The sequence below is a fragment of the Pararhodobacter sp. genome, from assembly GCF_036802785.1.
In the GTDB taxonomy this organism is placed as follows: Bacteria; Pseudomonadota; Alphaproteobacteria; order Rhodobacterales; family Rhodobacteraceae; genus Pararhodobacter.
Window position 1 is genome coordinate 1 of sequence record NZ_DAIRVN010000027.1, and the last position, 51,109, is coordinate 51,109.

The 51,109-nt window shown below is 65.2% G+C and carries 54 protein-coding genes; 27 read left to right on the forward strand and 27 right to left on the reverse strand.

The window, feature by feature from the left end:
• Nucleotides 1-172: 172 nt before the first annotated feature.
• Complete coding sequence (gene hspQ, locus V7Q53_RS10960) at nucleotides 173-499, reverse strand: heat shock protein HspQ (RefSeq protein WP_333828586.1); 327 nt, start codon at nucleotides 497-499, stop codon at nucleotides 173-175.
• 235 nt (nucleotides 500-734) lie between these two features.
• Here hspQ and V7Q53_RS10965 point away from each other — a divergent pair, with 235 nt between their 5' ends.
• The gene (locus tag V7Q53_RS10965; protein ID WP_333828587.1) at nucleotides 735-1,322 is read left to right on the forward strand and encodes a transglycosylase SLT domain-containing protein; all 588 of its coding nucleotides are present in this window, start codon (nucleotides 735-737) and stop codon (nucleotides 1,320-1,322) included.
• Nucleotides 1,323-1,330: 8 nt separating this feature from the next.
• Here the strand turns inward: V7Q53_RS10965 and V7Q53_RS10970 are convergent, their stop codons facing one another.
• Nucleotides 1,331-1,954 (reverse strand): LolA family protein, encoded by a 624-nt coding sequence (locus V7Q53_RS10970; protein WP_333828588.1) that lies wholly within the window; start codon nucleotides 1,952-1,954, stop codon nucleotides 1,331-1,333.
• Nucleotides 1,955-2,135: 181 nt separating this feature from the next.
• Between V7Q53_RS10970 and V7Q53_RS10975 the strand changes: the two genes are divergently transcribed.
• The 3 genes from V7Q53_RS10975 (at nucleotide 2,136) to V7Q53_RS10985 (ending at nucleotide 4,746) form a co-directional block, all read left to right on the forward strand.
• A complete protein-coding gene (locus tag V7Q53_RS10975) occupies nucleotides 2,136-2,795 on the forward strand; it encodes a hypothetical protein (RefSeq protein WP_333828589.1) in 660 nt (219 codons plus the stop codon).
• 68 nt (nucleotides 2,796-2,863) lie between these two features.
• Nucleotides 2,864-4,306, forward strand: a complete 1,443-nt coding sequence (locus V7Q53_RS10980) for an aldehyde dehydrogenase family protein (protein ID WP_333828590.1) — start codon at nucleotides 2,864-2,866, stop codon at nucleotides 4,304-4,306.
• Nucleotides 4,307-4,365: 59 nt separating this feature from the next.
• The gene (locus V7Q53_RS10985) at nucleotides 4,366-4,746 is read left to right on the forward strand and encodes an HIT domain-containing protein (RefSeq protein ID WP_333828591.1); all 381 of its coding nucleotides are present in this window, start codon (nucleotides 4,366-4,368) and stop codon (nucleotides 4,744-4,746) included.
• 90 nt (nucleotides 4,747-4,836) lie between these two features.
• On the opposite strand, the gene V7Q53_RS10990 is transcribed toward V7Q53_RS10985, so the two are convergent.
• On the reverse strand, nucleotides 4,837-5,817 hold the full coding sequence (locus tag V7Q53_RS10990) for a type I glyceraldehyde-3-phosphate dehydrogenase (RefSeq protein WP_333828592.1): 981 nt from the start codon (nucleotides 5,815-5,817) through the stop codon (nucleotides 4,837-4,839).
• A 163-nt stretch (nucleotides 5,818-5,980) separates the two neighbouring features.
• Between V7Q53_RS10990 and V7Q53_RS10995 the strand changes: the two genes are divergently transcribed.
• On the forward strand, nucleotides 5,981-6,163 hold the full coding sequence (locus V7Q53_RS10995) for a hemin uptake protein HemP (protein WP_333828593.1): 183 nt from the start codon (nucleotides 5,981-5,983) through the stop codon (nucleotides 6,161-6,163).
• Between the two features lie 16 nt (nucleotides 6,164-6,179).
• On the opposite strand, the gene recO is transcribed toward V7Q53_RS10995, so the two are convergent.
• Together recO and purD are read right to left on the reverse strand one after the other, a co-directional pair.
• The gene (recO, locus tag V7Q53_RS11000) at nucleotides 6,180-6,935 is read right to left on the reverse strand and encodes a DNA repair protein RecO (protein WP_333828594.1); all 756 of its coding nucleotides are present in this window, start codon (nucleotides 6,933-6,935) and stop codon (nucleotides 6,180-6,182) included.
• A gap of 3 nt (nucleotides 6,936-6,938) precedes the next feature.
• Nucleotides 6,939-8,201 carry a phosphoribosylamine--glycine ligase gene (gene purD / locus V7Q53_RS11005; RefSeq protein WP_333828595.1) on the reverse strand — a complete coding sequence of 421 codons (1,263 nt, stop codon included), beginning with the start codon at nucleotides 8,199-8,201 and terminating at the stop codon, nucleotides 6,939-6,941.
• Between the two features lie 72 nt (nucleotides 8,202-8,273).
• Between purD and xseA the strand changes: the two genes are divergently transcribed.
• Both xseA and V7Q53_RS11015 read left to right on the forward strand, forming a co-directional pair.
• Nucleotides 8,274-9,845: an exodeoxyribonuclease VII large subunit gene (gene xseA / locus V7Q53_RS11010; RefSeq protein WP_333828596.1), complete on the forward strand. Its 1,572-nt coding sequence runs from the start codon at nucleotides 8,274-8,276 to the stop codon at nucleotides 9,843-9,845.
• Between the two features lie 143 nt (nucleotides 9,846-9,988).
• Nucleotides 9,989-10,948, forward strand: a complete 960-nt coding sequence (locus V7Q53_RS11015) for an acetyl-CoA carboxylase carboxyltransferase subunit alpha (protein WP_333828597.1) — start codon at nucleotides 9,989-9,991, stop codon at nucleotides 10,946-10,948.
• 42 nt (nucleotides 10,949-10,990) lie between these two features.
• Here V7Q53_RS11015 and V7Q53_RS11020 read toward each other — a convergent pair whose 3' ends face one another.
• From V7Q53_RS11020 to V7Q53_RS11035, 4 genes are read right to left on the reverse strand one after another with little or no spacing between them, the layout of a single operon-like run.
• Nucleotides 10,991-11,596: a pyridoxamine 5'-phosphate oxidase family protein gene (locus V7Q53_RS11020; protein ID WP_333828598.1), complete on the reverse strand. Its 606-nt coding sequence runs from the start codon at nucleotides 11,594-11,596 to the stop codon at nucleotides 10,991-10,993.
• 15 nt (nucleotides 11,597-11,611) lie between these two features.
• Nucleotides 11,612-12,364: a lysophospholipid acyltransferase family protein gene (locus V7Q53_RS11025; protein ID WP_333828599.1), complete on the reverse strand. Its 753-nt coding sequence runs from the start codon at nucleotides 12,362-12,364 to the stop codon at nucleotides 11,612-11,614.
• Nucleotides 12,364-13,251 (reverse strand): cell division protein FtsX, encoded by an 888-nt coding sequence (locus V7Q53_RS11030; RefSeq protein ID WP_333828600.1) that lies wholly within the window; start codon nucleotides 13,249-13,251, stop codon nucleotides 12,364-12,366. Before V7Q53_RS11030 ends, V7Q53_RS11025 begins: the two co-directional genes overlap by 1 nt.
• Nucleotides 13,251-13,922 carry a cell division ATP-binding protein FtsE gene (locus tag V7Q53_RS11035; protein WP_333828601.1) on the reverse strand — a complete coding sequence of 224 codons (672 nt, stop codon included), beginning with the start codon at nucleotides 13,920-13,922 and terminating at the stop codon, nucleotides 13,251-13,253. The genes V7Q53_RS11030 and V7Q53_RS11035 overlap by 1 nt, the downstream gene beginning before the upstream one ends.
• A 146-nt stretch (nucleotides 13,923-14,068) precedes the next feature.
• On the opposite strand from V7Q53_RS11035, the gene V7Q53_RS11040 reads away from it, so the two are divergent.
• Together V7Q53_RS11040 and V7Q53_RS11045 are read left to right on the forward strand one after the other, a co-directional pair.
• A complete protein-coding gene (locus V7Q53_RS11040; protein ID WP_333828602.1) occupies nucleotides 14,069-14,791 on the forward strand; it encodes a zinc-ribbon domain-containing protein in 723 nt (240 codons plus the stop codon).
• Nucleotides 14,792-14,902: 111 nt separating this feature from the next.
• Nucleotides 14,903-15,070: a YdcH family protein gene (locus V7Q53_RS11045; protein ID WP_333828603.1), complete on the forward strand. Its 168-nt coding sequence runs from the start codon at nucleotides 14,903-14,905 to the stop codon at nucleotides 15,068-15,070.
• On the opposite strand, the gene yddG is transcribed toward V7Q53_RS11045, so the two are convergent.
• The 4 genes from yddG to V7Q53_RS11065 form a co-directional block, all read right to left on the reverse strand.
• Complete coding sequence (gene yddG, locus V7Q53_RS11050; RefSeq protein WP_333828604.1) at nucleotides 15,048-15,929, reverse strand: aromatic amino acid exporter YddG; 882 nt, start codon at nucleotides 15,927-15,929, stop codon at nucleotides 15,048-15,050. The genes V7Q53_RS11045 and yddG overlap by 23 nt on opposite strands.
• Before the next feature lie 100 nt (nucleotides 15,930-16,029).
• Nucleotides 16,030-16,752, reverse strand: a complete 723-nt coding sequence (locus V7Q53_RS11055; protein ID WP_333828605.1) for a beta-ketoacyl-ACP reductase — start codon at nucleotides 16,750-16,752, stop codon at nucleotides 16,030-16,032.
• Between the two features lie 106 nt (nucleotides 16,753-16,858).
• Nucleotides 16,859-18,031 (reverse strand): acetyl-CoA C-acetyltransferase, encoded by a 1,173-nt coding sequence (locus V7Q53_RS11060; protein ID WP_333828606.1) that lies wholly within the window; start codon nucleotides 18,029-18,031, stop codon nucleotides 16,859-16,861.
• A 126-nt stretch (nucleotides 18,032-18,157) separates the two neighbouring features.
• Complete coding sequence (locus V7Q53_RS11065; RefSeq protein ID WP_333828607.1) at nucleotides 18,158-18,994, reverse strand: EAL domain-containing protein; 837 nt, start codon at nucleotides 18,992-18,994, stop codon at nucleotides 18,158-18,160.
• 149 nt (nucleotides 18,995-19,143) lie between these two features.
• On the opposite strand from V7Q53_RS11065, the gene argH reads away from it, so the two are divergent.
• From argH to V7Q53_RS11085, 4 genes are all read left to right on the forward strand, one after another.
• The gene (gene argH, locus V7Q53_RS11070) at nucleotides 19,144-20,535 is read left to right on the forward strand and encodes an argininosuccinate lyase (RefSeq protein ID WP_333828608.1); all 1,392 of its coding nucleotides are present in this window, start codon (nucleotides 19,144-19,146) and stop codon (nucleotides 20,533-20,535) included.
• Between the two features lie 110 nt (nucleotides 20,536-20,645).
• On the forward strand, nucleotides 20,646-20,960 hold the full coding sequence (locus V7Q53_RS11075; RefSeq protein WP_333828609.1) for a DUF2834 domain-containing protein: 315 nt from the start codon (nucleotides 20,646-20,648) through the stop codon (nucleotides 20,958-20,960).
• Between the two features lie 53 nt (nucleotides 20,961-21,013).
• Nucleotides 21,014-22,279: a diaminopimelate decarboxylase gene (gene lysA, locus V7Q53_RS11080; protein WP_333828610.1), complete on the forward strand. Its 1,266-nt coding sequence runs from the start codon at nucleotides 21,014-21,016 to the stop codon at nucleotides 22,277-22,279.
• Nucleotides 22,280-22,290: 11 nt separating this feature from the next.
• Complete coding sequence (locus tag V7Q53_RS11085) at nucleotides 22,291-24,789, forward strand: DUF4175 domain-containing protein (protein ID WP_333828611.1); 2,499 nt, start codon at nucleotides 22,291-22,293, stop codon at nucleotides 24,787-24,789.
• A 196-nt stretch (nucleotides 24,790-24,985) separates the two neighbouring features.
• Here V7Q53_RS11085 and V7Q53_RS11090 read toward each other — a convergent pair whose 3' ends face one another.
• Together V7Q53_RS11090 and V7Q53_RS11095 are read right to left on the reverse strand one after the other, a co-directional pair.
• A complete protein-coding gene (locus tag V7Q53_RS11090; RefSeq protein WP_333828612.1) occupies nucleotides 24,986-25,744 on the reverse strand; it encodes a tRNA1(Val) (adenine(37)-N6)-methyltransferase in 759 nt (252 codons plus the stop codon).
• Between the two features lie 19 nt (nucleotides 25,745-25,763).
• Nucleotides 25,764-25,967 carry a putative signal transducing protein gene (locus tag V7Q53_RS11095; RefSeq protein ID WP_333828613.1) on the reverse strand — a complete coding sequence of 68 codons (204 nt, stop codon included), beginning with the start codon at nucleotides 25,965-25,967 and terminating at the stop codon, nucleotides 25,764-25,766.
• Nucleotides 25,968-26,026: 59 nt separating this feature from the next.
• Here V7Q53_RS11095 and V7Q53_RS11100 point away from each other — a divergent pair, with 59 nt between their 5' ends.
• Nucleotides 26,027-27,019, forward strand: a complete 993-nt coding sequence (locus tag V7Q53_RS11100) for a polyprenyl synthetase family protein (protein WP_333828614.1) — start codon at nucleotides 26,027-26,029, stop codon at nucleotides 27,017-27,019.
• Nucleotides 27,020-27,068: 49 nt separating this feature from the next.
• Here V7Q53_RS11100 and V7Q53_RS11105 read toward each other — a convergent pair whose 3' ends face one another.
• The 3 genes from V7Q53_RS11105 to V7Q53_RS11115 form a co-directional block, all read right to left on the reverse strand.
• Complete coding sequence (locus V7Q53_RS11105) at nucleotides 27,069-27,899, reverse strand: 4-(cytidine 5'-diphospho)-2-C-methyl-D-erythritol kinase (RefSeq protein WP_333828615.1); 831 nt, start codon at nucleotides 27,897-27,899, stop codon at nucleotides 27,069-27,071.
• A 26-nt stretch (nucleotides 27,900-27,925) separates the two neighbouring features.
• Nucleotides 27,926-29,665, reverse strand: a complete 1,740-nt coding sequence (locus V7Q53_RS11110) for a tetratricopeptide repeat protein (protein ID WP_333828616.1) — start codon at nucleotides 29,663-29,665, stop codon at nucleotides 27,926-27,928.
• Between the two features lie 148 nt (nucleotides 29,666-29,813).
• Complete coding sequence (locus V7Q53_RS11115; protein WP_333828617.1) at nucleotides 29,814-31,460, reverse strand: electron transfer flavoprotein-ubiquinone oxidoreductase; 1,647 nt, start codon at nucleotides 31,458-31,460, stop codon at nucleotides 29,814-29,816.
• A gap of 229 nt (nucleotides 31,461-31,689) precedes the next feature.
• Here V7Q53_RS11115 and greA point away from each other — a divergent pair, with 229 nt between their 5' ends.
• The 4 genes from greA to V7Q53_RS11135 are packed head-to-tail and all read left to right on the forward strand — an operon-like array spanning nucleotide 31,690 to nucleotide 34,260.
• Nucleotides 31,690-32,160 carry a transcription elongation factor GreA gene (gene greA, locus V7Q53_RS11120; RefSeq protein ID WP_333828618.1) on the forward strand — a complete coding sequence of 157 codons (471 nt, stop codon included), beginning with the start codon at nucleotides 31,690-31,692 and terminating at the stop codon, nucleotides 32,158-32,160.
• A gap of 18 nt (nucleotides 32,161-32,178) precedes the next feature.
• A complete protein-coding gene (locus V7Q53_RS11125) occupies nucleotides 32,179-33,189 on the forward strand; it encodes a hypothetical protein (RefSeq protein ID WP_333828619.1) in 1,011 nt (336 codons plus the stop codon).
• Between the two features lie 7 nt (nucleotides 33,190-33,196).
• The gene (locus V7Q53_RS11130; RefSeq protein WP_333828620.1) at nucleotides 33,197-33,928 is read left to right on the forward strand and encodes an AzlC family ABC transporter permease; all 732 of its coding nucleotides are present in this window, start codon (nucleotides 33,197-33,199) and stop codon (nucleotides 33,926-33,928) included.
• The gene (locus V7Q53_RS11135) at nucleotides 33,928-34,260 is read left to right on the forward strand and encodes an AzlD domain-containing protein (protein ID WP_333828621.1); all 333 of its coding nucleotides are present in this window, start codon (nucleotides 33,928-33,930) and stop codon (nucleotides 34,258-34,260) included. Before V7Q53_RS11130 ends, V7Q53_RS11135 begins: the two co-directional genes overlap by 1 nt.
• An 18-nt stretch (nucleotides 34,261-34,278) precedes the next feature.
• Here the strand turns inward: V7Q53_RS11135 and V7Q53_RS11140 are convergent, their stop codons facing one another.
• The 4 genes from V7Q53_RS11140 to V7Q53_RS11155 form a co-directional block, all read right to left on the reverse strand.
• The gene (locus tag V7Q53_RS11140) at nucleotides 34,279-34,878 is read right to left on the reverse strand and encodes a hypothetical protein (protein ID WP_333828622.1); all 600 of its coding nucleotides are present in this window, start codon (nucleotides 34,876-34,878) and stop codon (nucleotides 34,279-34,281) included.
• A gap of 64 nt (nucleotides 34,879-34,942) precedes the next feature.
• Nucleotides 34,943-35,077 (reverse strand): aa3-type cytochrome c oxidase subunit IV, encoded by a 135-nt coding sequence (locus tag V7Q53_RS11145; protein ID WP_333828623.1) that lies wholly within the window; start codon nucleotides 35,075-35,077, stop codon nucleotides 34,943-34,945.
• Between the two features lie 237 nt (nucleotides 35,078-35,314).
• Nucleotides 35,315-36,373, reverse strand: a complete 1,059-nt coding sequence (locus V7Q53_RS11150) for an MBL fold metallo-hydrolase (protein ID WP_333828624.1) — start codon at nucleotides 36,371-36,373, stop codon at nucleotides 35,315-35,317.
• Entirely contained in the window at nucleotides 36,370-38,079 is a 1,710-nt protein-coding gene (locus V7Q53_RS11155; protein ID WP_333828625.1) for an acyl-CoA dehydrogenase, read from the reverse strand. The genes V7Q53_RS11150 and V7Q53_RS11155 overlap by 4 nt, the downstream gene beginning before the upstream one ends.
• Nucleotides 38,080-38,259: 180 nt before the next feature.
• On the opposite strand from V7Q53_RS11155, the gene V7Q53_RS11160 reads away from it, so the two are divergent.
• Nucleotides 38,260-39,219, forward strand: a complete 960-nt coding sequence (locus tag V7Q53_RS11160) for an L-threonylcarbamoyladenylate synthase (protein ID WP_333828639.1) — start codon at nucleotides 38,260-38,262, stop codon at nucleotides 39,217-39,219.
• 78 nt (nucleotides 39,220-39,297) lie between these two features.
• Here the strand turns inward: V7Q53_RS11160 and V7Q53_RS11165 are convergent, their stop codons facing one another.
• The gene (locus tag V7Q53_RS11165; RefSeq protein ID WP_333828626.1) at nucleotides 39,298-40,998 is read right to left on the reverse strand and encodes an acyl-CoA dehydrogenase family protein; all 1,701 of its coding nucleotides are present in this window, start codon (nucleotides 40,996-40,998) and stop codon (nucleotides 39,298-39,300) included.
• Nucleotides 40,999-41,161: 163 nt separating this feature from the next.
• Between V7Q53_RS11165 and V7Q53_RS11170 the strand changes: the two genes are divergently transcribed.
• Nucleotides 41,162-41,932 (forward strand): sulfite exporter TauE/SafE family protein, encoded by a 771-nt coding sequence (locus tag V7Q53_RS11170; RefSeq protein WP_333828627.1) that lies wholly within the window; start codon nucleotides 41,162-41,164, stop codon nucleotides 41,930-41,932.
• On the opposite strand, the gene V7Q53_RS11175 is transcribed toward V7Q53_RS11170, so the two are convergent.
• Both V7Q53_RS11175 and V7Q53_RS11180 read right to left on the reverse strand, forming a co-directional pair.
• Entirely contained in the window at nucleotides 41,901-42,470 is a 570-nt protein-coding gene (locus V7Q53_RS11175; protein ID WP_333828628.1) for a DUF3859 domain-containing protein, read from the reverse strand. The two genes, V7Q53_RS11170 and V7Q53_RS11175, sit on opposite strands and share 32 nt — an antisense overlap.
• A gap of 204 nt (nucleotides 42,471-42,674) precedes the next feature.
• Nucleotides 42,675-44,273 (reverse strand): phosphoenolpyruvate carboxykinase, encoded by a 1,599-nt coding sequence (locus V7Q53_RS11180; protein ID WP_333828629.1) that lies wholly within the window; start codon nucleotides 44,271-44,273, stop codon nucleotides 42,675-42,677.
• Nucleotides 44,274-44,603: 330 nt separating this feature from the next.
• Between V7Q53_RS11180 and V7Q53_RS11185 the strand changes: the two genes are divergently transcribed.
• The 6 genes from V7Q53_RS11185 to V7Q53_RS11210 are packed head-to-tail and all read left to right on the forward strand — an operon-like array spanning nucleotide 44,604 to nucleotide 49,101.
• Nucleotides 44,604-45,305 carry a response regulator transcription factor gene (locus tag V7Q53_RS11185; protein ID WP_333828630.1) on the forward strand — a complete coding sequence of 234 codons (702 nt, stop codon included), beginning with the start codon at nucleotides 44,604-44,606 and terminating at the stop codon, nucleotides 45,303-45,305.
• Between the two features lie 43 nt (nucleotides 45,306-45,348).
• Entirely contained in the window at nucleotides 45,349-47,067 is a 1,719-nt protein-coding gene (locus V7Q53_RS11190) for a sensor histidine kinase (protein ID WP_333828631.1), read from the forward strand.
• The gene (locus V7Q53_RS11195; RefSeq protein ID WP_333828632.1) at nucleotides 47,064-47,510 is read left to right on the forward strand and encodes an HPr kinase/phosphorylase; all 447 of its coding nucleotides are present in this window, start codon (nucleotides 47,064-47,066) and stop codon (nucleotides 47,508-47,510) included. The genes V7Q53_RS11190 and V7Q53_RS11195 overlap by 4 nt, the downstream gene beginning before the upstream one ends.
• Nucleotides 47,511-47,523: 13 nt before the next feature.
• Entirely contained in the window at nucleotides 47,524-48,426 is a 903-nt protein-coding gene (rapZ, locus tag V7Q53_RS11200) for an RNase adapter RapZ (RefSeq protein ID WP_333828633.1), read from the forward strand.
• Between the two features lie 4 nt (nucleotides 48,427-48,430).
• A complete protein-coding gene (locus tag V7Q53_RS11205) occupies nucleotides 48,431-48,832 on the forward strand; it encodes a PTS sugar transporter subunit IIA (RefSeq protein ID WP_333828634.1) in 402 nt (133 codons plus the stop codon).
• Nucleotides 48,829-49,101: an HPr family phosphocarrier protein gene (locus V7Q53_RS11210; RefSeq protein ID WP_333828635.1), complete on the forward strand. Its 273-nt coding sequence runs from the start codon at nucleotides 48,829-48,831 to the stop codon at nucleotides 49,099-49,101. Before V7Q53_RS11205 ends, V7Q53_RS11210 begins: the two co-directional genes overlap by 4 nt.
• A 33-nt stretch (nucleotides 49,102-49,134) precedes the next feature.
• Here V7Q53_RS11210 and V7Q53_RS11215 read toward each other — a convergent pair whose 3' ends face one another.
• On the reverse strand, nucleotides 49,135-50,010 hold the full coding sequence (locus tag V7Q53_RS11215; RefSeq protein ID WP_333828636.1) for a 3-hydroxybutyryl-CoA dehydrogenase: 876 nt from the start codon (nucleotides 50,008-50,010) through the stop codon (nucleotides 49,135-49,137).
• Between the two features lie 148 nt (nucleotides 50,011-50,158).
• On the opposite strand from V7Q53_RS11215, the gene V7Q53_RS11220 reads away from it, so the two are divergent.
• Nucleotides 50,159-50,824: a DUF6473 family protein gene (locus tag V7Q53_RS11220; protein WP_333828637.1), complete on the forward strand. Its 666-nt coding sequence runs from the start codon at nucleotides 50,159-50,161 to the stop codon at nucleotides 50,822-50,824.
• Between the two features lie 52 nt (nucleotides 50,825-50,876).
• Here the strand turns inward: V7Q53_RS11220 and V7Q53_RS11225 are convergent.
• Nucleotides 50,877-51,109, reverse strand: a 233-nt coding sequence (locus V7Q53_RS11225; RefSeq protein ID WP_333828638.1) for an electron transfer flavoprotein subunit alpha/FixB family protein, incomplete at its 5' end; no start/stop codon positions are given.

Consider the following 51,109-nt stretch of genomic DNA (forward strand, 5'->3'; position numbering starts at 1 on the left):
TGCCCCGCATAAACCCGCCGTATGAATTGCCCGAAGGCGGGTTCGGCTGGCACATCATCCGCTCGCTGACCACCCAACTGGGCTACCGGCAGGAGGAGGGGTGGAATGCACTCAGCTTCGTGGTGCCGCTGACCGGAGGCGACTGACGCGCATGCATGCGAAGAAAGGGCGCTCAGTTCAGATGAACTTGCAGCGGATAATACCCATCCTCGAAATCGCCGAACAAATCCGCCAGATCCGGGTGTTCAACCGGTTCGCCCGTCTCATCTGGAACCAGATTCTGCTCCGACACATAGGCCACGTAATAGCTGTGATCATTTTCAGCGAGCAGATGATAAAAGGGTTGGTCGCGCGCGGGGCGGCTTTCTTCCGGAATAGCGTCATACCATTCCTCGGTATTGGTAAACATCGCGTCGACGTCGAATACCACCCCGCGGAACGGGTGTTTCCGGTGGCGCAAAATCTGCCCAAGTCGATATTTTGCACGCGATTGCATCATGGCACACCCCCACAAGGGCAAGCTTTACGCCAAGCGGACCCACGCGTCCATACAGCAGCCGCAGGCGCAACGGAAACAGACTGTGAAATGTGTTCCGACAGTGTCAGAAAAAAGGCAGCTCCTCATCACTTTTCCTCTATTCTGGCAGCCCTGTTTCGATTTTGCCCGATCAAGCGTTTTCTCGCAGCACAATTTCGGTTAGAAAGTGGCAAAATGATAATAAATCGAGGCAGACATGGGCATGTTTCTCCGCATTATGGCGGTGTTGCTGATTGTTGCGGCTTGCGGCAGCCGTGGCGATTTTTCAGCGCCGCGTAATCTTGATGACGCTTGCGGGCTTGCAAGCGAGCGACCGCAGTATTTCCGCGCCATGCAACAGGCCGAACGCCGCTGGAGCGTTCCTGTGCCGGTTCAGATGGCCATTATCCACGCCGAAAGCCGGTTTATCGGCGATGCGCGCACCCCGCACCGCTGGGCGGCAGGGGTAATTCCGATGGGGCGGCAGTCGTCCGCCTATGGCTACAGCCAGGCGCTGGACCGCACCTGGGAAGAATACCAGGCCGAGACCGGCCGGCGCAGCGCCCGTCGTGACAGGATTCAGGACGCAACCGATTTCATTGGCTGGTATTCGCACAAATCGCGCGATCGCAACGGCATCCCGCTGCATGACGCGCGCAACCTGTATCTGGCCTATCATGAAGGGCATACCGGCTTTGCCAACGGCAGCTACCGGGCCAAGGGCTGGCTGATGAACGTGGCAGACCGCGTCGCAACCCGCGCGGTGATGTATGACGCCCAGCTGCGCAGCTGCCGCCGGCTGTGAGCGAAAAGTCAGCGCCCGGGTGCAGCACCCCGGCGCTGCATTTCGATATCAACGCTGAACAGCGTGGATGCCAGCGTGCCGCCCAGCTGAAGATCGCCCAGAATGACCGTGGTTTCGCGCCCCATGTCATCGGTGACGATCCACTGCCGAAGCTCGGTAGGATCGGCGCTGAAGACGAGGCGGATGCTGCCGTATTCCGGGTTCTCCGGGTCTTGCGCGACGACCACGGTTGTCTGACCGTCTGCAAAATGATCGACCACCATGCGCGCGCGCGTCAGGTCCACATTGGCCGCGAGGATCAGGTTCAGCGGCGTACGGTTGAGCGGATAGACCGTTGGCCCCTGATTTGAACGTGCATCGAAAATATGCACCGATCCGCCCGCCGCCAGCACAAGGTTGGCATCGGGGGGGTCATATTCAAAGCGCACCCGGCCCGGCCGCTGGATCATGATCCGTCCGGTCGAAATGGTCTCATCCGGGTTGATCTGGGTGAATGTGCCTTCCGCAACCTGGAAGCCGTTGAAATAACGGGAGAGTTCGGCCAGCGAAAGGGGGGCATTCTGGGCAAGCGCCGGTCCTGCCGCAAGCGCGGGCAAAAGGGCGAGCGAGAGAAGAAGGCTGCGTCTGTTCATGCTTGTTTACGTACCCGCATTGGTTGCCGCTTGCACCTGACAAAGCCGCCACGCTTTTACACAAGGCCGCGATATCGTCGAAACATGGAGCGAACGCAAGCGATTGCCCTCCGGTTCCCCCATGCGGCCAACGCCCTGCCGCATTCATCTTTTGTTAACCGCGTTTCTGCACTCTGCCGCAATGCGCCTTCTGCTTGCCCTTCTCACGCTGCTTCTTCTGCCCGCCCCCGCGCAGGCAGGCCCCTGGCCGCGCGAGGCGCAGGGCTGGTTCCTGGCCACTTCAATGGGACAAGAACGTGTCGGCGCAGCCCGCCAGACGTTCGGTGACCTCTATGCCGAATACGGCGCCACCGGGCGGCTGACCCTTGCAACCCAGCTGCGCCACATTCCCGGCGGATGGCGCGGCGATCTGATCGCGCGCTTTCATCCGCAACCCGCAGGCTTCGCGCTGCCCTTCGGACTAAGCGCGGGCACGCGGTTTCAGCCCGGTCGTGCCGACAGGGTGCTTCTCCTGTTCGGTGCGCATCTCGGGCAGGGTTTTGATACGCGGGCGGGAAATCTATGGGCGCGGCTGGACATGCAGATGCATACCCGCCCCGCACAACTGACCAACCCTGTCGAGCTGTCGCTGTCCGGGCAACTGGGTTTTCGCAGCGCGCGTGGCCTGCTGGGCATGGTCTCGCTCACCGGAAAACGGCGAAACGGGGTGTCGAGGCTGGAGCTGGCACCCGCAATCGGCCATGAAATCGGGCGCGGGCATACGCTTGTTCTGGGCCTGACGGCGGCCTCTCACAGCCGCGGCCTGACCAGCGCCCGGCTCGCGCTCTGGTCGCGTTTCTGAACCGCCGCTCCCCTTGCACCTTGCCCGCCGCGATGACAGTGTATCGCCAAACCGGATTGGAGAACGCTATGCTGGAAAAACGTGAATTCTATATCAACGGTGCCTGGGTCGCCCCGCTGGACGGCAAGGATTTTGACGTCATCGACCCCTCGACCGAGGAAGTCTGCGCGGTAATTTCGCTGGGCGGAAAGGCAGATACCGATGCCGCCGTGGCCGCTGCCAGCGCCGCCCTGCCCGGCTTCATGTATTCCGACCCCGCCGAGCGGCTGGCGCTGGTGAAGCGCATCCTTGAGGTCTACACGGCCCGCGCAGACGATATGGCCAAAGCGATCTCGATGGAAATGGGCGCGCCGATCGACATGGCCTTGTCCAGCCAGGTCAGCTCGGGCACCTGGCATATCGAGAATTTCATCCGCGATTTCGACAAGATCGAGTTCATCGCGCCGCTGGGCGACCACGCGCCCGAAGACCGCATCATCAAGGAAGCGGTGGGCGTCTGCGCGCTGATCACGCCCTGGAACTGGCCGATGAACCAAGTCACGCTCAAGGTGATTCCGGCGCTGCTGGCAGGCTGCACGATGGTGCTGAAACCCTCGGAAATCGCGCCGCTTTCCTCCGTCGTCTGGGCCGAGATCCTGCATGAAGCGGGCGTTCCGGCGGGCGTGTTCAACATGGTCAACGGCGATGGCCCCGGGGTGGGCACGCAGCTTTCCGGCCATCCCGATGTCGATATGGTCAGCTTCACCGGGTCAAGCCGCGCGGGTATCCTGATCTCCAAGAATGCCGCTGAGACGCTCAAGAAGGTCCATCTGGAACTGGGCGGCAAAGGCGCGAACATCATTTTCGCCGATGCCGATGAAAAGGCGGTGGTGCGTGGTGCGCGGCATTGCTTCAACAACACCGGCCAGTCCTGCAACGCGCCCACCCGGATGCTGGTTGAGCGTTCGATCTACGACAAAGCCGTTGAAATCGCTGCCGAAACCGCCGAGAAAACCCGCGTGGCCACGGCGCATGACAGTGGCAGTCACATCGGCCCGGTCGTCAGTGAGGCGCAGTTCGATAAAATTCAGGGGCTGATCCAGAAGGGCATTGATGAGGGCGCGCGGCTGGTCGCAGGCGGGCTTGGCCGTCCTGAAGGGCTGAACCGCGGCTACTTCGTGCGCCCGACGGTCTTTGCCGATGTGAACAACCAGATGACCATCGCGCGTGAGGAAATCTTTGGCCCGGTGCTGTCGATCATCCCGTTTGAGGGCGAGGAAGAAGCGCTCGCCATCGCCAATGACACACCCTACGGGCTGACCAACTATGTCCAAAGCCAGGACGGCGCCAAGCGCAACCGCATGGCGCGCAAACTGCGTTCGGGCATGGTGGAGATGAATGGCAAGTCACGCGGGCGCGGCGCGCCGTTCGGCGGGATGAAAGCCTCGGGCATCGGGCGCGAAGGCGGCGTCTGGGGTGTCGAGGACTTCCTTGAGGTAAAGGCCGTCGCGGGCTGGTCGAACGACGCCTGAACATATCCTGAGGCGGGCGGCCCGACCGCCCGCCGCCCCCTTCCCTTTCCGGTAGCGCCATGGCCTATTCTTACGACACCCAGAATATCTTTGCCCGCATCCTGCGCGGCGAAATCCCCTGCGCAAAAGTGCTTGAAACCGCGCACAGCCTTGCCTTCAACGACATCCAGCCGCAGGCACCGCATCATGTGCTGGTGATCCCCAGGGGCGCTTATGTGAACGCCGATCATTTCGCGCTTGAGGCCAGTGATGCCGAAATCGCCGATTTCGCGCGCTGCATCGGTCAGGTCTGCCAGTCGCTGGGCATCCGCCCGGGCGAAGGCGGCGCGGGCTACCGGCTGATCACCAATGCGGGCGAGGATGGCGTGCAGGAAGTGCCGCATTACCACGTCCATATTCTGGGTGGTCGCATGCTGGGGCGGATGCTGCAAAAGGGCTGAAACCGGGCGGTCCCCGCGCATTTTCTGTCTGAAAATATCCCGGGGGGTGAGCCGCGCAGCGGCGAGGGGGCGAGCAGCCCCCTTTCCCGGTCAGAGCAGCGCCATCCGCCCGGCCATATCCAGCATCCGGCAGGAAAAGCCCCATTCGTTGTCATACCAGCCGAACACCCGCACCATGCCGCCCTCGGTGACAGTGGTCTCGGGCAGGGCCATGATCACGCTTTCCGGCCGCGCGCGCAGATCGGTGGAGACCAGCGGCCGGTCCGTCCAACCGATCACCCCGCCCGCCTCCCGCAGCGCGGCGTTCACCGCCCCGGCACTGACGCCAGCGCGCGGCATGAAGCACAGATCCACCGCTGAAACGCTGGCTGTGGGCACCCGCACCGCCGAACAGCTTATGCGCCCGGCCAGATCCGGCAGCGCGAGATCCAGCAGGCGGCCCGCGCTGGTGCTCGTCGGCACCATCGACAGCGCGGCGGCGCGCCCGCGCGCCAGATCGTGGCCGCGCGGCGCATCCACCGTGGGCTGGCTGCCGGTGTAGCAATGGATTGTCGTCATATAGCCGGTCTGAACCCCAAAAGCGCCGTCCAGCAGCCGCACCAGCGGGGCCAGCGCATTGGTCGTGCACGACGCGTTCGAAACCAGCCTGTGCGCCGCGGTCAGCGCTGCGTCGTTGGCACCCAGCACCACAGTCACGTCCGCCGAGTCCGCCGGGCCGGAAATCAGCACCCGTCCCGCGCCTGCGCGCAGCCCGCGTTCGGCAACATCGCGGCGGTCCGCATGGCCGGTGCATTCCATCACCAGATCAATATCGCCCAGATCCAGCGCCGAAATATCAGGCGCATGTGTCAATCGCAGGCGGCGACCGGCGGCGACCAGCGCACGGTCCTCCAGCGTGACGCCCCCCTTAAGCGGCCCGAAAACGCTGTCATATTCAAAGAGATAGGCACAGGTCGTGGCCGGGGCGATGTCATTGACGGCGACAATCTCCAGCTGCGGCGCGTAACCCTGCAACCAGGCGCGCAAGACAGTCCGCCCGATCCGCCCGAACCCGTTGATCAACACCCGCATGATCTGCCTCCGATTGCCGACTCGATCCACACTCAGAGCTACGCCCCGGCGCCGCAAAGCTCAACCGGGCATGTCCGCCGCTAAATCCGATTAAAAAAATCGGAATTGACTCTCCTGAGTCTTTTTGTCAGATATGAAGGGCGAACAGCGACGGAGCCCTGACATGACCCTTCAATCCATCCCCGACTTCCACACCGCCGACGCCCTGCCCTCAGCCGCGCTCGACATTCCGGTGCATCGTGCAAAAGATCTGACACATGGCGGATCGCTTGCGCAGATCGTGCTTGATGGCAAGGTGTACGCCCTGCGCATCACACGCGCGGGCAAGCTGATCCTGACGAAGTAACCGGTTGGCGGGCGCGCTATCGGAAGCGCGCCGCCAACCGGATGCGGGCTTCGGGAAGCGGGCGGTCTCCCAGTGCCGGTGCCAGAACATGGGTCAGAAAATGGCCCAGCACCCGCAGCCCCGCCCCCATCTGCGCCCGCAGTTCCGGGTCGGTCGTGCCCGGGCCAACCGTTTCCGGCTCAGCCATTTCCGGATCCATGAGAAGCGGCGGCAAGGGAAGCAACCGGCTGGCCCATTCCCCGGCCCCGGCAGCCGTCACCGCCCGCCCTGAGCGCGGCGAGACATAGGCCAGCCCCTCGGTCGCGCCGGTTACCGCGCAGCTGGCCAGGTCCAGCCCATAGCCGGTTTCCTCCAGCAACAGCCGCTCCCATCCCAGATAGGCCCCGAACCATGCCTCGCCCGCTGAAAGCCGGTCCAGCAGGTCAATGGTCGCGGCATATAGGCGTGGCTGCGGCTCGCGTTCAGGCAGGGCGAAAACCGCCAGCGAACAGAGCGCATTGAGTGCGGCCAGTCGCTCAGGATCGGCGAGCAGGCCAGCCACCCGGTTGCGCACCGGCTCTACGGTGAAATGCCCGATATGCGCCTCCAGCCGTGCGCGCCAGCTCAGTTGCAGCGTGCTTCCGGGTTGCAGAACCGGCGCCAGCCGCCGCCCGGAACCGCCCCGCACCACTCCGGCATGGCGACCGTGCACGGCGCTCAGCACCTCAATGATCGCAGCATTCTCGCCATGCGGACGGGAGGAAAGCACAATGCCTTCGCCCACCCATTCCATGGCTCAGAGCGCCCGCCAGCCGATATCGCGGCGGCAGAACCCCTCAGGCCAGTCGATGGCATCAACCATCGCATAGGCGCGGGTCTGCGCCTCCTGCAGCGAATCACCGCGCGCGGTGACGTTCAGCACCCGCCCGCCATTGGCCACCACCCGCCCCTGATCCAGCCGCGTCCCGGCGTGGAACACCATGTTGCGCGAATCAGCGGGCAGCAGCTCAAGCCCGCGAATCTCTGCGCCCTTCTTGTAGGCCCCCGGATAGCCCTTGGCGGCCATCACCACGCACAGCGCATGGTCATCCGCCCAGTTGACCTTGCAGCCCGCCAGGCGCCCTTCGGCGCAGGCCAGCATCAGGTCAAGCGCCTGCGCGCCCAGCCGCATCATCAGCACCTGACATTCCGGGTCGCCGTAACGCACGTTGTATTCCACCAGCCTGGCCTGACCATTGTCGATCATCAGCCCCGCATAGAGCACGCCCTGAAAGGGCATGCCGCGCCGCGCCATCTCGGCCATCATCGGGCGGATGATCTGCGCCATCGCCTGTTCCTGCAGCGCTTCGGTCAGCACCGGCGCGGGCGAATAGGCTCCCATGCCGCCGGTATTGGGGCCGGTATCGCCATCGCCCACGCGCTTGTGGTCCTGCGCGGTGCCGATGGGCAGGCAGGTCTCGCCATCGACCAGCACGAAAAAGCTGGCCTCCTCGCCGGTCATGAACTCCTCGATGACCACCGTTGAACCGGCAGCATCAAAATTCCCGCCGAACATGGCCTTGATCGCATCCAGCGCCTCATCCAGCGTCTCGGGGATGATCACGCCCTTGCCCGCCGCCAGCCCGTCCGCCTTGATTACCAGCGGCAGGCCCTTGTCGGTGATGTAGGCGCGCGCCTCTGCCGCAGTGTCGAACCGCGCCCAGCCAGCGGTCGGTGCCCCCACCGCATCGCAGATTTCCTTGGTAAAGGCTTTCGATGCCTCCAGCCGCGCCGCTGCCGCCGAAGGGCCGAAACACGCGATACCGGCCGCGCGCAGGGCATCGGCCACGCCTGCCGCCAGCGGTGCCTCAGGGCCGATCACCACGAAATCCACCGCGTTTTCTTCGCAGAACCGCACCACCAGCGCGCCGTTTTCGGCGTTCAGATCCGCGCATTCGGCAATCTGCGCGATCCCGGCATTGCCGGGAGCGACGATCAGCCGGTCGCATTTGGGGTTCTGCTTGATTGCCCAGGCCAGCGCATGTTCGCGCCCGCCGCCGCCGAGAACCAGAATGTTCATGTGCCTCACCCCTTGGCCACCGTTGCCCGGCGTTCTAAGGTCTGTTGCGCAGCGTGACAAGCCAGAGGCCCCATGGACCTGATCGACGACACTGAGCCGGGCTCGAACGCCCATGAATTCACCGTCTCCGAAATCTCGGGGGCCGTGAAGCGGGTGATCGAGGGAGAGTTCGGCCGCGTCCGGGTGCGCGGCGAGGTGGGCCGCGTCGTGGTGGCGCGAACCGGGCATATGTATTTTGACCTCAAGGATGACCGCTCGGTGATCGCCGCGATCAGCTGGAAGGGTCAGGTCGCGCGCATGACGGTGCGGCCCGAAGAGGGGATGGAGGTCATCGCCACCGGGCGCATGACCACCTTCGCGCCGCAGTCGAAATACCAGTTGCAGGTCGACAACGTCGAACCGGCGGGCGCGGGCGCGCTGATGGCAATGCTTGAGGCGCGCAAGGTCAAGCTGGCCGCCGAGGGGTTGTTTGACGCAGCGCGCAAACGGCCCATTCCCTACCTGCCGCAGGTGGTGGGGGTGATCACCTCGCCCTCGGGTGCGGTGATCCGCGACATTCTGCACCGCCTGGCCGACCGCTTCCCGCGAAGGGTAATCGTCTGGCCCGTCGCGGTTCAGGGAGAGCGTTGCCCGGCGGATGTGGTGCGCGCCATTCAGGGCTTCAACGCGCTCGCGCCCGGCGGCCCGTTGCCCCGCCCCGATGTGCTGATCGTCGCGCGCGGCGGCGGCTCCATTGAGGATCTCTGGGGCTTCAATGATGAAGCGGTGGTGCGCGCCGCCGCGGCCAGCGACATCCCGCTGATTTCGGCGGTGGGCCATGAGACAGACACCACGCTGATCGACTTCGCTTCCGATCTGCGCGCGCCCACCCCCACCGCCGCCGCCGAACTGGCGGTGCCGGTGCGCGCGGACCTGCTGGCGCAGGTGGCCAGTCTGGGCGCGCGGCTCGAGCGCGCGGGCAAGGGCGCGGTGCAGCAGCGCGACCAGCGCCTGCGCGATCTGGGCCGCGCCCTGCCCCGGCTGGAGGCGCTGCTGTCAGGCCCCTCGCAACGCTTTGACCTTGCCGCCGGGCGCTTCGCAGGCTCGCTGCGCGCGCTGGCCGACCGCAAGCTGCTGGCGCTGGGAAGGGCTGCCGCCGGGCTGCGCCCCGGCACGCTGACCAGCCGCGCCACCACCCGGGCCGAGGCCCTCGGACGCCTCGCCACCCGCCTCGCACCCGCGCTTGAGCGCGGGATAGTGCGGCGCGGTGAGCGGCTGGCCGGGCTGCGGCTGAACCGCGCCCGGCTTCTGACTGACATCGCCCGCGCCCGCCCGGGGCTGGCCACCCTCAAAGCGCGCACAACCGCCGCCACACACGCGCAACTGCTAAGGGCGCGCGACAAGCTTGCTGCGCTGGATCGCATGCACCAGTCGCTGGGATACCACGAAACACTGGCACGAGGCTTTGCCATGCTCCGCGCGCCCGACGGCACCCCCGTCACACACACCGACGCCGCCCGCGCCCTGCCCCGCCTGACGATCGAGCTGCGCGACGGGTGCTTTGATGCCGCCCCGCTTTCAACCGAAACGCCCCCCGAACAACCCCGCAAGCCGCGCGCGCGCAGCCAGCCGGGCAAAGCGCCTGATCAGGGCTCCCTCTTCTGATTTCACCTGTTGAAAAATATCCTCGGGGGGAGTCGCGCAGCGACGGGGGGCAGACAGCCCCCCTTCTGCCCGCACCACAGCCGGAACGGTTGCATCACTGCCAGCAGATAGGCATATAGGACGCGCACCGCAGGAGACCGCGCATGAACTATCTCGAATTTGAAAAACCGCTGGCCGAGATCGAAGGCAAGGCGGCAGAGCTGCGCGCCATGGCGCGCAACAACCCCGAGATGGATGTCGAAAAAGAAGCCGAGGCGCTGGATCGCAAAGCCGATCAGCTTCTGTCCGAACTGTACCGCAATCTGACGCCCTGGCGTAAATGCCAGGTCGCCCGCCACCCTGACCGCCCCCATTGCCGCGATTACATCGACGCGCTGTTTACCGAATACACCCCGCTCGCCGGGGATCGCAATTTTGCCGATGACCATGCCATCATGGGCGGGCTGGCGCGGCTGGATGACCGGCCGGTGGTGGTGATCGGACAGGAAAAGGGCTGGGACACCAAATCCCGCATCGCGCATAACTTCGGCATGGCCCGCCCTGAGGGGTATCGCAAGGCGATCCGGCTGATGGATCTGGCGCATCGCTTCAAACTGCCGGTGGTCACGCTGGTCGATACACCCGGCGCCTATCCCGGCAAGGGTGCCGAAGAACGCGGTCAGGCCGAGGCGATTGCGCGCTCGACCCAGAAATGCCTTGAGATCGGTGTGCCGCTGGTCTCGGTGGTGATCGGCGAAGGGGGCTCGGGCGGGGCGGTGGCACTGGCCACGGCGAACCGCATCCTGATGCTGGAGCATTCGGTCTATTCGGTGATCTCGCCCGAAGGCTGCGCCTCGATCCTGTGGAAGGATTCCGACAAGATGCGCGAGGCCGCCGAGGCGCTTCGCCTGACCCCGCAGGACCTGCTGAAACTGGGCGTGATCGATTCGATCATTCCTGAGCCGCGCGGCGGCGCGCAGCGGGACCGTGAGGCCACGCTCAAGGCCGTCGGCAAGGCGCTGAGCGACACACTGGCCAAGCTTTCGGGCAAGAGCAGCGAAGCCCTGATCACGGCCCGGCGGCGCAAGTTTCTGGACATGGGCAAAAAGGGGCTCGCGGCCTGAACCGGACACGAGAGCCGGGCACGCGCCCGGCAAGCCCCCTCGTCACCACATCGTTTTCGCCGCCCGCCCCGGCCATTCGGCGTCATAAGCGGCGCCGTTGATCGCGCCCTCGGTGATCTCGGCCAGCATCTGCCCGACACTGGGCAGACCTTCCGCGCAATCCCCGTCGCGCCACAGGCGGGAACGGATCAGCGCGCGCGCGCACTGGCTGTAAACCTCATCCAGCGCGACAACGATCACCAGCTTCGGCAGCGTGCCCTCCCGCTCGAACCGTGCCAGAAGCTCGGGGTCCGTCGAAAGCCGCCCCCGGCCATTGACCCGCATCACCGTGTTTGACCCTGCCACCATGAAGGCCAGCGACAGGCGGCCATCGCGCACGATGTTGCGCAGGCTGTCGATGCGGTTGTTGCCGCGCCAGTCCGGCAGCAGAAGTGTGCCGGGGTCCGGCACCTGCACCACAGGGCGGTCATCGCCGCGCGGCGAGCAATCGGTGCCTTCCGGGCCCACGGTGGACAGCAGGCAAAAGCGGCTGCGTGCGATCCAGCTTTCATAGGCAGGGGTCAGGCGGCGGGCGACCTTGACGACCGCTGCCTCGGGCGGGGCGTTGTAGAGCGCCGCCAGCCCCTCTTCACTGTCAATCCAATGCATGGCTCATCCTCTCCCTCAGCCGCGTTCCACCTCAGGATGCGCGACCTCAAAACCAGCCTCGGCCATCAGCCTGTCCGACTGCGCCTCGATCGTATCCTTCAGCCGCACCATGAATTCACGCACCGGAATGCCGGGCGGAACAGGCGGCAGAAACTCGATCACCGCAAGCCCCGGCGCGCGGTAGATCCGGCGGCGGGGCCAGAAGACGCCCACATTGCAGGCCACCGGCACGCAGGGCACACCCATCTCCTGATAGAGCACCCCTGTGCCCACCTTGTAGTCGCGCGACACGCCGGGCGAAACGCGGGTGCCCTGCGGGTAGATGATCAGTTGTCCCGGCTCCTGCTGGCCCGAAGCCACCCGCGCCAGCATCGCCTTGATCGCCGCGCCGCGCCGCCCGCGATCCACCGGCACGCAGCCGATGCGCTTGGCATACCAGCCCAGGATCGGCGTCCAGACCAGCTCTTTCTTCATGATGAACTTGGGCCGGGGCAGCGCGCTGACCAGAATGATGATGTCAAAGAACGACTGATGCTTGGCCGCGATCATCACCTCGCCCGAAGGGACCTCGCCGCGCACTTCCGAGCGCAGGCCGATCATCCAACTGGCTGTCCAGCGCACATAGCGGCACCAGGTATGCACGGCAACGAAAGCGCCGCGGCGGTCAAAAATTGCCCAGGGGGTGAAGAAAACCGCCATCACGGCCATCATCGCATAGGCCTGCCCGGCGAAGATCAGCGAACGCAGCCACTGGAACGCATAGGCCATCAGACATCCCTCTTGAGAACACGCAGCGCGGTGGCCTGTGTCGCCGCCCAGGCCACCAGCCCGGCAAGGGGCGGAATGACCAGCGGCACCAGCCAGCCTGAGCCATGAAAGCCCAGCTCGCTGAAAAACCCGCCCGCCTCTTGTGCTGCGGGCAACAGCAGGATCCCCGCCAAGGCGAGGGCTGTCCCCAGTGCCGCGCCCAGAAAACCGCGCAGGGCAAAGCGGCGCACGAAGGCGCGGGCGATGAATCGGTCCTGCGCGCCCACCAGCCGCAACACGCGGATCACCTGCGCATTGGCGGCAAGCGAGGCACTGGCGGCAAGCGCGATCATCGCCGCCATCGTACCCGCGATCAGCACAACTGACAGCACCGCCAGCATGCGCAACCCACCTGCGGCCTGAACCAGCGGGCGGCGCCAGCGGGTGTGGTCATCCAGCACGGCGCCCGGCGCCTCGGCGGCCAGCCGCAACCGAAGCCCGACCGCATCAAACCCCTCTGGCGCCTCGATAATCTCGATCAGGCGCGGCAGCGCCAGCGCCTCCACCGGCAGGTCGGGGCCGAACCACGGCTCCAGCAGCGCGCGCTGCTCATCGCTTTCCAGAACGCGGGTTGAGGCAATGCCGGGCGTGGTGCGCAACACTTCCAGCACCGTCGCCGTCTGGTCCGCAATTTCGCCGGGCGGGGCGGAAATGCGCAGCGTGGCGGTTTGCGCAAGCGTCTGCGACCAGCGCTCAGCCAGTTGCCCCGAGGCCATCGACAGTGCCAGCGCGAAGACCGCCAGAAACGCCATCGCCGCCGCCGTTGCCCCGGTCAGCAGGGCACTGAACCCCGAAGCCGGGACAACGCGCGAAGGGTCAGCCAGGGTGCTGCGTGTCTTGCGCGCCATCACAGATCAGCCCCCGCCGCCTGCAACCGCCGCTCGGATATCCGCAGCACCCGCGATGAAACCTGCGCTTTTGCCACGCGGATCAGGTTCAGGTCGTGGGTGGCGATCATCACCGCCGTGCCCATCTTGTTCAGCTCGATCAGCAGCGACAACAGCTTCATCGACATCTCCCAGTCGACATTGCCGGTGGGCTCGTCGGCCAGCACCACCTCGGGCGACAGGATCACCGCGCGGGCCAGTGCCGCCCGCTGGCGTTCGCCGCCCGAAAGGGTGGGCGGCAGGGCATCGGCATGGCCTTCCAGCCCCACCCAGTTCAGCAATTCATGCAGATCGTTCTTCGGCACCGGGCGGCCCGAGACCAGAAACGGCAGCGCCACATTCTCGGCAAGGGTCAGATGGTCCAGAAACTGGCAGTCCTGATGGATCACGCCGACCCTGCGGCGTATCTCGGCCAGACCGTCACGCCCGATCCTGCTCCGGTCTTCGCCGAACAGCGTAACCCGGCCGCTCATCGGCACCAGCTCGCCGTAGCACAGCTTCAGAAGCGTGGTCTTGCCCGCCCCCGAGGGCCCGGTAAGGAAATGGAAAGCGCCCGGTGCAATGCTCAGATCAACCTCTGTCAGAAGTTCGCGGCCACCATAGCCATGCCCGACATGTTCAAGTCTGATCACGCTTCCCCCATTCCCTGTCGCAAACCGGGCCAAGCAGCGCGGCTCCGGTCTTGGAACTTGACTGAGTGCTTGCTACAACAGCCCGGCAGCAGAGCCAATGGCCGAGGCGGGCGGCCGGGAAAAAACCGGCGTGATTTGGGGGTAGGATGCGACTGACCTGTCCGAACTGCAAGGCGCAGTACGAAATCGACGGCACCGCCATCCCGGAGACGGGCCGCGATGTTCAATGCTCTGCCTGCGGCACCACCTGGTATCAGCACCCTGAAAGCATGGCTCTGGCGCCCTCGGGTGACGATGATCCGCAGGAGGGCAGCGCCAGCGCGACACCCGCTGCCACGCCGCGCATCGACCAGTCGGTGCTGGATGTGCTGCGCGAAGAGGCCGACCGCGAACTGAGCGAGCGCCGCCGCAGCAATGCAGGCGGGCTGGAAACCCAGGGCGATCTGGGGCTGATGGCGCGCCCGCGCTCCGCAAGGGGCGAACGCCCCCCTGAACCTGAGCGCAGCACGCCCGCCGCGGGTGATGACGAGGCACCCGCCCCCAGCCGCCGCAACCTGCTGCCCGATATCGAAGAGCTCAGCTCAACCCTGCAACCCGGCAGCGCACCGCGCCGCATGGGCAGCACCGAAACCGCCCTGCCCCCAACCGAGCAGGACGAACGCGCGGGTTTCCGGCAGGGTCTGTCGCTGGTGCTGCTGGTGGCGATCCTGCTGGTGGGCCTCTATGCACTGGCCCCGATGATTGCGCGCCATGTCCCGGCGCTGGCAGACCCGCTGGCGGGCTATGTCGCGCTGACAGACAGCCTGCGCGCGTGGGTCGCGGAAAACCTGCGCGCGTTGATCGAGCGGGTTTCCGCCCTGAGCAGATGACCGCTGAGCGGCTGCGACCATAATGCCGAAAATCGGATGCGAGTTTCATGTGACAATTGGATGAAGATGTGGTGCAATACCCTTGTTCAATATGTTCAGAGGAGGACATCCATGTCGCTGACTTCCCATCTTATCGAACTGCGCCGCAAACACGAACTTCTCTCTGACAAGGTCGTCGCTGCGCAGCGCGCGCCCGGTGTCGATGACCTGTCGATTGCCGAGATGAAGAAGCAGAAACTGCGCCTCAAAGAAGAAATCAGCCGTCTTTCGACCGCCTGACCCTATCACGCCCGGCGCGCGCGGCCAGAACCGCGCCGCCAGCAATCAGTGCCGCCGAAACGGCCAGAACCGGGGTTGCCCGTGCAACCCCGGCGATGACCAGAACCAATGTCGACAGAAGCGGCGCCGCGTATGAAGCCGTGCCAAGAAGCTGGATATCCCCGCGCTTGACGCCGATATCCCAGGTAAAGAACGCCAGCCCCACGGGCCCCAGCCCCAAAGCCAGAATGGCACCCCAACCCGTAATGCCCTGCGGCCATTGCGGGTTTTCCAGTGCAAGATGCGCAATGGCAGCCAAAACGGAGGAAGCCAGACAAAAGACTGCCACCGCCCCGGTCGGCACATGGCCAAGGCGGCGCGAAACAAGCGAATACCCCGCCCATGTCAAGGCCGCCAGAAAGGCCAGCGTATATCCCGCGCCCGCCCCTTCCAGCGCACCGATGCCGCCCGCAACAATCAACGCCGCCCCCGCAAAGGCCAGCACCGCGCCGGCCAGATGGCCCGCGCGCAACCGCTCGCCCGGCAAGAGCCCCGAAAACACCACGATCAGAAGTGGCCAGAGATAGGCGATCAACCCGGCCTCAGCCGGGGGGGCCAGCCGAAGGGCGCTGAAATACAGGAAGTGATATCCGAAAAGCCCTGCCGCGCCAAAGGCATAGACCGATAGCGGCACGCCGCGCAGCTGCCCCAGCCCGCCGGTGCACAACAGCCAGACCAACCCGACCCCACCGCCGATACCGAAACATAACGCATTGAGCAGCAGTGGCGGTACCGGGGCCGAGGCAACCGTGAACAGCGCCAGAAGCGACCAGAGCGCGACAGCGGAAAAACCGATCAGGGTGGCGGTGTTACGGGTCATTCAGCCTCCGCAGGTCTGATGCGCCAGCCGGTCGCCTGGTGCAATGCAAATGGCCCGGGAGAACGCTTCCCGGGCCGCGTTTCTTCTGGCCTCGCGCGGATCAGACGAAAAACTGACCGCCATTGGCACTGATCGTCGACCCGGTGATGAACCCGGCATCGTCAGACGCCAGAAAGACCACGCAGCGCGCGATTTCTTCGGGTTCCCCCAGACGGCCGACCGGGATCTGCCCGATAATCGATTCGCGCACTTTCTCCGGCACGGCCATCACCATTTCGGTGGCGATATATCCCGGGCAGATCGCGTTTACCGTGATCCCGGCGCGCGCGCCTTCCTGCGCAAGCGCCTTTGTAAAGCCCAGATCGCCTGCCTTGGCTGCGGAATAATTGGCCTGACCGAACTGGCCCTTCTGCCCGTTGATCGACGAGATGGTGATCACCCGCCCGAACTTGCGCTCGCGCATTCCCGGCCAGAGAGGGTGGGTCATGTTGAACACGCCGGAAAGGTTGGTGTCGATGACCTCTTTCCACTGTTGTGGCGACATCTTGTGGAACGGCGCGTCACGCGTGATGCCTGCGTTGTTGATCAGCACATCCACCGGCCCCAGATCAGCCTCCACCCGCGCCACGCCCTCGGCGCAGGCCTCGTAATCGGCGACCGACCACTTATAGGTGGGAATGCCGGTTTCCTTGGTGAATTTGGCCGCGGCCTCGTCATTTCCGGCATAATTTGCCGCGACGGTGTAACCCGCGTTCTTGAGCGCAACCGAGATCGCCGCCCCGATCCCCCGCGAACCGCCCGTGACCAATGCAACCCGTCCCATGATTCCTCCTTGAGTTGATCTTCTTGAAATTCTGTTACCTAATGGAAAGCGCGGACGCAACATTATTGCGTCCGCGCTTTTTGAAATACCGGGAAAAAGGGCGGGATCAGCGCTCCAGGCACATGGCAACGCCCATTCCACCGCCGATGCACAGGGTTGCCAGCCCCTTCTTCGCGTCGCGGCGGTTCATCTCGAACAGCAAGGTGTTCAGGATGCGCGCGCCGGAAGCACCGATCGGATGGCCGATGGCGATGGCCCCGCCGTTGACGTTCACCACCTCGGGGTTCCAGCCCATGTCCTTGTTGACCGCGCAGGCCTGCGCCGCAAAAGCCTCGTTCGCTTCAACAAGGTCCAGATCTTCGGCTTTCCAGCCCGCTTTTTCCAGCGCTTTGCGGCTGGCGTGAATCGGCCCCACACCCATGATCGCCGGGTCAAGCCCTGCGGTGGCATAGCTTGCGATACGGGCCAGCGGCGTCAGACCGCGCTTCTCGGCCTCCTGCGCGCTCATCAGCATCACCGCCGCCGCGCCGTCATTGATACCTGAGGCATTTGCCGCTGTGACCGATCCGTCACGCGTGAACGCCGGGCGCAGTTTCTGCAAGGCCTCCAGCGTGGCGCCGTGGCGGATGTATTCATCTGCATCCACGACCACATCACCTTTGCGGGTCTTGATGGTAAAGGCGACAATCTCGTCCGCGAACCGGCCCGCCTTCTGCGCGGCTTCCGCCTTGTTCTGGCTGGCGAGCGCAAACTGGTCCTGCATTTCGCGGCTGATCTGCCACTGCTCGGCGACATTCTCGGCGGTCTGCCCCATGTGATAGCCGTTGAAAGCGTCCCACAACCCGTCCTTGATCATCGAATCGATGAACTTTGTATCGCCCATCTTGGTGCCCGCGCGCAGATGCGCGACATGCGGGCTCAGCGACATGTTTTCCTGCCCGCCGGCGATGATGATCTCCGCATCGCCCAGCTGGATATGCTGCGCGCCCAAGGCCACAGCCCGCAGGCCGGAGCCACAGACCTGGTTAATACCCCAGGCCGAGCTTTCCTGCGGCAAACCTGCCAGAATATGCGCCTGACGCGCAGGGTTCTGGCCCTGGCCGGCAGACAGAACCTGCCCCAGAATGGTTTCCGACACCTCAGCCTTGTCAACGCCTGCGCGGGCCACCACAGCCTCGATCACGGCGGCACCCAGTTCGTGCGCGGGGGTGTTGGCGAAGGCACCGTTGAACGACCCCACGGCGGTGCGTGCGGCGGATACGATCACGACATTGGTCATAGTGGCTCCTCTCACATGACGGTGCGCCGACAGGATCGGTCGCGCTCCCGCCATTTTCTACGCCTGATGGCGCGGCAAGGCAATGCTGCGACGCGGAACTGTGGCCCACGCGGCAACGCGCCGCGTTCACGCCCGTTTCGCCAATCTGGATGTTTTCCAGGGTGCATCAGTAGAGGGCACACCGAAGTAGTAACCCTGCAGACAATCCATGCCGATATCCACGAGATAGCGCGCGTCTTCAGCGGTTTCGACCGATTCGGCCACGGTGAACATGTCGAAATGGCGCGCGATGGAAATCAGCGCCTGCGCCAGCACCTGATTGTCCGGGTTGGTGCTGATACCCCGGATGAAGGTGCCGTCAATCTTGATGATATCGAAGTAGAAATCCTTCAGATACCGGAACGCCGTATAGCCTGAGCCGAAATCATCGAGGGCAAAACAGATACCCCGCCCCTGCATCTCGGCCATGAAGACCGTCACCAGATCAGGCATGAGCATGGCCGAAGATTCGGTAATCTCCAGAATCAGACGCTCGGCAATGGTGGAATCAGCGCGCAATCCGCGCTCCAGCGTCGCCAGCCACGCCGGATAGCCGATGGAGCGCGCCGACATGTTCACCGAAAGCCGCAACCCCGGCTCTTCGGTGAGGGCAGCAAGGCCCAGTTCCAGCGAGAGGCAGTCAATCTTGCGCCCGGTCTCGTTGGTTTCCACGGCATGCATGAAATCGCGCGCAGGCAGCACCCGCCCCTGCTCATCCAGAATACGGATGAACCCTTCATAAAATGCGGTGCGATTGCTCATCCGTGCCTGAACCACCGGCTGGAAGGCAAGCATCGCGCGCCGCTCATCCAGCGCCTTGCGCACCATCGCAAGGGTTTCACGGGTGCGCAGGTCATTGGCAACGGAAAGCGGGCTCTCCAGCCCTTCGGCATAGGGATACTCTGCTGGGTTGTGGGCGCTCATCGGCCTTCTCCGCTCGGTTTCAACCAGACTGCACCGACAGAGGTTAACGCCGGGTGAAGCCGCGCCGGATTTTCCGCCGCCCCGCGCCAATTGCACGGCTCACAGCAAGCGCGTATACGGTCGCGAACGGCCAAACCGAGGGGCAGGCAATGACGGATAGCAGCGCGAACAGCATGTGGGGCGGGCGCTTCGCGGGTGGGGTGGATGCGATCATGGAGGCGATCAATGCCTCGATCGGGTTTGACCGCCGCCTCTATGCGCAAGACATCGCGGGATCGCGCGCGCATGCCGCCATGCTGGCCACGGCGGGCATCATCACCGAGGCCGATGCGCAGGCCATCGACGCCGGCTTGATGCAGGTCAGGGAAGAGATCGAGGCGGGTGATTTCCCGTTCCGCACCGCCCTTGAAGACATCCATATGAACATCGAGGCCCGCCTGAAAGAGATCATCGGCGAGCCTGCGGGGCGGCTGCATACCGCGCGTTCGCGCAATGATCAGGTGGCGGTCGATTTCCGCCTCTGGGTGCGTGAGCAATGCGACGCTGCCATCACCGGCATCGAGGCCCTGATGCGCGCCTTTCTGGGGCAGGCAGAGGCCGGGGCAGACTGGGTCATGCCCGGTTTCACCCATCTGCAGACCGCCCAGCCCGTCACCTGGGGCCACCATATGCTGGCCTATGTGGAGATGCTGGCGCGCGACCGGGGCCGCTTTGTTGATGCACGCGCCCGGATGAACGAATGCCCCTTGGGGGCGGCGGCGTTGGCGGGCACGTCCTTTCCCATTGACCGCCATCAAACGGCCGCCGCGCTGGGGTTTGACCGGCCTACCGCCAACAGCCTCGACAGCGTATCAGACCGCGATTTCGCGCTGGAATTTCTGGGCGCGGCCTCGATCTGCGCGATGCATCTGTCGCGCTTCGCCGAAGAGCTGGTGATCTGGTCCTCAGCGCAGTTCCGCTTCGTGCGGCTGTCGGATGCCTTCACCACCGGCTCCAGCATCATGCCGCAAAAGAAAAACCCTGACGCGGCTGAACTGCTGCGCGCCAAGCTGGGGCGCATTCTGGGGGCGAATGTGGCGCTGTTTACCGTCATGAAGGGGCTGGCGCTGACCTATTCCAAGGACATGCAGGAAGACAAGGAACAGACCTTTGACGCCGCCGACAGCCTGATGCTGGGCCTTGCGGCGATGGAGGGCATGGTCCGCGACATGACCGCCAACCGGGCGGTGCTGGCGGCTGCTGCGGCCTCGGGCTTTTCCACCGCCACCGATCTGGCCGACTGGCTGGTGCGCGCGCTTGGCCTGCCGTTCCGCGATGCCCATCATATCACCGGCTCGCTGGTAAAAATGGCCGAAGATACGGGCATCGACCTGCCCGACCTGACGCTGGAACAGATGCAATCGGTCCACCCTGGCATCACACGGGCGGTTTTCGAGGTGCTCGGGGTGGACAATTCGGTGCGCTCGCGCATTTCATACGGGGGGACGGCGCCGGATCAGGTGCGCGCCCAGGTCGCCCGCTGGCAGGAGGTCTTGCATTGAAACCGTTCCTCGCGCTTTTGCTTCTGGTAACGCTTGCCGCCTGCGGCACGGCCAGCGCACCCTCGGTCGAAGGTGGCGTCTATATGGGCACCTTCTGGCGGGGCTGAGCGATGACACCCCTGCGCCCGGTTTTTCTGGTGCTCGCCCTCTGGGGCACCGTGCATCCGATGTACTGGTTCGTCAGCTGGTTCATGGAAAACGGCTGGTCGCTGATGGCGATGGTCGATGCCTGGCATGCGAATGCCGCCACCTCAGGGCTGGTCTGGGATCTGACGATCGCGGCCGTGGCGCTGAGCATCTGGGTGGTGGCCGAAAGCATCCGCAGCGGAAACTGGCGCGGGCTCTGGGCCATTCCGGCGACCTTCTGCATCGGCGTCAGCTGTGGCCTGCCGCTCTATCTTTTCCTGCGCCGCCCGGCGGGCTGATCCGGGCCGCAGGTTGAATTTCTGACAGCGCATCTGGCGCACCGGGGGACAGGTTGGACCACTTCTTCTACAAAAACGGGCATCTGCATGCCGAAGATGTCGCCCTGCGTGACATCGCCGCCTCTGTGGGAACGCCGTTTTATTGCTATTCCTCAGCGACCCTGAAACGTCATTTCGACCTCTTCACCCAGGCTTTGTCACCGCTGCCGCATCTGGTCTGTTTCGCGGTCAAGGCCAATTCCAATGTCGCGGTCCTGAAGTTGCTGGGCGATCTGGGCGCAGGGATGGATGTGGTTTCGGGCGGGGAATATCTGCGCGCCAAGGCCGCCGGTGTCCCGGGGGAGCGGATTGTCTTTTCTGGCATCGGCAAAACCCGCGAAGAGATGCGGCTGGCGCTTGGCGGCGGCATCCGGCAGTTCAATGTGGAATCGGAACCTGAGCTGGAGGCGCTTTCCGAAGTTGCCACGATGATGGGAATTGAAGCGCCGATCGCGCTGCGCCTCAACCCCGATGTCGATGCAAAGACCCATGAGAAAATCGCCACCGGGCGCAAGGAAGACAAGTTCGGCATCCCGATTTCGCGCGCCAGCGAAATCTATGCCCGTGCGGCCCAGCTTCCGGGTATCCGCGTGGTGGGGATCGACATGCATATCGGCAGCCAGCTCACCGATCTGGCCCCCTTCGAGGCCGCCTATACCAAGATGGCCGCGCTGACGCGTCAGTTGCGCGCCGAGGGGCATTTCATCGAGCGACTGGATTTGGGGGGCGGGCTGGGCATCCCCTATACCCGCTCGAACGAGGCCCCGCCCCTGCCCGCCGATTATGGCGCGATGGTACACCGTGTTCTGGGCGATCTGGGCTGCGAGATCGAGATAGAGCCGGGGCGGCTGATCGCCGGCAACGCGGGGGTGATGGTCTCGCAGGTGATCTATCGCAAGGCCGGGGAAGAGCGGGAGTTTCTGATCATTGACGCCGCGATGAACGATCTGGTTCGCCCGGCGATGTATGCCGCCCACCATGACATTGTCCCGGTCATGGAACCCGCCCCCGGTGAGGCCGTCGCCCCGGTCGATATCGTCGGCCCGGTCTGCGAATCGGGCGACACCTTCGCCCGCCAGCGCAACATGCCGCTGCTAATGGCAGGCGATCTGGTCGCCTTCCGCTCGGCGGGGGCTTACGGGGCGGTCATGGCCTCGGAATACAATTCGCGCCCGCTGATCCCCGAAGTTCTGGTCAACGGCGATCAATTCGCGGTTATCCGGGCCCGGCCAAGCTATGACGAGCTTATCGCCCGCGATAAGCTGCCGGACTGGACCTGACAGGAGGGCCGATGCCCCGCCCCGCCGACATCCCGCCTGCGCCGCTTCGCCGGGCGCTTGCCCTGACCCGGGCAGGTATGGTGGCGGAACGCGCGGCGCGTGCCTTCTGGCTGCCGTTTTCGCTGGCCCTGCTGGCGGGCACCGCGGCGGCCTTTGGCCTGCCCGCCCAATTGCCCCCCGGCGCGTGGCCATGGGTGGCAGCGGGCGTGGCGCTTGTCATCCTGATCACCGTCGTCATGGGTCTGCGCCGCTTCCGCCTGCCCTCGCGCGCCGAAGCCGCGCAAAGGCTGGACCGCACGCTGCCCGGCCGCCCGCTGGCAGCACTGGCCGATGCGCAGGCCATCGGCGCCGCTGATCGGGCCTCTGTCGCGCTCTGGGCGGCGCATCGCAGCCGGATGCAGGCCGCCGCCGCCCGCGCCCGGCCCGTTGCCCCTGACCTGCGGCTCGCCCCGCAAGACCCCTACGCCCTGCGCCTGATCGCGCTGACGGCGGCGATGGTGGCGCTTCTTTTCGGCGCACCGCAGCGTATGGGCGAACTTGCGGGCCTTTCCAGCCCGGCGGGCGCCGCCATCGGCCCCAGCTGGGAAGGCTGGATCACGCCGCCCGCCTATACGGGTCGCCCGGGCCTCTATCTCAATGAAATCACCCGCGAAAGTTTTGAGGTGCCTCAGGGCTCCCGCGTGATCATACGCTTCTACGGCCCGGCTGAGACGCATGAGGTGACACAGGGGCTGGACGGCGCGCCGCAGACCGATGAAACCGGCCAGTCGGTGCAGTTCGCGGCGCTGCAATCGGGGCCGCTGCGCATCACCGGGCCGGGCGGGCGCAGCTGGGATGTAGCGGTGCTGCCCGACGGCGCGCCGCAGATCGCCACCACCGGCCCGATGCGCCGCGCGCGCGGCGGCGTGATGGAACAACCCTTCCGCGCCACCGATGACCACGGCATCACCGCCGGTGAGGCCGAGATCACGCTTGATCTGAGCGCGGTCGAGCGCCGCCACGGCCTGTCCCTGCCGCCAGAGCCGCGCGAGGTTCTGCGCCTTGATCTGCCGCTGCCCGTTGCCGGGAACCGCGCCGAATTTGACGAACTGCTGCGCGAAGACCTCTCGCAGCACCCCTGGGCCCATCTGCCGGTGCAGGTGGTGCTGCGCGCCACCGATGCCGCCGGTCAGAGCGGCGAAAGCGGGCAACTGGCCGCCACCCTGCCCGGCCGCCGCTTCTTTGAGCCCGCCGCGCTGGCCGTGGCGGAAATCCGGCGCGATCTGTTGTGGAACGCTGACAATGCGCAGCGTTCGGCCCAGTTGATGCGGGCAATGCTGCACCGCTCGGAAGGCACCTTCCGCGCTGAGGCCGCGCCGGGCATCCTGAATGAAGCGATCCGCGCCATCGAGGTGCGGCTGGACACCGGCGACTGGTCTCCGGCGGCGCGCGATGAGGTTGCGGCCAAGCTCTGGGATCTGGCGCTTCTGATCGAAGAGGGCGAACTGGCCAATGCCCGCGAGCGGCTGCGCCGCATTCAGGACCAGCTCGATGAGGCGATGCGCAACGGCGCCACGCCCGAAGAGATCGAAGAGCTGATGGACGAGCTGCGCGAAGCCATGCGCGATTACATGCGCATGCTTGCCGAACAGCCCCGCGAACGCGGCGAGCAGCAGGCGGGCGAGCAGATGGAAATCACCGGCAGCCAGATCCAGGAACTGATGGAGCGCATTCAGGAACTGATGGAAGAGGGCCGCATGGACGAGGCCGCCGAGCTGATGGCGCGCCTCAATGAACTGCTGGAAAACCTCCAGATCACGCAGGGCGAGGGCGGCGAGCAGATGCCCGGCTCCGAGGCGATGGAGGGGCTGGGCGACACCCTTGGCGATCAGCAGTCACTGGCCGATGACACGTTCCGCGAGCTACAGGAACAGTTCAACCGTGACTTCCGGAACCAGCAGGAAGGCCGGGGCGACGGTGAACGCGACGGCGCCGATGACCAGACCGGCAACCAGACCGATGACCGCACCGACGATCTGGCCGAACGCCAGCAGGCCCTGCGCGAGCGGCTTCGCGAACAGCAGTTGCAGACCCTGCCCGGCGAAGGCACACCCGAGGGTGACGCCGCGCTCGATGCCATCGAGGAGGCACAGCGCGCCATGGACGAGGCCGCCGAGGCCCTGCGCGGCGGCGATGCGCGCCGCGCCCTTGAGCGTCAGGCCGAAGCGATGGACTCCCTGCGCGAAGGGATGCGCCAGTTCAACGACGCGATGCGCCAGGACCGCTCCGAGCGTGCAGGCGGCGAAGACGGGCAACAGGAGGGGCAGGCCGGGGGCCAGGGCCGCGACCCGCTGGGCCGCCAGCGCGGGGGCGATAGTGCCCGAGGCGAGGAGCAGGGCTCGGTCGTGCCGGGCGAAGATCCGCGCGCCCGCGCCCGCGACCTGATGGACGAAATCCGCCGCCGCTCGGCCGAACGCGAGCGCCCCGAAACCGAACGCGACTATCTGAACCGGCTGATCGAGCGATTCTGAACGCCCCGCGCCGCCCCTGCTTAATCTTGCCGGAAATACGCGCGGGGGTGAATTCGGCGCAGCCGAAGAGGGGGCGGCAGCCCCCCTCCCTGCCCAAGGCGAATCGCGCTGAATCGTGCTCACCCCCCTTGAGCCAGCGCCCAAAGCCCGGAAAACGCCGCATCACTCAGGCCTGAACGCCTCGCGCAGGCTGAGCTCATGCCCAATCCAGCGCCTGCCCCTCGCGCAGGATCGCCTGTGCCGCGCGCGTAAAATCATCCCCATCCCCAAGATGCGCCGCACCTTCATGCAGGACCAGCGGTGGCAACAGGCGGAAGGGCGCGCGCGCGCCCTTTCTGGCCTGCACCAGCACCCGCCCCGCCGCCCGCCCCTCGCGCGCACACAGGGGCCGCACCGCCACCGCGCCTGCGCGCCCTTCCAGCGCCGCCAGAATCGCCGGAAGCCGCTCGGCCAGATGGATCACACTCAGCCAACCGCCGCTTTTCAGCCGCTTCAGCCCGGCATCGATCCAGTCGCCCAGCGGCGTCTCCTCGCGTAGCGCAGCGGCGCGGCCTGCATCCTGCGCAGCGGGGGCACCTGGCGGGTAATAGGGCGGATTGGCGAGAACCTGATCAAAGCTTTGACCCCGCAGCGCCTGCGGCATCTCCGCCAGATCGCCGGTCAGGATATCGGCCTCCAGCCCGTTTGCTGCGGCATTGCGTCGCGCGAGCGCCGCATAATCCGCCTGCCGTTCCAGCCCGCTCAGGCGCAGCCCCGGCACCCTCACCCCCAGCGCCAGCAGTGCCACCCCCGCCCCGCAGCCCAGCTCCAGCACCGCCTGCCCCGGCCGCGCGGCGACGGCGGCGGCCAGCAAAACCGGGTCGGTTGCCGCCCGATAGCCGCGCAGAGGCTGCCAGATCGCCAGCCGACCGCCCAGAAACACATCGCGGCTCAGTTCCGTGTCGGAAAAACCCATTTCTGCCCCAGCCCCGGAATCAGTCAACGACCGGCAGACCATGCGCGCGCATCACCGCGCTGGCGACGAAGTGGTCCTCGCGCCGGACCATCAGCCGCTGCGGCACGATACCCAGCCCGCTCATATGGACGTCCAGCGCAAACACCTCTATACCCTCGCCCTCAAGAAGGGCTGTTGCGAAGGGGATGATCGTCGGGTCAGATGTTCGCAGAAGTTCTTTCATAGCCTCACTAAACGGCAAGCCCGCCGGCTTGTCGAGCCTGTCCAGGGTCCCCGTCACCGATGCAATCCACCATTCACCCTCATGAACGCCTCGCCGACTGGCTGTCGGAGGATATGGCGCGTGTCAGCACCCTGATCCGCGAGCGCATGGCGTCCCGGCACGCGCCCCGCATTCCTGAGGTGACGGCGCATCTGGTGGAGGCCGGGGGCAAGCGTATCCGGCCCATGCTGACCCTCGCCGCCGCCCGCCTCTGCGGGTATGAGGGCGAGCATCACATCCGGCTGGCCGCCACAGTGGAGTTCATTCACACCGCCACCCTGCTGCATGACGACGTGGTGGACGAAAGCGCGCAGCGGCGCGGGCGGCCCACGGCGAACCTGCTGTGGGACAATAAATCCAGCGTTCTGGTGGGCGACTACCTCTTTGCCCGTGCGTTCCAGCTGATGGTCGCCACCGAAAACATGCGCGTGCTCGATATCCTCTCCAACGCCTCGGCGGTGATTGCCGAAGGGGAGGTGCTGCAACTGACAGCGGCGCAGAATCTGGCAACCGACGAGAGCGTCTATATGCAGGTGATCCGCGGCAAGACCGCGGCCCTGTTTTCGGCGGCGACCGAGTCCGGCGCCGTGATCGCCGGGGCATCCGAGGCCTCGGTCGCGGCGCTTTTTGCCTATGGCGAGGCGTTGGGCATCTGCTTCCAGATCGTCGATGACTATCTCGATTACGGTGGCGCAGGCGATTCGATCGGCAAGAACCTTGGCGACGATTTCCGCGAGCGCAAGCTTACCCTGCCGGTGATCCGCGCCGTGGCGCAGGCCGATGCGGCAGAGCGGGCTTTCTGGGAACGGGTGATTGCACGCGGCCAGCAGGAAGCGGGCGATCTGGAACAGGCCATCGACATCCTGAAGCGGCACGGCACATTGGAGAGCACCCGCGCCACGGCGCGCGACTGGGCCCAGACCGCGCGGACGGCGCTTGAAACCCTGCCCGACCACCCGTTGCGGGCAATGCTGGCCGATCTGGCCGATTACGTGGTGGCGCGCGTCAACTGAAGCGCCCTCAAAGGCGCTTTCACCGCCTCCACCGGCCCGACGCTGCCCTTCAGGGCGCGCGATGGCTGCTGCGGGCGGCTGCGGTGAACCAGCCGGGCCGGGCGAGCGCGCTGCGCGCCGCTTCGGCCTGCGTCATGGTCGAGAAAATACCGAAGCAGGTGGCCCCTGACCCGGTCATCCGCGCCAGCATGCAACCGGGCTGGCGGGCGATCGCGCCGATCACCCCCCGGATTTCCGGCAGCAGGGCGCAGGCCGGGGCTTCCAGATCATTGCGCATCCCTGCCAGCCAGTCACAGAAACGCGCGGCATCCGGCCAGCCCGGCAATTCTTCCGGCATGCCCGGGTTGTCGCGCTGACGCAGCGACCGGAACACGGCCGGCGTGGACAGCGGCACGCCGGGATTGACGATCACCAGTGCAAGCCCCGGCACACCCTGCAGCACTGTCACCTGCTCACCCAAACCGCGCATCCGGCAGGGCTGCGGGGCGGCCATGCAGACCGGCAGATCGGCCCCCAGTTGCATGAGCGCGCCCGTGTCGGGCAGCGCAAGGCCCTGCCCCTGTGCCAGCATCCGCAGCGTGGTTGCCGCATCCGTGCTGCCGCCCCCCATCCCCGAGGCCACCGGCAGCCGCTTGTCGAGCGTGATGGCCAGATCGCGCGCCCCGATCAGCCGCGCCGCCCGCAGCACCAGATTGTCCTCACCTGGCGGCACATCGGCCCCATGCGGCCCGCAGGCATGCAGCGACAGCCCGGGCGCGGGCACCAGCGACAGCCGGTCCCCGATATCGGCAAAGACAACCAGTGAATCAAGCAGATGATAGCCGTCAGCGCGCTGCCCGGTAACATGCAGCGTCAGGTTCAGCTTGGCGGGCGCCAGCATATCCCCTTCCGGAACAGGGGCCGCCATCACTCTGGCAGATGCAGCGGTGCCAGGCCTTCCTCGGCGCGCACCTGATCCAGACCGACCTCCAGCTTGCGCCGGACCCGGTCCATGTCCATATCGTCATTCGGCCCGTAAGACAGCGCGCGGCGCCACTGAAACCGCGCCTCGCGTTCGCGGCCCACGGCCCAGTACACATCGCCCAGATGGTCATTGAGGACAGGATCGGTCGGCAACAGCTCCACCGCGCGCTCCATATGCGGCACGGCATCGTCATAGCGGCCCATCCGGTAGAGCGCCCATGCAAGGCTGTCGACGATATAGCCGCTGTCCGGCTCACCCGCGACAGCGCGCTCGATCATCTCCAGCGCCTCATCCAGATTCTCCTGCCGTTCAACCAGCGAATAGCCCAGATAGTTCAGCACGGTCGGCTGATCAGGCTCGATGGCAAGCGCGGCCCGGAAATCGGCCTCGGCCTGCGGCCACTGGCCCAGACGCTCATGCGAGACGGCGCGCGAGAAATGGGCGCGCCAGTCGGCCTCCATGCCCCGCTCCTCCATCATCGCCATCGAGCGGTCATAGGCTGCAACCGCCTCCTCATGCCGGTTGGCGCGGCGCAGGAAATCGCCCAGCACCTGCCCGGCGGCCACCGAGTCCGGGTTCTGCGCCACCAGCCCTTCAAGCACGCTGATCGCCTGGTCGACCTCACCCAGCGTTTCAAGAACCTGCGCCTGCCCCATGCCCGCCGCCATGCCAAAGACGTCCTCTTCGGCAATGCGGCCATAGGCCTCGGCGGCGAGTTCGGGCTGGCCCATCTCCTCGAACACCTGCCCGGTCAACAGCAACGCATCGGTCAGATCCGGGTTGATCCACTCTGCACCGCGCGCATAAAGCAGCGTGTCATGCAGGTTCTGCCCGGTGCGCATGGCCGCAGCCATGACCGCATATACCTCGGCCATGCCTTCGGCGGGATCGGCGATCAGGCTAAAGGGCAGCGCGCGTTCTTCGGCATAGGCTGTCCGCATCGCCACGATCACCGGATCGTTGACCCCGCTGAACACATCGTCGATCAGCGCCAGCGCCTCGTCAAAACGCTCAAGCTGGCCCAGCACCTGTGCATAGGCGATCATCCCGCGCCGGCTGAGCGCGCCCAGCACATTGTAGCGCTCATCCTCCATGATGGCGGCGGCGCTTTCGACATCGCCGACCAGCGCCAGCGCCAGCGCGCGACAATACTGGGCAAAAGCCAGCATCCCGTCCTGCCCGCTCACCTCATCCAGCGCGGCCAGCGCCTCGGTCATCCGGCCCTGCCCCAGATGCGCCCAGGCCAGCCCCAGACCATCGATCAGCGGCAGGGTGCGCGCGCCCGAATCCAGCAGCTCCAGCGCCGCTTCATAATCGCGCCGGGAAAAGGCATCGGCCAGCAGCGCCAGCGCGGCGGCATGGTTTTCCGGCATCTGTGCGATCAGCGCGCGCGCGCTCTCTGTGGCGCGCTCATGATCAGCCAGCACGATGTAAGACACCGTCAGGCTTTCAAGAATGCGCGCATCCTCGGGCTGGCTTGCGCGTATGCGCTCTAGATACGGCAGCGCACCGGCAAAATCGTTGCGCGCGCCGGCTTCGCGCGCGGCCAGAAAGGCCCCGGCATAGCCTGCGCCAGGAATATCCGGGACCTGCGCGACGGCGGGCAGAGACAGCGCCGCAAGCGCCCCGGCGAAGGCCACGGCGCGAAGCCCGTTTACGTGAGACGTGAAGGATGCGGGCAATGTCTGCTCCCGGGGCTGTGTGAGGGGGCCGCGCCGCCTGAGGGCGCACAGCCAAGGCTTACCCCCAGATGTAGCCGTCCGGGGCGGCAAGGGCAATCCGGACTCGGCCCTGCCCCCACCCCACGGCAGATCATCACCGCGTGATCGCTCACATATTCGGGTAGTTCGGGCCGTCGCCCCCCTGCGGGGTCGTCCAGTGGATGTTCTGGCTGGGGTCCTTGATGTCGCAGGTCTTGCAATGCACGCAATTCTGGAAGTTGATCACGAAGCGCGGATCCTTGCCCGCCTCCTCGACCACTTCATAAACCCCGGCCGGGCAATAGCGTTGCGCGGGTTCGGCATATTTGGGCAGGTTCACCGCAATCGGGATCGAGGGGTCTTTCAATTGCAGATGGCAGGGCTGGCTTTCCTCATGGTTGGTGAAGGAAAACGCGACATTCGTCAGCCGGTCGAAGGACAGCACGCCATCGGGGCGCGGGTAGTCTATCGGCTTGAACTTTGCCGCCTCGCCGGTGGCGGCGGCGTCGGTCTTGCCGTGTTTCTGCGTGCCGAAGAGCGAGAAGCCCAGCGTGTTGGTCCACATGTCCAGCCCGCCAAGGCCAAGGCCCGCCAGCAGGCCCCATTTTGACCACATCGGCTTGACGTTGCGCACCTTCTTCAGGTCCTTGCCGACCACGCCTTCGCGCAGTGCGGTCTCGTAAGCGGTCAGCTCGTCGCCTTCGCGCCCGGCCTGAAGCGCGGCAAAGGCCGCCTCGGCCGCCTCGATGCCGGAATGCATGGCATTGTGGTTGCCCTTGATGCGCGGCACGTTCACCAGCCCCGCCGAACAGCCCAGCATCGCCCCGCCGGGGAAAACTACCTTCGGGATCGACTGCAGACCACCCTCGCTGATCGCCCGCGCGCCGTAAGCCACGCGCTTGCCGCCCTTCAGCAGCTCAGCAACCACCGGATGATGCTTGAAGCGCTGGAATTCCATATAGGGGTACAGATAGGGGTTCTCATAGTTCAGATGGACCACGAAGCCGACCAGCACCTGATTGTTGTCCATATGATAGATGAACGAGCCGCCCCCGGCGTTGGAGCCCAGCGGCCAGCCCATCGTATGGGTGACCGTGCCCTGGCGGTGCTTATCAGGGTCAACCTCCCAGATCTCTTTCATGCCAAGGCCGAATTTCTGCGGCTCCTTGCCTGACGACAGGTTGTATTTCTCCATGACGTGCTTCGACAGCGAGCCGCGCACCCCCTCGGACAGGAAGACATATTTGCCGTGCAGCTCCATTCCCGGCTCATAGGCGTCGCCGATGGTGCCGTCGGGGTTCTTGCCGAACTCGCCCGCTACAACGCCCTTCACGCGGTCGCCGTCAAACACCAGCTCGGAGGCGGACATGCCCGGGAAAATCTCAACCCCCAGCGCCTCGGCCTGTTCGGCCATCCAGCGGCAGACATTGGCCATCGAGACGATATAGCAGCCATGGTTGTTCATCAGCGGCGGCATCGGCCAGTTCGGCACCCGGATTTTGCCTGCCGCGCCCAGCATGTAGAAATTGTCATGCTTCACCGGCACCGTGACCGGCGCGCCCTTTTCTGCCCAGTCCGGCATCAGCCGGTCCAGCCCGCTCGGGTCCAGGACCGCGCCCGACAGGATATGCGCGCCCACTTCCGAGCCCTTCTCAAGCACGACCACGCTCATGTCAGCATCAAGCTGCTTCAGGCGGATCGCCGCTGCCAGGCCGGCAGGGCCCGCACCGACGATAACGACGTCATATTCCATGGATTCGCGTTCAATACCGGACATGGCTGTTCCTTATCTGGCGTGGGTCCCGGCCGTAGGGGCAATTTTGTTGCGCGCAAGCGATAGCGCAGGCAGGGCGGCAGGGTCAATCGCTACGCAGCGAAAAGGCGCTGGCGGGGTGTGTCGCGCGGGGCTTGCATTTGCCGCAGCGCTGGTATCAGGTAGGGGTTGAAGGAAGCGTTGCCCCGGCCTTGGCCGTGGGCGTTTTTATTGATGGTGAAGGCAAAGGCAGATGGAAAAAATCCCCATGACCCGCCGCGGTTTCGATGCTCTGGATCAGGAGCTGAAACAGCTCAAATCCACCGAGCGCCCTGCGGTGATCCGTGCCATCGCCGAGGCGCGTGAGCATGGCGATCTGTCGGAAAATGCGGAATACCACGCCGCGCGCGAAAAACAGAGCTTCATCGAGGGCCGAATCAAGGAGATCGAGGGACTGATGGGCCGTGCCGAGGTGATCGACCCCTCGCGCCTGTCCGGCCCGATCAAGTTTGGCGCGACCGTCAAGCTGATCGACGAGGACACCGAGGAAGAGCGCATCTATCAGATTGTCGGTGAGCCCGAGGCCGATATCGAGAACGGGATGCTCAACATCCGTTCGCCCCTCGCGCGCGCGCTGATCGGCAAGGAGCCCGGCGATTCCGTCGAGGTCCGCACACCGGGCGGCGAGCGCAGTTATGAAGTTGTGAGTGTCGATTACCGCTGACAGCCGGAGGCCGGCGCCATGGCCGGAACTGAAACCGACAGCGACGTGACGGCCCGTCGCCCTGTACGCAGGGCGCGCGTTTCGGCTGAGGTTCTGGCCTTCATCCTGTCGCTGGCGTGGTTTGGCCTTCTGGTGGCGGCTTTCGCAGCGCTTGGCGGGCGCGAGATGCCCCTGACCGATACGCTGGGGCTGGTTGTCGTCTCGCTGGCGGTGTTCCTGCCGGTTGCGCTGATCTGGCTGGCCGTGCTGGTGCTGCGCGCCGCGCGCCAGATGCGCGACGAATCGGCCCGGCTGGAACAGACCGTGGCAGCCATGCAGCGCGGCTGGCTGCGCGAGCAGCAGGCGGCGGGGCTGGCGCTGAAACCCACGGTCGAGGCCAAACTTGACGCCATCGCCGAGGCGCAGCGCAAGACGGAAACCACGCTGACCATGTTCACCACCCGCCGCGCCGGGCCACTTGTGGTGCGCGCGCTCAAGCCGCAGGCCGGGGCGCGGCCGGACGGCAGCGGCGAGTCCCAGCCGGTTCTGGCGCTTGAGAACCCGCTGCCCGCCACCGAACCGATCGAGGCCGATGATTTCATCCGCGCGCTCAATTTCCCCGACAACGCGCAGGATGAGGCCTGTTTCGCAGCCCTGCGCCGCGTCCTGCGCGACCATGGCACGGCCGAGCTGGTGCGCGCGGCGCAAAGCGTGCTGACTGCCCTGTCGCAAGAGGGCATCTATATGGACGACCTGCGCCCGGACCGCGCCCGCCCCGATGTCTGGCGTGCCTTCGCGCAGGGCGCGCGCGGCGCGCCCGTCGCGGCACTTGGTGGGGTGCGCGACCGCTCATGCCTTGCGCTGACCATCGGACGGATGCGCGCCGACCCGGCCTTCCGCGATGCCGCCCACCGCTTCCTGCGCGCCTTTGACCGCCGCTTCGCCGCGTTCGAGGCCCAGGCCTCGGATGGTGAAATCGCGCGTTTCGCCGAAACCCGCAGCGCGCGGGCCTTCATGCTTCTTGGCCGGGTGACCGGCGTATTCGGATGACCCTCCCATGACCCCCACACCCGCCGCTCACCTCACACCGCGTCAGGCCTGGCTTCAGGGCCTGCGCGCGGGCACACCCTTTGTGCTGGTGGTCATGCCCTTCGGCATCGTCTTTGGCGTGGTCGCCACCGAGGCCGGGCTGAACGTGCTGGAGACATTGTCATTCTCGGTGCTGGTCATCGCCGGGGCGGCACAACTGGCAGCCATCCAACTGATGACCGAAAACGCGCCGGTGCTGGTGATTCTGGCAACCGGCGTTGCGGTCAACCTGCGCATGGCGATGTATTCGGCCTCCCTGGCGCCGCATCTGGGCACCGCCCCGGTCTGGCAACGCGCGCTGATCGCCTATCTGATGGTCGATCAGGCCTATGCCATCGCCCATGCCCGCTATGAGCAGGCACCCGAAATGCCGCGCGCCGCCAAGGCGGCCTTCTATTTCGGCGCCGTCACGCTGGTCTGCCCGATGTGGTATCTGGCCACGCTTATCGGGGCGCTGGTCGGCAACCAGATTCCGGCGGGCCTGCCCATCGAATTCGCGGTGCCGGCAACCTTCATCGCGCTCATCGCGCCGATGCTGCGCACACTGGCGCATGTCAGCGCAGCGCTGGTGTCGGTGGTGGCCACGCTTGCGCTGGCTTTCCTGCCGTTCAATCTGGGGCTGCTGGTTGCGGCTGTGCTGGCGATGATGACCGGCGCTCAGCTTGAGCGCCTCGCTGCCCGCCGCAGGGAGGGCCGGTGATGGATTACACGCAGACACAGATCTGGACGATCATTCTGGGGCTTGGCGCGGGCACCTTGCTGCTGCGCTTCTCGTTTCTGGGGCTGATCGGGCGGCGGCAACTACCGGAGTGGGTGCTGCGCCACCTGCGCTACACGCCCGTGGCGGTGCTGCCGGGGCTTGTCGCCCCGCAGGTGTTCTTTCCGCCGGCGAACGATGGTGTGACCGACCCGCTGCGCCTGATCGCGGCAGCGGTCACGCTGGCGGTGGGCTATTACACTAAAAGCGTGCTCTGGGCGATTCTCACGGGCTTCGCCACCCTGATGGCGCTGATGGCCCTGCCGGTCGGCTGAGCGGCTGAGAGGCCGTCTTCAGAGGCCCGTATATTGCTGGCGCTCGGTAGGCTCCCGGTCGCTGTAGATGCGTTCTTCGCTCACGCCCGGCACCTCGGCAAAGGCATCTGACAGGCGGTTGGGGTAATAGCTCATCGGGAGCCCCTCGAACCCCGGGATTTCGCGCAGGATGGCGGCGATGGAGCGCGCGCACTGCCCGTCCGGCACCGGCCCCGCCTCCCGGGCAAGCCGCAGAATACGCTCTGCCACCTCGGGCGGAAGCTGAAGGGTTTGGATGCGGACATGGTGGGTCCGCCGGGCATGGTAATAGGTGTAGATATACACCAGCCGGTCGGTCATGCCGAAATGAAGGTCATGACGCTCGGGCGCTTCGGGGTGCTGCCAGCTTCCTGCCGGATCGAACAACGCGCGCTCGCTGCCGTTGATCAGAAGCGCCGCATGCTCACCGCGCCCGCTTTCATTGCTGATCACGTTGAACAGCCGGATCTCGGCGGGGCCGTCATGGGCATAGCGCGCGGCAAAGACCGCATCGTCAGGGGCATAGACGACGGGCTTGGTGCAGGCCGCCAGCAGGGCAAGGGCCAGAAGCACCAGAACACGCGACAGGAAAGACGGCATGAGGACCCTCCGGACAGAAAAATGCCGCGTTGCCCGGTCAGAGGGCCGCGCGGCGAAAGCGCTGTCAGGAATTGACCAGCGCCATGAAGATCAGAATACCGATGGAGATTCCGGCAACCCAGGCCGCAACACGCAGAAAGCCCACAAAGGTCTTTTCCTGCGTCGTGGTATCCATCGAACCATGTTCATGCTTGGCCATATCTGCCTCCGTTAAAAGCTTTGCACCGGCGTGCATACAAGATGCCCGCGGCCCTGTCACGCCTCTTGCGGCGCGGGGCCGAGTTTGCGGGTGGAATGGGTCAGATCGTTGCGCGCCTGCACGCGCCGGGCCGATGGGGTGGGCACACAGGCGGGACAGATCTCGGCAAAGCCCGGCAAGCACGCTACGCCACTGGCGGCGCACCTTTACACGGACTTCCCCGCCCCCGCCCGTGCGTCAGCGCCGCTGCCAGAGCCAGGCACCATCCGCCCCGCGCCAGCGGCTGACCCGTTCGCTCGCAAGCAAATGGTTGAGGTGGCCGACCGTTTCAACCAGCGCCAGACCATAGACATCCGGCCCGATTTCGCGCTTGAAAAGCGGAGGGAAACACTCGGTCGCGCGCCGGGGCTCGGACAGATGCGCCTCCAGCCGGGCAAGCGCGCCCTGATGGTTCTCGGTCATCTGGCGCAGCCGGACCGGCAGACCGGTGAACGGCAGCTTGTGGCCCGGCAGGACCAGATGGTCATCGCGCGCAAACGCCCCCAGCGCCGCGCAGCTTTCCAGCCACTCGCCGACCGGATCGGCCTGAGGTTCGGTGGCATAGACGCCCAGATTGGCCGAAATGCCGGGCAGAAGCTGGTCGCCGCCGATCACCAGATTGTCGTCAAGGCTCCAGAGTGTCAGATGCTCGGGCGCATGGCCATTCCCGGTGCGCACCACCCATTGCCGCCCCCCGATGCGGACATGCCCGCCCTCGCGCAGACGGTGAAAGCCCAGCGGCATCGGAGCCACGACATCGGCGAAATTGAAGGGCCGTTCAGCAGCGCGCTCTTCCAGCAGCGCCGCATCCATCCCGGCGTCGCGCCAGAAGGCGAGCGATTCGGGGGTGGCGCGCTCCTGGACATCCAGCGCCAGCATGCGGGCGAAAAGCCATGCGGTGCGCGAAGTCCATAGCTCAGCGCCATGCTCGGACTGGAACCAGCCCGCAAGGCCGATATGGTCAGGGTGGTGATGGGTGGCCAGAACCCGCGTCACCGGGCGCCCGGCCAGCGGCCCTTTCAGCAGGGCCTGCCACAGTTCGCGCGTCTTGCCTGTGTCAAAGCCCGTGTCCACCACGGTCCAGCCAGCCCCGTCATCAAGGGCATAGACATTGACATGATCCAGCGCCATCGGCAGCGGCAGGCGCATCCACAAGACGCCGGGTGCAACTTCGGTCGCGGTGCCCGGCGCGGGCGGCGCCTCGAACGGGAAGCGGATCTGGCCCGAGGCCGGGGCGCGCGGTTCGGGATTGCTCACGCCGTTTCCAACTCTTCGACCGAGAGGTCATAAAGCGCAGCCGCCCCCGCCCGGACCTGCGCCAGAAGCCCCTCATGCTCCGGCAGGATGCGCGTAACAAACACTCGCGCCAGCTTTTCGCGCGCCGTTCCAGGCGCCGCGATAGCAGCGCGCAGATGGTAATGCGCGCCCAGCACGCGGGCGAAAGCGCGCAGATAGGGCACCGCGCCCGCGAAACGCTCGTTCATCTCCTGCGCCAGCAGCCATTCGGTGGCCTCGCGCAGCGACTCGGCGGCCGACCAGACCGCCTCGGCCAAATCCGGCTGGCTGGCGCGGGCGGTCTCGGCCGCATCCTCGATTTCCTGCAACAGGCGAAACGCCTCTTCGCCACCGTCCATCATCTTGCGGCCCACAAGGTCCATCGCCTGAATGCCGTTGGTGCCCTCATAGATCGGGGTGATGCGGGCATCGCGCAGAAACTGCGCCGCGCCGGTTTCCTCGATAAAGCCCATGCCGCCATAGACCTGCACCCCCATGCTGGCCACTTCGCAGCCGATATCGGTGCCATGCGCCTTGGCGATCGGGGTCAGCAGCGCGGCGCGCGCCTTCCATGCGCCATTGCCGGTGGCGCGGCCCATGTCCAGCGCCACGCCACAGGCCAGCGCGATGGCGCGCGCGGCAAAGACCTCGGCGCGCATCATGGCCAGCATCCGGCGCACATCGGCATGGTCAATGATCGCGCCATCGCCCAGCGGTGTGCGGCCCTGCTTGCGCTCAACCGCATAGGCCAGCGCGTGCTGATACGCCGCCTCGGCCACGCCGATGCCCTGCGCGCCGACACCAAGGCGGGCGTTGTTCATCATGGTGAACATCGCCGCCATCCCACCATGCGGCTTGCCGACCATCCAGCCCTTGGCACCGTCATATTCCATCACCGCCGTGGGGGAGCCATGGATGCCCAGCTTGTGCTCCAGCGAGACCACGCGCAGGCTGTTGCGTACGCCCGGGTTGCCCTGATCATCGGGGATCAGCTTGGGCACCATGAACAGGCTGATGCCCCGCGTACCCGGCGCGCCGTCCGGCAGCCGCGCGAGCACCAGATGGCAGACATTCTCCGCCACGTCATGATCGCCCCAGGTGATGAAGATCTTCTGACCGCTGATCGCATAGGTGCCGTCGCCATTGGATTCGGCCTTGCTGCGCAGCGCGCCGACATCGGAGCCGGCCTGCGGCTCTGTCAGGTTCATGGTGCCGGTCCATTCGCCCGAGATCAGTTTGGGCAGATAGAGCGCCTTGAGGGTTTCATCGGCGTGATGTTCCAGCGCCTCGATCTGGCCCTGCGTCAGCAGCGGGCAGAGTTGCAGGGCCAGACAGGCACCGCTGAACATGTCGTTCACCGCCGTGTTCAGGGCCAGCGGCAGGCCCATGCCGCCATGCTCGGGCGCGGCGGAAAGCCCGATCCAGCCGCCCTCGGCAATCGCGCGGTAACCATCGGCAAAGCCGGGGGAGGTGCGGACCACGCCGTTTTCCAGCTTTGCCGGCGTCAGGTCGCCCGCCCGGTTCAGCGGGGCCAGAACCCCGCCCGCAAGGCGCGCGGCCTCGGTCAGGATCTGCTCGGTGACATCGCCACCGGCCTCGGCGAAAAGGTCGGTCCGGGCGAGTTGGCCATAATCGACGATATGATCGAACAGAAAGCGAAAGTCGCTGACAGGGGCCTTGAAAGACATCGCTGGTTCTCCGATCTGGCAATTCCGCCCCTGAGTGCAACGAATGGACGGCGCTTGGCAAGCCCGGCCGGGGGCGGTATTGGCCAAAGATAGCGCCGCAGCGCCCCACAACAAACGGAAACGCCACGTCACGGCTTGGCCCGCTTTCTGACCCCCGGAACCATGATGGCCGCAACCACGATGACCAATACCCTTGTCCTGCCCGCAGATGAAACCGGCCTGTCCCAGGCCGCATCCTTGCTGCGGGCGGGGGCGCTGGTCGCCATGCCCACCGAAACCGTCTATGGGCTGGCGGGCGATGCGCGCAACGATCTGGCGGTGGCGCGGATATTCGAGGCCAAGAACCGGCCCCGGTTCAACCCGCTGATCGTGCATCTGGCGCAGGTGGAGCAGGTGGCGACGCTGGCCCGGATGACGCCGCTGGCCGCGCGTCTGGCGGCTGCGTTCTGGCCCGGGCCACTGACGCTGGTCTTGCCGCTTGCACCGGGAAACGGGCTGTCCGCGCTGGTGACGGCGGGGCTTGAGACGGTCGCCATCCGCCTGCCCGCGCATCCGGTGGCGCGCGCGCTGCTGGCGCGGTTCGGCGGGCCGCTCGCCGCGCCCTCGGCCAACCCCTCAGGGCGGATCAGCCCGGTCAGCGTGGCGCATGTGCTTGCCGGGCTGGAGGGGCGGATTGCAGCGGTGGTGGAGGGCGGCGATTGCGCGGTGGGGCTGGAATCGACCATTCTGGACGCCAGCGGCGCGGTGCCCATACTCCTGCGCGAGGGCGGGCTGGCGCGGGAGGAAATAGAGCGGGTGCTGGGCGGGGCAATCGGGGTGGCATCGCCCGACGGGCCGGTCACCGCCCCCGGCCAGCTACGCTCGCATTACGCGCCGCGCGGCAGCCTGCGGCTGAACGCGCAGGACGCCCTGCCAGGAGAGGTCTGGATCGGCTTTGGCCCCGGTTGCCCGGGCACCGACGGGCTCACTCTGTCCCCCACCGGCGACCTGACCGAGGCCGCGGCCGCCCTGTTCCACGCCCTGCACCGCGCCGATGCGCTGGCGGGCGCTGGCGGGCGCATTGCGGTGGCGCCGGTGCCGGATGCCGGGCTGGGCCGCGCCATCAACGACCGCCTGAAACGCGCCGCTGCGCCCCGGTGAGGCCGGGAATGGGGGCACTGCCCCCGCCGCCCTTCGGGCGACTCCCCCGGGATATTTTCAGACAGAAAATGACGGGTGTCAGTTCTTCTGCCCTGCCGCCATGTCCAGCAGGCGGCGGGTGATGACCTGGGCCTGAATTTCGGCGGCGCCCTCGAAGATATTGAGGATGCGGGCGTCGCAGAGGATGCGGCTGATCTGGTATTCCAGCGCGAAACCGTTGCCACCGTGGATCTGCAGCGCATTATCCGCAGCCGCCCATGCCACCCGCGCGCCCAGAAGTTTGGCCATCCCCGCCTCAAGATCGCAGCGTTTGTCGTGGTCTTTTTGCCAGGCGCTGAAATAGGTCAGTTGGCGCGCGATCATGATTTCGACCGCCATCATCGCCAGCTTGTCCGACACGCGCGGGAAGGCGATCAGCGGTTTGCCGAACTGCTTGCGGTCCTCGGCATACCGCATGCCCACCTCAAGCGCGTTCTGCGCCACGCCGATGGCGCGCGCGGCGGTCTGGATGCGGGCCGATTCAAAGGTCTGCATCAGTTGCTTGAACCCCTGCCCGGTCACACCACCGAGCAGGTTCGCGCCATTGACGTGAAAGCCGTCAAAGCCCAACTCGTATTCCTTCATGCCCCGGTAACCCAGCACCTCGATCTCGCCGCCGGTCATGCCCTTGGTGGGGAACGGGTTTTCATCACTGCCGGGCGTTTTTTCCGCGAGGAACATGCTGAGGCCACGGTAATCACTGGTGTCGGGGTCGGTGCGGGCGAGCAGCGTCATCACATGGGTGCGCGCGGCGTGGGTGATCCAGGTCTTGTTGCCGGTGATCGCCCAGTCCTCGCCATCCGGCACCGCGCGGGTGCGCAGGCTGCCAAGGTCCGAGCCGGTGTTGGGCTCGGTGAAGACCGCCGTCGGCAGGATCTCGGCGGAGGCGAGTTTGGGCAGCCAATGCGCCTTTTGCTCAGGCGTGCCGCCGCACAGGATCAGCTCCGCCGCGATTTCAGAGCGTGTGCCCAGCGAGCCGACACCGATATAGCCGCGCGAGAGTTCCTCGGACACCACCACCATCGACGCCTTGCTCAGGCCCAGCCCGCCAAATTCCTCAGGAATGGTCAGGCCGAAGACGCCCAGCTCGGCCAGCTCCTCGATGATTGCCATCGGAATCAGCTCATCCTTGAGGTGCCAGTCGTGGGCATGCGGCGCGACGCGCTCATCCGAGAAGCGGCGGAACTGGTCGCGGATCATCTCCAGCTCATCATCCAGACCGCTGGCGCCGAAGGTTGCGCGCCCGGCATTCTCGCGCATCAGCGCCACCAGACGGGCGCGGGCGGCGGGGGTGTTGGCGGCGATCAGGGTGGCGATGGGCGCCTCATCGAACGCCGCCAGATCGGCCCGGGTCAGGCCCAGATCGGCGGGGCGCAGGATTTCGCCCTGATTCATCGGAATGCCGCCCGCGATCTGCGCAAGGTATTCCCCGGCGCCGATCTGCGCGATCAGCCCCTCCATCTCGCCAAAGCGCCCGTCCGCGGCCAGCCGGTCAGCCCAGGCATGCAACTGGCGAAGGCTTTCGACATAGGTTGCCAGCCACGCAAGCCCATGCGCGGCGCGCTGGTGTTCTTCCAGCAGATCGGCGCTGACCCGCCCGTCGCGGGCCACCATCGCGCGCAGCTGCTGCGTTGCGGCTTCCTGAAGTGCGGCCAGCGGGGCCTGCACGGCGCCCAGACGGGCGCGCAGATCGGTCAGCAGGGGCTGGGATGCGGGCATGTCCTGTCCGTCATGGGGCATGAGGCGTCTCCTTCAGTGTTCGCATGGCAGATAGTGCTTTCGCAGTTGCAGCGCAATATTAATTCGCAGAATGCCCGCCGTCAGCATGAAAGTGTCGCACCTATTTTGGCCGTGCAGCCACCCTGCTCTTGCGATATAGCGCGGGGGGCGACGGAGGACAGCAATGGAAATCCTTTACGGCGGCTTGCCTTTCTGGGGCTTTGCACTGGCCTGCGTGGTGACCTTTTTCTCAGGTTTCGTGAAGGGGGCGGTGGGCTTTGCCATGCCGCTGATCATGATCTCGGCCTTCTCCTCCTTCATGCCGCCCGATCTGGCTCTTGCCGCGCTGATCCTGTCGGTGCTGACCACGAATGTGCACCAGTCGCTGCGCTTCGGCTTCAGCCTTGCGCGGGATTCGGCGGTGAAATACTGGCGGCTGATCGTCACCACCTGCCTTGGCATCGTGATTTCCGCACCCTTCGTGGTCTATCTGCCGCAGCAGCTTCTGTTCGCGCTGCTGGGGGTGCCGGTGATGGGTTTTGCCCTGATGCAGCTGAGCGGCTGGAAGCCGGTCATTCAGCCGCGCCACCGTAACGGGGCGGAATACACGCTGGGAATGATCGGCGGGCTTTATGGCGGCATTTCGGGTATCTGGGGGCCGCCGGTGATTGTGTATCTGCTGGCGATCAACACTGAGAAAACCGAGATGGTGCGCGTGCTGGGCGTGGTGTTCATGATCGGCGCCTTTGTTCTGACGGCGGCGCATCTTGGCTCAGGCGTTCTGAACGCCGTCACCCTGCCCTTTTCCGCCGTGCTGGTGATACCGGCGGCGCTTGGCATGTGGCTGGGCTTTCAGCTTCAGGACAGGCTGGACGCCGAGCGCTTCCGCTGGTGGACACTGGTGGTGCTGATGGTGATCGCGCTCAATTTGGTGCGCCGGGCGGTGTTTGGCTGAAGGCCAGCAGATCGCCACCCTGACAAAGCGCGGTCAGATGCGGCACCTCCCCGGGCGGGACAATGGTGAAAGCCGCGTGGAACAGCTCAGCCGCGCCGGAATGGGCGGTGAAGCTCCAGATCCCCGGTTGCAGCTCTTCCTCGACATCGAACTGAAAGAACACCTGTTCAGGTAGGCCCGGCACCACCAGCGATTCCCAGCTTTGCCGGGTAACACCCTCCGGCGGCAGGGGCGGATGGTTGACTGTATAACGGATGGCGATGGGCGCCGCCCCCTCCAGCGTGAACCGCAGGCCAAAGCCGGTGCCCAGAAGCGCCGGGGCGGTGGTGCCCTCAAGGCGTATTTCGATTGGCGCATCCGGCACATGAATCCAACCCGAAGCGGTTTCGGGGGCATCGCGTCGTCCGCCTTCCGGCGGGGCACAGATCAGGCCACGGGTCAGCGCGCTGACAGTCGGACCGAGGCGCAGTTCGGGGTCTGCCTGCAGCGGCAGGGGCAGAACGGCAAGGGCGCAAAGAAGGGCTATGGGGCGGTGCATGGGTATCGCTGAATCAGGAAAGCAGCGGTCAGCGTGGCCCGGTGGGCAAGGGCTGTCAATCGCCGGAAGCCCGGCAGGCAGTAACACTTTGGCGCTATGGGCCTGCGCAGGCCCGCCCCCGGCCCCGATTTGGTCCGGGGCCTGCATCGGGGCGCATGGCGTCTGGCCAGCAAGCGTGACCGGGACACCATGCAGCCCCGGCTTTCAGCCGATCGCGGCGGCCTTCACATCATCATCAATGAACGGCACATATTGCGCGAAATTATCAGCGAACATGCCCACCAGCTTTGCCGCCTGCGCGTCATAGGCGGCGGGGTCCGTCCAGGTGCTGCGCGGATCCAGCAGGGTATCTTCCACCCCCGGCACGGAAACCGGAACCTCGAAGCCGAAATTCGGGTCCTTGCGGAACGTGGCGTTGTTGAGCGAGCCGTTCAGCGCCGCCGTCAGCAGCGCCCGCGTGGCCTTGATCGGCATGCGCTTGCCGGTGCCATAGGCGCCGCCTGTCCAGCCGGTGTTCACCAGCCAGCAGCTGGCACCATGCGCCTTGATCTTGGCCTGCAGCAGCTTGCCATAGGCCTCAGGACGGCGCGGCATGAAGGGGGCGCCAAAGCAGGTGCTGAAGGTCGGCTCAGGCTCGGTGACCCCGCGCTCGGTACCCGCCACTTTCGAGGTGAAGCCCGACAGGAAGTGATACATCGCCTGCGCCGGTGTCAGCCGGGCAATGGGGGGCAGCACGCCGAACGCATCACAGGTCAGCATGATGATGTTCTTCGGATGCCCCGCCAGCGAGGTTTCCGACGCGTTCGAGATCGCCTCAAGCGGATAGGCGACGCGGGTATTTGCCGTCAGGCTGTCATCCGCGAAATCCAGCTCCAGCGTTTCGGGGTCGAACACCATGTTCTCGACCACGCTGGAAAAGCGCAAGGTGGTCGCGTAAATCTCGGGCTCGGCCTTCGGATCAAGGTTGATCGTCTTGGCATAGCAGCCGCCTTCAAAATTGAATATCCCGCTTTCCGACCAGCCGTGTTCGTCGTCGCCGACCAGAATGCGCTCAGGATCAGCCGAAAGCGTGGTCTTGCCGGTGCCGGAGAGGCCAAAGAAAACAGCCGAATCGCCACTGTCGGTAATGGCGTGGTTGGCCGAACAATGCATCGGCATGATGCCTTTTTCCGGCAGCAGGTAATTGAGCAGCGTGAAGACCGATTTCTTGTTTTCACCGGCATATTCGGTGTTGGCGATCAGGATCATCTTGCGGTCAAAGTTCATCGCGATGACCGTGTCGGTGCGGCAGCCATGGCGCTCAGGATCGGCCTTGAACGACGGGCAGTTGATGATCGTCCAGTCAGGAACAAAGCTGTCCAGCTCTTCGCGCGCCGGGCGGCGCAGCAGGTGGCGTATGAAAAGCCCGTGCCATGCGAGCTCGGTCACCACGCGTACATCCAGCCGGTGCGCCGGGTCGGCGCCGCCGAACAGGTCCTGCACGAAGAGATCGCGCCCCTTCATATGCGCGCACATATCGTCACAGAGCCGGTCAAACGCATCAGGCGCCATGGGAGAGTTGTTTTCCCACCAGATGGTGTTTTCCACCGAGGGGGAGCGCACGACGAATTTGTCCTTGGGTGAGCGCCCGGTAAATTTTCCTGTCGTCACGAGCAGGGCGCCGCCGTTGCCAAGCACCCCCTCGCCGCGCTGAAGTGCCACCTGCACAAGCGCCGGTTCGATCAGGTTATATGCCACCGTGCCAAGCCCGGTAATGCCCTGATCCTCAAGGCGCTGCTTGGGATTCACGCGTCCTGCCATCATATGCTCGCTCCTCGTGTCCTGTCAGACGTGGCCTTCAAGCCATAGCCCCCTGCCTCAACGGGGGAGTGGCGCCGCCTCTTTCAGGCGTCGTCAAGGGCGCTATAGCATGGACGTTGCGGAAGAGAACAGGACACAATCAGGGAGTTAGCGCAACCACCCCACTGTTATCGCAAACTGATGCGGGGGGTGCATGATCTTGGCAAAAATAAGGAAAATATTGACTTTTTCACGGCCATTCTGTGCCTGATTCGTACTATTCGGTTGATTCCTGAACATAAAAACAAGACAATAAGCCAAAAATAACAATCAGAGTAGTACGAGGACAGGCACATGTCGAAGATCGCCTTGGTGGATGATGACAGAAATATCCTGACTTCGGTCTCGATTTCGCTTGAGGCGGAAGGGTTCGAAGTTGAAACCTATAATGACGGCCAGTCCGCGCTGGATGCGTTCAATCGCAAACTGCCGGACATGGCGGTGCTGGACATCAAGATGCCCCGCATGGACGGTATGGAACTGCTTCAGCGCCTGCGCCAGAAAACGCAGATGCCGGTGATCTTTCTGACATCGAAGGATGACGAGATTGATGAGGTTCTGGGCCTGCGGATGGGGGCGGATGATTATGTCAAGAAGCCCTTCTCGCAACGTCTTCTGATTGAACGCATCCGCTCGCTTCTGCGGCGTCAGCAGGCGGTAGAAACCAATGAAGTGGGCACGACCGAAGAAACCAAGGTCATGGTGCGCGGCAGCCTGACGATGGACCCGCTTCGCCACGCGGTCACCTGGAAGGGGCAGGACGTCACCCTGACGGTAACCGAATTCCTGCTGCTCCAGACGCTTGCCCAGCGGCCCGGCTTTGTGAAAAGCCGCGATCAGCTGATGGATGTGGCCTATGATGATCAGGTCTATGTCGATGACCGCACCATCGACAGCCATATCAAGCGCCTGCGCAAGAAAATGCGCTCGGTCGATACTGACTTCTCATCAATCGAAACGCTTTACGGAATCGGCTACAAGTACAACGAGGCCTGAGGTCTTAGCGCGACATAAAGAACAAACGAAACCCGCAACATCAATGGCGGCTGTGACACAGGTGATCAGAGAGACCGGCGCATCGGGCAACGAGGTCGTACTGGGTGAGGATTGGGTTCGTCCCCAGAGCGCGGTTGACACCGAAGTGCGCATCCGTCGTGCCCGGCGTGGCATCCTGTCGATCTTTCGCTCGCCGCTGGCGCGCAAGATCATCCTGTTCAACATGCTCGCGCTGGTGCTGCTGGTGGCGGGTGTGCTGTTCACCAACCCGTTCCGCGACACGCTCGCGCACCAGCGTCAGAGCGCGCTTGTCGCGCAGGCTGAAGGGCTGGCCGATCTGATGGCGGTGCTTCCCGCGATCGGCGGGATCGCAAACTATGAGGACAGCGCAGCGCGCAGCCTGCGCGCCGCAGCCCTGTCGCGCCTGACCCTCAACCCGCAGACCGAAGTGCTGCTGATCGCGGCCGATGGCACGATCGAGGCCGCGCAGCGCGGGCAACGCCCCCGCAGCTCCACCCCGGTTGACCTGCTTGCGCTGGATGAGCGGCGCACCCTCGTTTCCGACACGCTCGATTCGATCTGGTCGGTGCTGGCCCGCCTCAGCCTGTCCGAGCGGCCGGCACCGGCTGATTCGGCCACGCTTGTCGCGGAACTGCACGAGGTCGCGATGACCGGCAGCAGCGCCAGCCGGGTGCTGCGGCTGGAAAACGGCTTCCGCATGATCGCCGCTGCCCCGATCCTTGACGGCGGGCAGCCGGTAGGCGCCGTGGTGATGCAGCAAATCCCGGTGGAGATTGACCGGATGCTGCGCGCAGAGCGTGAGCAGGTGTTGCAGATGTTTCTGGTGGCCCTTCTGGTGTCCGTCGGCCTCAGCCTGGTGCTCGCCTCGACCATCGCCAACCCGCTGGCCGATCTGGCTACCGCCGCCGAACTGGGCCGCGACCGCAACGCGCGACGCATGTCACCGGGCCGGGTGCGCATACCGGACCTGACCGGCCGCCCCGATGAGATCGGCCGTCTGTCTGCGGCAATGCGCGGCATGGTCACCGCACTTTATGACCGGATCGACGCCAACGAGCAGTTCGCCGCCGATGTCGCGCATGAGATCAAGAATCCACTGGCCAGCCTGCGCTCGGCGGTCGGCACCTTGCGCGTGGCCAAGCGCGAGGATCAGATCGTGCGGCTTCTGGATGTCATCGAGCATGATGTGCGCAGGCTGGACCGGCTGATTTCAGACACCTCAAACGCCTCGCGGCTCGACAGCGAACTGGTGCGCGAAGAGGAAGAGACCTTCAACCTGTGCAAGACGCTCGACAATCTCAGCCAGCATCTGGCGCAGGAAGCGCAGGGCAAGGGGGTTGAGTTCATCTCGGAGCTGCCGCGCGAACCGATCCTGATTCAAGGGCTGGAAGCGCGGCTGGCACAGGTGTTCGTCAATCTCATCACCAACGCGATCTCGCTCTGCGCCGAGGGGGATGCGGTGCGCATCTGGGCGCGCAAACGGGACAACCGGGTGCTCGTCGTCGTCGAGGATACCGGCCCGGGCATCCCTGAGCAGGCCCTCACCAAGGTCTTCAAGCGCTTTTACTCCGAGCGCCCGCAGGAACAGTTCGGCAATCATTCGGGCCTTGGCCTTGCTATATCGAAACAGATCGTCGAGGCGCATGGCGGCGTCATCTGGGCCGAGAACATCCGCCCCACCCATGCCGACCCGAACTCGCCGCCGCTGGGGGCCCGCTTCGTTGTCGGCCTACCGCTGTGACGGCGCAACGCGCAACGCCGGAGCCGCCCAACCTGCACGCCAGCGCCGTGGCCTTTGGCCCGCAATCCGGCATCCTGATCACCGGCCCGTCCGGATCGGGGAAATCGACTGTCGCACTCTCGCTGATCGGACTGGGCGCGCAGCTTGTGGCCGATGATCAGACCCTCATCACGCGTGACGGCCCCGCGCTTTTTGCCCGCGCCCCCCGCAACATTGCCGGGCTGATCGAGCTGCGCGGCTTTGGCCTTATCCGCCTCATACCACGCCGCCTTGCGCGGATCCGGCTGGTGATAGACCTTGCGCAACCGGAAAAACAACGCCTGCCGCTGCCGGAAACCTGCACAATCAGGGGCGTCACGCTGCCCCTGCGCCGCCCCGGCCCGGGACCGCTTTTTCTTGCGGCGATCAGGCACTATATAACAGGGTTCGAGCGAGCGGATTAATACAGGCGGGAACATGTCCGGGCAGAACGGTCACAGAGCGCAGGTTGTCATGGTCTCCGGCCCTTCGGGCGCGGGGCGCTCGTCCGCGATCAACGCGCTTGAGGATCTGGGGTTTGAGGCGATCGACAACATGCCGCTGTCGCTGATCCCCCGGCTTCTGGATGGCCCGCCCCTGCCCCGCCCGGTGGCGCTGGGGGTCGATGTCCGCAACCGGGACTTTTCAACCGATGGCATGATCGAGCTGGTTGACCGACTGCACCGCGAATCCGGTGTTGCGGCAGAGCTGCTGTTTCTGGAATGCGACACCGACACGCTGGTGCGCCGCTATTCGGAAACCCGCCGCCGCCACCCGCTCAGCCCCGATGACGCGCCACTGACCGGCATTCTGCATGAGCAGGAACTTCTGGCCCCCGTGCGCGGGCGCGCTGATGTCCTGATCGACACCTCGGCACTGACCCCACACCAGTTGCGCGCCGAAGTCGCGCGCTGGTTCGCCCCGCAGGCGGGGGTACCGATGGCGCTTTCGGTGCAGTCCTTCTCGTATAAACGCGGCCTGCCGCGCGGTGTGGACATGGTGTTTGACTGCCGTTTCCTGTCCAACCCGCATTGGGAGCCCGCCTTGCGTGACTTTGACGGGCGCGAGCCGACGGTTGTTGCCCATATCGAGGCTGACCCGCGGTTCGCACCGTTCTTTGAGCGGGTGAATGACCTGATCGCCTCACTGCTTGAAGCCTTCGTGGATGAGGGCAAGGCAAGCCTGACCATCGCCTTCGGCTGCACCGGCGGGAAACATCGCTCTGTCGCAATGGCCGAAAGATTGGCCAAAACGCTTGCGGATCAGGGCTGGCGGGTGTCAAAGAGGCACAGAGAGCTTGAACGCCAGACAAAGGGCGAGCATGTCGTGAAACAAGGGTAAGGGCGTGATCGGAATTGTGATCGTCGCGCATGGGGGCTTGGCGCGTGAATATCTGGCTGCCGTCGAACATGTCGTCGGCAGGCAAGAAGGGATTCGCGCGATCGCAATCGAGTATGAGCATGACCGCGCTACCAAGCAGGATGAAATCTGCCGTGCTGCCGATGCGGTAGACACCGGCAGGGGCGTTCTGGTTGTGACGGATATGTTCGGCGGCTCCCCTTCAAACCTTTCGCTGCCTGCCTGCCTGCCCCCCAACCGACGGATTCTTTACGGTGCCAACCTGCCGATGCTGATCAAACTTGCCAAATCCCGCCATTTCAGCGTCGCCGAGGCGACCGCGCTGGCATTGGAAGCCGGGCGCAAATACATCAACAGCATTGAAGTTACCGGGAGGCAGGGCATTTGAGTGCCGAACGCATTTTGAAGATCGTTAATGAAAAGGGCCTGCACGCCCGCGCCTCGGCCCGGTTCGTCGAGGTTGTCGAGCGCTTCGACGCCAGCGCCGAAGTGGAAAAGGACGGCATGAGCGTCTCGGGCGATTCGATCATGGGCCTGCTGATGCTCGCCGCCTCACGCGGCACCGAGATTCAGGTCAGGACCGCGGGCACGCAGGCGGGCGACCTGATGGAAGCCCTGGAAAAACTGGTCGAAGACCGTTTTGGCGAGACGTTCTGACACCCGACACCGGCCGGGCCATGCAGCCGGGCTTCAGCGCGTCGGAACCGGAACCTCACCGCGATAGTCATAAAAACCGCGCTGGGTCTTGCGGCCCAGCCAACCGGCCTCGACATACTTTGTCAGCAGCGGGCAGGGGCGGTATTTGGTATCGGCCAGCCCGTCATGCAGCACATTCATGATCGCCAGGCAGGTATCCAGTCCGATGAAATCGGCAAGCTCCAGCGGGCCCATCGGATGATTCGCACCCAGTTTCAGCGATTCGTCGATCGACTTCACGTTGCCCACGCCTTCATAGAGCGTATAGACCGCCTCGTTGATCATCGGCATCAGAATCCGGTTGACGATGAAAGCGGGGAAATCTTCGGCGCTGGCAGCCGTTTTGCCCAGCTTGTCAACCACTTCCAGCAGGGCGCGGTAGGTCGGCTCATCGGTGGCAATGCCCCGGATCAGCTCGACAAGCTGCATGACCGGCACCGGATTCATGAAATGGAAACCCATGAACTTTTCCGGCCGGTCCGTGCGGCTGGCCAGACGGGTGATCGATATGGACGAGGTGTTCGAGGTCAGGATCGTTTCGGGCTTCAGATGCGGCAGCAGATCTTCGAAGATCGCCTGCTTGATCGTTTCGCGCTCGGTCGCGGCCTCGATGATCAGGTCGGACGGCCCCAGATCCGCCAGCCGCGTGGTGGTCCTGATCCGCGCCATCGCCTCGGCCTTGGTCTCAGCGCTGATCTTCTCGCGTGAAACCTGCCGCTCAAGGTTCCGGTCGATCAGGGCAACCGCCTTTTCCAGCGCGTCTTGCGAGATATCGGTCATCAGAACCTCGAATCCGGCAACCGCAAAGACATGGGCAATCCCGTTGCCCATCTGCCCCGCGCCTACGATCCCGACGGTTCTGATATCCATGTCTGTCCTCGCTCATTTTTCTGGCGTGACCATATGCCCCGTGGCGTGACCGGTGCAAGCCCTTAGCGCGCGGCGCCGCTTCGACGGTAAGGACTTGGTAATGGTTTGCCGGGATAATCGTGGATGGGTGTAGAAGTGAAGTGGTGTCATGCAACAAATTCAACCGGATTCGCCGGGCGTTATGCCCGTGTCTTACGCAATGACGGCGGCAGTATCCCGCCACGAAGGCCTTGTGCTGATCGACGCGCGAGCGCGCGCATCGCCCTGCAACGCCTTGCCAGAGCCGCTGGTGCGCAGGCTTCTGTCGCCCTCGGCCCGGATCGAAGGGGTGGATTGTCGCCTGAATGATCCCGCTCTGATCGCGGCTGCCCGCAGTGCGCGCGCCTTCGTCATGCTGTTGCCGCCGCTGGGCAATCTGGGCAACGGCCTGTACAGCGTCCATCCCCGCCGCAACGATCGTTTTCTGGCGGCAAGGCCCGCGCTGAAAGCCCTGTTTCCAGAGGTCGATTTTACCGAATTCGACTTTACCGGCCATATGCTTGGCACCCTCGCCGCTACCTGCCCTGAGCGTTTTGGCGAGATGCAGCGCCTTCTGCGGCGGGTGTGGGAGGAGAAGCTTTCATCCCTTCTGGCGCATCTGCCGGATAACGGCGTGCTGCTGCATCTGCCCGGCCCGCGCTGGCTCAAGGTGCCTGCCGATGCTGTCGCCAGCCCGCAGCGGCCCGTGGTGACGGTCAGCGGCACCGAGCGGACGGATGCGTTTGACAGGGTTCATACCGCGCTGGAACCTGCCTTGCGGACATGGCATGCCTGAAACGCAAACGGCCCGCCGGTAAGGGCGGGCCGCAGAGAACGCACGAATAGCGTTACAGTTTTTCGGTCAGCTCGGGCACGATAGTGAACAGGTCCCCCACCAGCCCGTAATCGGCCACCTGAAAGATCGGCGCCTCTTCATCCTTGTTGATGGCGACGATGACCTTGGAGTCCTTCATCCCCGCCAGATGCTGGATCGCGCCGGAAATGCCGACCGCGATGTAAAGCTGGGGTGCCACCACCTTGCCGGTCTGGCCCACCTGCCAGTCGTTGGGCGCATAGCCCG

What these genes read in the sequence shown, in the direction of transcription:
- hspQ (WP_333828586.1), bottom strand. Translation starts at nt 499, where the DNA reads ATGATGCAATCGCGTGCAAAATATCGACTTGGGCAGATTTTGCGCCAC.
- V7Q53_RS10965 (WP_333828587.1), top strand. Translation starts at nt 735, where the DNA reads ATGGGCATGTTTCTCCGCATTATGGCGGTGTTGCTGATTGTTGCGGCT.
- V7Q53_RS10970 (WP_333828588.1), bottom strand. Translation starts at nt 1,954, where the DNA reads ATGAACAGACGCAGCCTTCTTCTCTCGCTCGCCCTTTTGCCCGCGCTT.
- V7Q53_RS10975 (WP_333828589.1), top strand. Translation starts at nt 2,136, where the DNA reads ATGCGCCTTCTGCTTGCCCTTCTCACGCTGCTTCTTCTGCCCGCCCCC.
- V7Q53_RS10980 (WP_333828590.1), top strand. Translation starts at nt 2,864, where the DNA reads ATGCTGGAAAAACGTGAATTCTATATCAACGGTGCCTGGGTCGCCCCG.
- V7Q53_RS10985 (WP_333828591.1), top strand. Translation starts at nt 4,366, where the DNA reads ATGGCCTATTCTTACGACACCCAGAATATCTTTGCCCGCATCCTGCGC.
- V7Q53_RS10990 (WP_333828592.1), bottom strand. Translation starts at nt 5,817, where the DNA reads ATGCGGGTGTTGATCAACGGGTTCGGGCGGATCGGGCGGACTGTCTTG.
- V7Q53_RS10995 (WP_333828593.1), top strand. Translation starts at nt 5,981, where the DNA reads ATGACCCTTCAATCCATCCCCGACTTCCACACCGCCGACGCCCTGCCC.
- recO (WP_333828594.1), bottom strand. Translation starts at nt 6,935, where the DNA reads ATGGAATGGGTGGGCGAAGGCATTGTGCTTTCCTCCCGTCCGCATGGC.
- purD (WP_333828595.1), bottom strand. Translation starts at nt 8,201, where the DNA reads ATGAACATTCTGGTTCTCGGCGGCGGCGGGCGCGAACATGCGCTGGCC.
- xseA (WP_333828596.1), top strand. Translation starts at nt 8,274, where the DNA reads ATGGACCTGATCGACGACACTGAGCCGGGCTCGAACGCCCATGAATTC.
- V7Q53_RS11015 (WP_333828597.1), top strand. Translation starts at nt 9,989, where the DNA reads ATGAACTATCTCGAATTTGAAAAACCGCTGGCCGAGATCGAAGGCAAG.
- V7Q53_RS11020 (WP_333828598.1), bottom strand. Translation starts at nt 11,596, where the DNA reads ATGCATTGGATTGACAGTGAAGAGGGGCTGGCGGCGCTCTACAACGCC.
- V7Q53_RS11025 (WP_333828599.1), bottom strand. Translation starts at nt 12,364, where the DNA reads ATGGCCTATGCGTTCCAGTGGCTGCGTTCGCTGATCTTCGCCGGGCAG.
- V7Q53_RS11030 (WP_333828600.1), bottom strand. Translation starts at nt 13,251, where the DNA reads ATGGCGCGCAAGACACGCAGCACCCTGGCTGACCCTTCGCGCGTTGTC.
- V7Q53_RS11040 (WP_333828602.1), top strand. Translation starts at nt 14,069, where the DNA reads ATGCGACTGACCTGTCCGAACTGCAAGGCGCAGTACGAAATCGACGGC.
- V7Q53_RS11045 (WP_333828603.1), top strand. Translation starts at nt 14,903, where the DNA reads ATGTCGCTGACTTCCCATCTTATCGAACTGCGCCGCAAACACGAACTT.
- yddG (WP_333828604.1), bottom strand. Translation starts at nt 15,929, where the DNA reads ATGACCCGTAACACCGCCACCCTGATCGGTTTTTCCGCTGTCGCGCTC.
- V7Q53_RS11055 (WP_333828605.1), bottom strand. Translation starts at nt 16,752, where the DNA reads ATGGGACGGGTTGCATTGGTCACGGGCGGTTCGCGGGGGATCGGGGCG.
- V7Q53_RS11060 (WP_333828606.1), bottom strand. Translation starts at nt 18,031, where the DNA reads ATGACCAATGTCGTGATCGTATCCGCCGCACGCACCGCCGTGGGGTCG.
- V7Q53_RS11065 (WP_333828607.1), bottom strand. Translation starts at nt 18,994, where the DNA reads ATGAGCGCCCACAACCCAGCAGAGTATCCCTATGCCGAAGGGCTGGAG.
- argH (WP_333828608.1), top strand. Translation starts at nt 19,144, where the DNA reads ATGACGGATAGCAGCGCGAACAGCATGTGGGGCGGGCGCTTCGCGGGT.
- V7Q53_RS11075 (WP_333828609.1), top strand. Translation starts at nt 20,646, where the DNA reads ATGACACCCCTGCGCCCGGTTTTTCTGGTGCTCGCCCTCTGGGGCACC.
- V7Q53_RS11085 (WP_333828611.1), top strand. Translation starts at nt 22,291, where the DNA reads ATGCCCCGCCCCGCCGACATCCCGCCTGCGCCGCTTCGCCGGGCGCTT.
- V7Q53_RS11090 (WP_333828612.1), bottom strand. Translation starts at nt 25,744, where the DNA reads ATGGGTTTTTCCGACACGGAACTGAGCCGCGATGTGTTTCTGGGCGGT.
- V7Q53_RS11095 (WP_333828613.1), bottom strand. Translation starts at nt 25,967, where the DNA reads ATGAAAGAACTTCTGCGAACATCTGACCCGACGATCATCCCCTTCGCA.
- V7Q53_RS11100 (WP_333828614.1), top strand. Translation starts at nt 26,027, where the DNA reads ATGCAATCCACCATTCACCCTCATGAACGCCTCGCCGACTGGCTGTCG.
- V7Q53_RS11105 (WP_333828615.1), bottom strand. Translation starts at nt 27,899, where the DNA reads ATGCTGGCGCCCGCCAAGCTGAACCTGACGCTGCATGTTACCGGGCAG.
- V7Q53_RS11115 (WP_333828617.1), bottom strand. Translation starts at nt 31,460, where the DNA reads ATGTCCGGTATTGAACGCGAATCCATGGAATATGACGTCGTTATCGTC.
- greA (WP_333828618.1), top strand. Translation starts at nt 31,690, where the DNA reads ATGGAAAAAATCCCCATGACCCGCCGCGGTTTCGATGCTCTGGATCAG.
- V7Q53_RS11125 (WP_333828619.1), top strand. Translation starts at nt 32,179, where the DNA reads ATGGCCGGAACTGAAACCGACAGCGACGTGACGGCCCGTCGCCCTGTA.
- V7Q53_RS11130 (WP_333828620.1), top strand. Translation starts at nt 33,197, where the DNA reads ATGACCCCCACACCCGCCGCTCACCTCACACCGCGTCAGGCCTGGCTT.
- V7Q53_RS11135 (WP_333828621.1), top strand. Translation starts at nt 33,928, where the DNA reads ATGGATTACACGCAGACACAGATCTGGACGATCATTCTGGGGCTTGGC.
- V7Q53_RS11140 (WP_333828622.1), bottom strand. Translation starts at nt 34,878, where the DNA reads ATGCCGTCTTTCCTGTCGCGTGTTCTGGTGCTTCTGGCCCTTGCCCTG.
- V7Q53_RS11145 (WP_333828623.1), bottom strand. Translation starts at nt 35,077, where the DNA reads ATGGCCAAGCATGAACATGGTTCGATGGATACCACGACGCAGGAAAAG.
- V7Q53_RS11155 (WP_333828625.1), bottom strand. Translation starts at nt 38,079, where the DNA reads ATGTCTTTCAAGGCCCCTGTCAGCGACTTTCGCTTTCTGTTCGATCAT.
- V7Q53_RS11160 (WP_333828639.1), top strand. Translation starts at nt 38,260, where the DNA reads ATGACCAATACCCTTGTCCTGCCCGCAGATGAAACCGGCCTGTCCCAG.
- V7Q53_RS11165 (WP_333828626.1), bottom strand. Translation starts at nt 40,998, where the DNA reads ATGCCCCATGACGGACAGGACATGCCCGCATCCCAGCCCCTGCTGACC.
- V7Q53_RS11170 (WP_333828627.1), top strand. Translation starts at nt 41,162, where the DNA reads ATGGAAATCCTTTACGGCGGCTTGCCTTTCTGGGGCTTTGCACTGGCC.
- V7Q53_RS11175 (WP_333828628.1), bottom strand. Translation starts at nt 42,470, where the DNA reads ATGCACCGCCCCATAGCCCTTCTTTGCGCCCTTGCCGTTCTGCCCCTG.
- V7Q53_RS11180 (WP_333828629.1), bottom strand. Translation starts at nt 44,273, where the DNA reads ATGATGGCAGGACGCGTGAATCCCAAGCAGCGCCTTGAGGATCAGGGC.
- V7Q53_RS11185 (WP_333828630.1), top strand. Translation starts at nt 44,604, where the DNA reads ATGTCGAAGATCGCCTTGGTGGATGATGACAGAAATATCCTGACTTCG.
- V7Q53_RS11190 (WP_333828631.1), top strand. Translation starts at nt 45,349, where the DNA reads ATGGCGGCTGTGACACAGGTGATCAGAGAGACCGGCGCATCGGGCAAC.
- rapZ (WP_333828633.1), top strand. Translation starts at nt 47,524, where the DNA reads ATGTCCGGGCAGAACGGTCACAGAGCGCAGGTTGTCATGGTCTCCGGC.
- V7Q53_RS11215 (WP_333828636.1), bottom strand. Translation starts at nt 50,010, where the DNA reads ATGGATATCAGAACCGTCGGGATCGTAGGCGCGGGGCAGATGGGCAAC.
- V7Q53_RS11220 (WP_333828637.1), top strand. Translation starts at nt 50,159, where the DNA reads ATGCAACAAATTCAACCGGATTCGCCGGGCGTTATGCCCGTGTCTTAC.